The sequence below is a fragment of the Bacillus sp. NTK071 genome (assembly GCF_017303315.1).
In the GTDB taxonomy this organism is placed as follows: domain Bacteria; phylum Bacillota; class Bacilli; order Bacillales; family Guptibacillaceae; genus Guptibacillus.
Window position 1 is genome coordinate 115,344 of the sequence record NZ_JAFKOI010000007.1, and the last position, 56,444, is coordinate 171,787.

Annotated in this window: 65 protein-coding genes and 1 other annotated feature (2 of these 66 cut by a window edge); of the genes, 20 read left to right on the forward strand and 45 right to left on the reverse strand. The window is 39.4% G+C overall.

Going from position 1 to position 56,444, the window contains the following annotated elements; all coding sequences use genetic code 11:
• From JI666_RS12870 to JI666_RS12940, 15 genes are all read right to left on the reverse strand, one after another.
• Positions 1-756 carry the 5' portion of a PP2C family serine/threonine-protein phosphatase gene (locus JI666_RS12870; protein ID WP_206892372.1) on the reverse strand. 39 nt of this gene lie to the left of the window's left edge, so only the first 756 of its 795 coding nucleotides appear in the window; its start codon is at positions 754-756; the stop codon falls past the left edge of the window.
• Positions 753-1,160, reverse strand: a complete 408-nt coding sequence (locus JI666_RS12875; RefSeq protein ID WP_206892373.1) for an NUDIX hydrolase — start codon at positions 1,158-1,160, stop codon at positions 753-755. Before JI666_RS12875 ends, JI666_RS12870 begins: the two co-directional genes overlap by 4 nt.
• A 108-nt stretch (positions 1,161-1,268) precedes the next feature.
• On the reverse strand, positions 1,269-1,454 hold the full coding sequence (locus JI666_RS12880) for a hypothetical protein (protein WP_206892374.1): 186 nt from the start codon (positions 1,452-1,454) through the stop codon (positions 1,269-1,271).
• A gap of 135 nt (positions 1,455-1,589) precedes the next feature.
• A complete protein-coding gene (locus JI666_RS12885) occupies positions 1,590-2,279 on the reverse strand; it encodes a Na-translocating system protein MpsC family protein (RefSeq protein ID WP_206892376.1) in 690 nt (229 codons plus the stop codon).
• 439 nt (positions 2,280-2,718) lie between these two features.
• Positions 2,719-2,916 carry a hypothetical protein gene (locus tag JI666_RS12890; RefSeq protein ID WP_206892378.1) on the reverse strand — a complete coding sequence of 66 codons (198 nt, stop codon included), beginning with the start codon at positions 2,914-2,916 and terminating at the stop codon, positions 2,719-2,721.
• A 99-nt stretch (positions 2,917-3,015) separates the two neighbouring features.
• A complete protein-coding gene (locus tag JI666_RS12895; protein WP_206892380.1) occupies positions 3,016-3,948 on the reverse strand; it encodes an aldo/keto reductase in 933 nt (310 codons plus the stop codon).
• 68 nt (positions 3,949-4,016) lie between these two features.
• Positions 4,017-5,030, reverse strand: coding sequence for a phosphotransferase enzyme family protein (locus JI666_RS12900; RefSeq protein WP_206892381.1), 1,014 nt, complete (start codon positions 5,028-5,030; stop codon positions 4,017-4,019).
• Between the two features lie 103 nt (positions 5,031-5,133).
• Positions 5,134-6,057, reverse strand: a complete 924-nt coding sequence (gene rbsB, locus JI666_RS12905) for a ribose ABC transporter substrate-binding protein RbsB (protein WP_206892382.1) — start codon at positions 6,055-6,057, stop codon at positions 5,134-5,136.
• Positions 6,058-6,067: 10 nt separating this feature from the next.
• Positions 6,068-7,018 carry an ABC transporter permease subunit gene (rbsC, locus tag JI666_RS12910; RefSeq protein ID WP_206892383.1) on the reverse strand — a complete coding sequence of 317 codons (951 nt, stop codon included), beginning with the start codon at positions 7,016-7,018 and terminating at the stop codon, positions 6,068-6,070.
• Positions 7,011-8,501, reverse strand: a complete 1,491-nt coding sequence (locus JI666_RS12915; RefSeq protein WP_206892384.1) for a sugar ABC transporter ATP-binding protein — start codon at positions 8,499-8,501, stop codon at positions 7,011-7,013. The genes rbsC and JI666_RS12915 overlap by 8 nt, the downstream gene beginning before the upstream one ends.
• Positions 8,502-8,515: 14 nt before the next feature.
• Entirely contained in the window at positions 8,516-8,908 is a 393-nt protein-coding gene (gene rbsD, locus JI666_RS12920) for a D-ribose pyranase (protein ID WP_206892386.1), read from the reverse strand.
• On the reverse strand, positions 8,905-9,792 hold the full coding sequence (gene rbsK, locus JI666_RS12925) for a ribokinase (RefSeq protein ID WP_206892387.1): 888 nt from the start codon (positions 9,790-9,792) through the stop codon (positions 8,905-8,907). The genes rbsD and rbsK overlap by 4 nt, the downstream gene beginning before the upstream one ends.
• A gap of 1 nt (position 9,793) precedes the next feature.
• Positions 9,794-10,774 (reverse strand): LacI family DNA-binding transcriptional regulator, encoded by a 981-nt coding sequence (locus JI666_RS12930; RefSeq protein ID WP_206892388.1) that lies wholly within the window; start codon positions 10,772-10,774, stop codon positions 9,794-9,796.
• Positions 10,775-10,846: 72 nt separating this feature from the next.
• On the reverse strand, positions 10,847-11,674 hold the full coding sequence (gene nei / locus JI666_RS12935) for an endonuclease VIII (protein WP_206892389.1): 828 nt from the start codon (positions 11,672-11,674) through the stop codon (positions 10,847-10,849).
• A gap of 111 nt (positions 11,675-11,785) precedes the next feature.
• Positions 11,786-13,258, reverse strand: a complete 1,473-nt coding sequence (locus JI666_RS12940) for a potassium/proton antiporter (protein ID WP_206892390.1) — start codon at positions 13,256-13,258, stop codon at positions 11,786-11,788.
• Between the two features lie 442 nt (positions 13,259-13,700).
• On the opposite strand from JI666_RS12940, the gene JI666_RS12945 reads away from it, so the two are divergent.
• Both JI666_RS12945 and JI666_RS12950 read left to right on the forward strand, forming a co-directional pair.
• Entirely contained in the window at positions 13,701-14,273 is a 573-nt protein-coding gene (locus JI666_RS12945; RefSeq protein WP_206892391.1) for a thioredoxin family protein, read from the forward strand.
• 186 nt (positions 14,274-14,459) lie between these two features.
• Entirely contained in the window at positions 14,460-15,269 is an 810-nt protein-coding gene (locus JI666_RS12950; protein ID WP_206892392.1) for a ZIP family metal transporter, read from the forward strand.
• 336 nt (positions 15,270-15,605) lie between these two features.
• Here the strand turns inward: JI666_RS12950 and JI666_RS12955 are convergent, their stop codons facing one another.
• From JI666_RS12955 to JI666_RS12965, 3 genes are all read right to left on the reverse strand, one after another.
• Positions 15,606-15,968: a hypothetical protein gene (locus JI666_RS12955; protein WP_206892393.1), complete on the reverse strand. Its 363-nt coding sequence runs from the start codon at positions 15,966-15,968 to the stop codon at positions 15,606-15,608.
• Between the two features lie 124 nt (positions 15,969-16,092).
• Positions 16,093-17,673 carry a BCCT family transporter gene (locus JI666_RS12960; protein WP_206892394.1) on the reverse strand — a complete coding sequence of 527 codons (1,581 nt, stop codon included), beginning with the start codon at positions 17,671-17,673 and terminating at the stop codon, positions 16,093-16,095.
• A gap of 235 nt (positions 17,674-17,908) precedes the next feature.
• Positions 17,909-18,145, reverse strand: coding sequence for a hypothetical protein (locus tag JI666_RS12965; RefSeq protein ID WP_206892395.1), 237 nt, complete (start codon positions 18,143-18,145; stop codon positions 17,909-17,911).
• 236 nt (positions 18,146-18,381) lie between these two features.
• Here JI666_RS12965 and JI666_RS12970 point away from each other — a divergent pair, with 236 nt between their 5' ends.
• Complete coding sequence (locus JI666_RS12970) at positions 18,382-19,176, forward strand: transporter substrate-binding domain-containing protein (RefSeq protein WP_206892606.1); 795 nt, start codon at positions 18,382-18,384, stop codon at positions 19,174-19,176.
• Between the two features lie 37 nt (positions 19,177-19,213).
• Here JI666_RS12970 and JI666_RS12975 read toward each other — a convergent pair whose 3' ends face one another.
• The gene (locus tag JI666_RS12975; protein ID WP_206892398.1) at positions 19,214-19,633 is read right to left on the reverse strand and encodes an organic hydroperoxide resistance protein; all 420 of its coding nucleotides are present in this window, start codon (positions 19,631-19,633) and stop codon (positions 19,214-19,216) included.
• 176 nt (positions 19,634-19,809) lie between these two features.
• Between JI666_RS12975 and JI666_RS12980 the strand changes: the two genes are divergently transcribed.
• On the forward strand, positions 19,810-20,337 hold the full coding sequence (locus JI666_RS12980; RefSeq protein WP_206892400.1) for a cysteine hydrolase family protein: 528 nt from the start codon (positions 19,810-19,812) through the stop codon (positions 20,335-20,337).
• 33 nt (positions 20,338-20,370) lie between these two features.
• On the opposite strand, the gene JI666_RS12985 is transcribed toward JI666_RS12980, so the two are convergent.
• A complete protein-coding gene (locus tag JI666_RS12985) occupies positions 20,371-21,054 on the reverse strand; it encodes an HAD family hydrolase (protein WP_206892402.1) in 684 nt (227 codons plus the stop codon).
• Positions 21,055-21,230: 176 nt separating this feature from the next.
• On the opposite strand from JI666_RS12985, the gene JI666_RS12990 reads away from it, so the two are divergent.
• Positions 21,231-22,037, forward strand: coding sequence for a GNAT family N-acetyltransferase (locus JI666_RS12990; protein ID WP_206892403.1), 807 nt, complete (start codon positions 21,231-21,233; stop codon positions 22,035-22,037).
• A gap of 212 nt (positions 22,038-22,249) precedes the next feature.
• Positions 22,250-23,008, forward strand: coding sequence for a FixH family protein (locus tag JI666_RS12995; RefSeq protein ID WP_206892404.1), 759 nt, complete (start codon positions 22,250-22,252; stop codon positions 23,006-23,008).
• Positions 23,009-23,046: 38 nt separating this feature from the next.
• Here JI666_RS12995 and tyrS read toward each other — a convergent pair whose 3' ends face one another.
• From tyrS to JI666_RS13010, 3 genes are all read right to left on the reverse strand, one after another.
• The gene (tyrS, locus tag JI666_RS13000; protein WP_206892405.1) at positions 23,047-24,294 is read right to left on the reverse strand and encodes a tyrosine--tRNA ligase; all 1,248 of its coding nucleotides are present in this window, start codon (positions 24,292-24,294) and stop codon (positions 23,047-23,049) included.
• Positions 24,295-24,357: 63 nt separating this feature from the next.
• Positions 24,358-24,579 (reverse strand) — a binding site (T-box leader).
• Positions 24,580-24,705: 126 nt separating this feature from the next.
• Positions 24,706-25,641: a ferrochelatase gene (gene hemH / locus JI666_RS13005; RefSeq protein WP_206892410.1), complete on the reverse strand. Its 936-nt coding sequence runs from the start codon at positions 25,639-25,641 to the stop codon at positions 24,706-24,708.
• Positions 25,642-26,019: 378 nt separating this feature from the next.
• Positions 26,020-26,370 carry a hypothetical protein gene (locus JI666_RS13010; RefSeq protein ID WP_206892416.1) on the reverse strand — a complete coding sequence of 117 codons (351 nt, stop codon included), beginning with the start codon at positions 26,368-26,370 and terminating at the stop codon, positions 26,020-26,022.
• 190 nt (positions 26,371-26,560) lie between these two features.
• Between JI666_RS13010 and JI666_RS13015 the strand changes: the two genes are divergently transcribed.
• A complete protein-coding gene (locus JI666_RS13015) occupies positions 26,561-26,770 on the forward strand; it encodes a hypothetical protein (RefSeq protein WP_206892418.1) in 210 nt (69 codons plus the stop codon).
• A gap of 44 nt (positions 26,771-26,814) precedes the next feature.
• Here JI666_RS13015 and JI666_RS13020 read toward each other — a convergent pair whose 3' ends face one another.
• A complete protein-coding gene (locus tag JI666_RS13020) occupies positions 26,815-28,005 on the reverse strand; it encodes an MFS transporter (RefSeq protein ID WP_286170803.1) in 1,191 nt (396 codons plus the stop codon).
• Between the two features lie 462 nt (positions 28,006-28,467).
• Between JI666_RS13020 and JI666_RS13025 the strand changes: the two genes are divergently transcribed.
• Genes JI666_RS13025 through JI666_RS13035 form a run of 3 tightly spaced genes read left to right on the forward strand, consistent with a single transcriptional unit; the run spans position 28,468 to position 31,261 of the window.
• A complete protein-coding gene (locus tag JI666_RS13025) occupies positions 28,468-29,616 on the forward strand; it encodes an NAD-dependent epimerase/dehydratase family protein (protein ID WP_206892421.1) in 1,149 nt (382 codons plus the stop codon).
• A gap of 30 nt (positions 29,617-29,646) precedes the next feature.
• A complete protein-coding gene (locus JI666_RS13030; protein WP_206892422.1) occupies positions 29,647-30,789 on the forward strand; it encodes a glycosyltransferase family 4 protein in 1,143 nt (380 codons plus the stop codon).
• A gap of 16 nt (positions 30,790-30,805) precedes the next feature.
• Positions 30,806-31,261 (forward strand): GtrA family protein, encoded by a 456-nt coding sequence (locus JI666_RS13035; protein WP_206892425.1) that lies wholly within the window; start codon positions 30,806-30,808, stop codon positions 31,259-31,261.
• 34 nt (positions 31,262-31,295) lie between these two features.
• On the opposite strand, the gene JI666_RS13040 is transcribed toward JI666_RS13035, so the two are convergent.
• Positions 31,296-32,129: a DUF368 domain-containing protein gene (locus JI666_RS13040; protein WP_206892429.1), complete on the reverse strand. Its 834-nt coding sequence runs from the start codon at positions 32,127-32,129 to the stop codon at positions 31,296-31,298.
• Between the two features lie 60 nt (positions 32,130-32,189).
• Positions 32,190-32,645 carry a GNAT family N-acetyltransferase gene (locus JI666_RS13045; RefSeq protein WP_206892432.1) on the reverse strand — a complete coding sequence of 152 codons (456 nt, stop codon included), beginning with the start codon at positions 32,643-32,645 and terminating at the stop codon, positions 32,190-32,192.
• 160 nt (positions 32,646-32,805) lie between these two features.
• On the opposite strand from JI666_RS13045, the gene JI666_RS13050 reads away from it, so the two are divergent.
• Complete coding sequence (locus JI666_RS13050; RefSeq protein WP_206892434.1) at positions 32,806-33,690, forward strand: DMT family transporter; 885 nt, start codon at positions 32,806-32,808, stop codon at positions 33,688-33,690.
• Positions 33,691-33,946: 256 nt separating this feature from the next.
• Here JI666_RS13050 and JI666_RS13055 read toward each other — a convergent pair whose 3' ends face one another.
• The 3 genes from JI666_RS13055 to JI666_RS13065 all read right to left on the reverse strand — a co-directional run bounded on the left by JI666_RS13055 (position 33,947) and on the right by JI666_RS13065 (position 37,021).
• The gene (locus JI666_RS13055) at positions 33,947-34,333 is read right to left on the reverse strand and encodes a gamma-glutamylcyclotransferase family protein (RefSeq protein ID WP_206892436.1); all 387 of its coding nucleotides are present in this window, start codon (positions 34,331-34,333) and stop codon (positions 33,947-33,949) included.
• Positions 34,334-34,419: 86 nt separating this feature from the next.
• Complete coding sequence (locus JI666_RS13060; protein ID WP_206892613.1) at positions 34,420-36,141, reverse strand: pyruvate oxidase; 1,722 nt, start codon at positions 36,139-36,141, stop codon at positions 34,420-34,422.
• Between the two features lie 112 nt (positions 36,142-36,253).
• A complete protein-coding gene (locus JI666_RS13065) occupies positions 36,254-37,021 on the reverse strand; it encodes an SDR family oxidoreductase (RefSeq protein ID WP_211201503.1) in 768 nt (255 codons plus the stop codon).
• A 145-nt stretch (positions 37,022-37,166) separates the two neighbouring features.
• Between JI666_RS13065 and JI666_RS13070 the strand changes: the two genes are divergently transcribed.
• The 3 genes from JI666_RS13070 to JI666_RS21735 all read left to right on the forward strand — a co-directional run bounded on the left by JI666_RS13070 (position 37,167) and on the right by JI666_RS21735 (position 39,063).
• A complete protein-coding gene (locus tag JI666_RS13070; protein ID WP_206892437.1) occupies positions 37,167-37,544 on the forward strand; it encodes a thiol-disulfide oxidoreductase DCC family protein in 378 nt (125 codons plus the stop codon).
• A gap of 81 nt (positions 37,545-37,625) precedes the next feature.
• Positions 37,626-38,243: an NUDIX hydrolase gene (locus JI666_RS13075; protein ID WP_206892621.1), complete on the forward strand. Its 618-nt coding sequence runs from the start codon at positions 37,626-37,628 to the stop codon at positions 38,241-38,243.
• Between the two features lie 25 nt (positions 38,244-38,268).
• Complete coding sequence (locus tag JI666_RS21735; RefSeq protein WP_286170806.1) at positions 38,269-39,063, forward strand: helix-turn-helix transcriptional regulator; 795 nt, start codon at positions 38,269-38,271, stop codon at positions 39,061-39,063.
• Here JI666_RS21735 and JI666_RS13085 read toward each other — a convergent pair.
• The 4 genes from JI666_RS13085 to JI666_RS13100 all read right to left on the reverse strand — a co-directional run bounded on the left by JI666_RS13085 (position 39,007) and on the right by JI666_RS13100 (position 41,861).
• Positions 39,007-40,236 carry an MFS transporter gene (locus JI666_RS13085; protein WP_349769333.1) on the reverse strand — a complete coding sequence of 410 codons (1,230 nt, stop codon included), beginning with the start codon at positions 40,234-40,236 and terminating at the stop codon, positions 39,007-39,009. The two genes, JI666_RS21735 and JI666_RS13085, sit on opposite strands and share 57 nt — an antisense overlap.
• A gap of 66 nt (positions 40,237-40,302) precedes the next feature.
• Positions 40,303-40,902 carry an SGNH/GDSL hydrolase family protein gene (locus JI666_RS13090; RefSeq protein ID WP_206892438.1) on the reverse strand — a complete coding sequence of 200 codons (600 nt, stop codon included), beginning with the start codon at positions 40,900-40,902 and terminating at the stop codon, positions 40,303-40,305.
• A 1-nt stretch (position 40,903) separates the two neighbouring features.
• On the reverse strand, positions 40,904-41,287 hold the full coding sequence (locus JI666_RS13095; protein WP_206892439.1) for a DUF4937 domain-containing protein: 384 nt from the start codon (positions 41,285-41,287) through the stop codon (positions 40,904-40,906).
• Positions 41,277-41,861 carry a DNA-3-methyladenine glycosylase I gene (locus JI666_RS13100; RefSeq protein ID WP_206892440.1) on the reverse strand — a complete coding sequence of 195 codons (585 nt, stop codon included), beginning with the start codon at positions 41,859-41,861 and terminating at the stop codon, positions 41,277-41,279. The genes JI666_RS13095 and JI666_RS13100 overlap by 11 nt, the downstream gene beginning before the upstream one ends.
• A 107-nt stretch (positions 41,862-41,968) precedes the next feature.
• Here JI666_RS13100 and JI666_RS13105 point away from each other — a divergent pair, with 107 nt between their 5' ends.
• Positions 41,969-42,604: an FMN-dependent NADH-azoreductase gene (locus JI666_RS13105; RefSeq protein ID WP_206892442.1), complete on the forward strand. Its 636-nt coding sequence runs from the start codon at positions 41,969-41,971 to the stop codon at positions 42,602-42,604.
• Between the two features lie 25 nt (positions 42,605-42,629).
• Here the strand turns inward: JI666_RS13105 and JI666_RS13110 are convergent, their stop codons facing one another.
• The 3 genes from JI666_RS13110 to JI666_RS13120 form a co-directional block, all read right to left on the reverse strand.
• Positions 42,630-42,788 (reverse strand): hypothetical protein, encoded by a 159-nt coding sequence (locus tag JI666_RS13110; RefSeq protein ID WP_206892445.1) that lies wholly within the window; start codon positions 42,786-42,788, stop codon positions 42,630-42,632.
• A gap of 57 nt (positions 42,789-42,845) precedes the next feature.
• The gene (locus tag JI666_RS13115) at positions 42,846-43,343 is read right to left on the reverse strand and encodes a GNAT family N-acetyltransferase (protein WP_206892446.1); all 498 of its coding nucleotides are present in this window, start codon (positions 43,341-43,343) and stop codon (positions 42,846-42,848) included.
• 124 nt (positions 43,344-43,467) lie between these two features.
• Complete coding sequence (locus JI666_RS13120) at positions 43,468-44,244, reverse strand: hypothetical protein (RefSeq protein ID WP_206892452.1); 777 nt, start codon at positions 44,242-44,244, stop codon at positions 43,468-43,470.
• Positions 44,245-44,463: 219 nt separating this feature from the next.
• On the opposite strand from JI666_RS13120, the gene uptA reads away from it, so the two are divergent.
• Entirely contained in the window at positions 44,464-45,060 is a 597-nt protein-coding gene (gene uptA, locus JI666_RS13125) for an undecaprenyl phosphate transporter UptA (protein WP_206892455.1), read from the forward strand.
• On the opposite strand, the gene JI666_RS13130 is transcribed toward uptA, so the two are convergent.
• Genes JI666_RS13130 through JI666_RS13140 form a run of 3 tightly spaced genes read right to left on the reverse strand, consistent with a single transcriptional unit; the run spans position 45,057 to position 46,502 of the window.
• On the reverse strand, positions 45,057-45,578 hold the full coding sequence (locus JI666_RS13130) for a GNAT family N-acetyltransferase (protein ID WP_206892457.1): 522 nt from the start codon (positions 45,576-45,578) through the stop codon (positions 45,057-45,059). The two genes, uptA and JI666_RS13130, sit on opposite strands and share 4 nt — an antisense overlap.
• A gap of 15 nt (positions 45,579-45,593) precedes the next feature.
• Positions 45,594-45,971 carry a GNAT family N-acetyltransferase gene (locus tag JI666_RS13135; RefSeq protein ID WP_206892630.1) on the reverse strand — a complete coding sequence of 126 codons (378 nt, stop codon included), beginning with the start codon at positions 45,969-45,971 and terminating at the stop codon, positions 45,594-45,596.
• 42 nt (positions 45,972-46,013) lie between these two features.
• A complete protein-coding gene (locus JI666_RS13140) occupies positions 46,014-46,502 on the reverse strand; it encodes an NUDIX domain-containing protein (RefSeq protein WP_286170807.1) in 489 nt (162 codons plus the stop codon).
• A 233-nt stretch (positions 46,503-46,735) separates the two neighbouring features.
• Here JI666_RS13140 and JI666_RS13145 point away from each other — a divergent pair, with 233 nt between their 5' ends.
• A complete protein-coding gene (locus tag JI666_RS13145) occupies positions 46,736-47,014 on the forward strand; it encodes a hypothetical protein (protein WP_136946399.1) in 279 nt (92 codons plus the stop codon).
• A 47-nt stretch (positions 47,015-47,061) separates the two neighbouring features.
• Here JI666_RS13145 and JI666_RS13150 read toward each other — a convergent pair whose 3' ends face one another.
• The 3 genes from JI666_RS13150 to JI666_RS13160 form a co-directional block, all read right to left on the reverse strand.
• Positions 47,062-48,756, reverse strand: coding sequence for a M3 family oligoendopeptidase (locus tag JI666_RS13150; protein ID WP_206892460.1), 1,695 nt, complete (start codon positions 48,754-48,756; stop codon positions 47,062-47,064).
• A gap of 254 nt (positions 48,757-49,010) precedes the next feature.
• A complete protein-coding gene (locus tag JI666_RS13155; protein WP_206892463.1) occupies positions 49,011-49,217 on the reverse strand; it encodes a DMT family transporter in 207 nt (68 codons plus the stop codon).
• Complete coding sequence (locus JI666_RS13160) at positions 49,201-49,923, reverse strand: MOSC domain-containing protein (RefSeq protein WP_206892466.1); 723 nt, start codon at positions 49,921-49,923, stop codon at positions 49,201-49,203. Before JI666_RS13160 ends, JI666_RS13155 begins: the two co-directional genes overlap by 17 nt.
• Positions 49,924-50,058: 135 nt before the next feature.
• On the opposite strand from JI666_RS13160, the gene JI666_RS13165 reads away from it, so the two are divergent.
• Positions 50,059-50,241 carry a hypothetical protein gene (locus tag JI666_RS13165; protein ID WP_206892468.1) on the forward strand — a complete coding sequence of 61 codons (183 nt, stop codon included), beginning with the start codon at positions 50,059-50,061 and terminating at the stop codon, positions 50,239-50,241.
• On the opposite strand, the gene abc-f is transcribed toward JI666_RS13165, so the two are convergent.
• Complete coding sequence (abc-f, locus tag JI666_RS13170) at positions 50,238-51,914, reverse strand: ribosomal protection-like ABC-F family protein (protein ID WP_206892472.1); 1,677 nt, start codon at positions 51,912-51,914, stop codon at positions 50,238-50,240. The two genes, JI666_RS13165 and abc-f, sit on opposite strands and share 4 nt — an antisense overlap.
• Before the next feature lie 550 nt (positions 51,915-52,464).
• Here abc-f and JI666_RS13175 point away from each other — a divergent pair.
• Positions 52,465-54,213: an N-acetylmuramoyl-L-alanine amidase gene (locus tag JI666_RS13175; protein ID WP_286170814.1), complete on the forward strand. Its 1,749-nt coding sequence runs from the start codon at positions 52,465-52,467 to the stop codon at positions 54,211-54,213.
• A gap of 117 nt (positions 54,214-54,330) precedes the next feature.
• Here the strand turns inward: JI666_RS13175 and JI666_RS13180 are convergent, their stop codons facing one another.
• On the reverse strand, positions 54,331-54,831 hold the full coding sequence (locus tag JI666_RS13180; RefSeq protein WP_206892477.1) for a carboxymuconolactone decarboxylase family protein: 501 nt from the start codon (positions 54,829-54,831) through the stop codon (positions 54,331-54,333).
• 174 nt (positions 54,832-55,005) lie between these two features.
• Between JI666_RS13180 and JI666_RS13185 the strand changes: the two genes are divergently transcribed.
• Entirely contained in the window at positions 55,006-56,106 is a 1,101-nt protein-coding gene (locus JI666_RS13185; protein ID WP_206892492.1) for a GGDEF domain-containing protein, read from the forward strand.
• Positions 56,107-56,132: 26 nt separating this feature from the next.
• Here JI666_RS13185 and coaW read toward each other — a convergent pair whose 3' ends face one another.
• On the reverse strand, positions 56,133-56,444 hold the 3' portion of the coding sequence (gene coaW / locus JI666_RS13190; RefSeq protein WP_206892494.1) for a type II pantothenate kinase. 504 nt of this gene lie beyond the right edge of the window; only the last 312 of its 816 coding nucleotides appear in the window; its start codon lies off the right edge, out of view; it ends in the stop codon at positions 56,133-56,135.

Genomic DNA, 56,444 nt, shown 5'->3' on the forward strand with positions numbered 1-56,444 from the left:
GATTTCCCAAGACAGTATCGTTGTACTGTCTCTAACACCATTCTCTTTGATTTCCCATAACAACTGCCTGACTCCATCACTAACAGAATTCCCCTTCATACGCTTAGCAACTTCAACTGATGAATGAAAATGCGTATTAGGACATTCAATAAGACCATCTGTCGTTAGCAATAGAATCGTCGTACCTTTTCGAAGTTCTTTCGTTCCAGTGCTATAGCAAGGAACAACTGCATCAAACGTGTTCACCTCGCCAATCCACTCATAGAAACTACGATGATTCTGTTTGTATTCACCTAATGCTTCAAGCTCAGAATGAATCAAATAAAGAACACAATCACCTACAGAGAACCACCAAACATATTTCGCTTTGCGTACTACGATTAAACATGCTGTCTCCCCAGTTACTTCTTGACACCTTTGTCTAAAATCTTCATGTTGAAAAATAGATAAAATGGTTTCTTGCAATGCTCTAATCGCATCACCAACCGGTTCTTCAATGATACGTTCAAGAATAAAGCGGTGCTGCTTGAACTCCTTTATGACAAGATCAGCACTCTCTGCTGTTTTGTGAGCGTCAAGCACCATACTAAGTTCCCAATCATAACCTGTCCAAACTAAACAGCCATCTTCATTTTTATCCTGACCACTTGATGAATTTCCACCAAATCTTCCTACCCCAACTCTGCCAACCTGACAATAGTTTAATTCATCAATATATGACCGCTCACTACCAACCCAGCTTATCCCACTATTCATGCTTCCATCTCCGAGCTATCCATTTCAATAAGAAGAGAAGCAATTGAAGTAGGATAAATGTTTACTTGATCTATAGCAGATATTGGAACCCAGACAGCTTGATATGTTCCAGAGGTGCTGCGTGCAAATTCTTCCCCAGCGCCGCTACCAAACTCGCCACATAGCATGTTAGCAGTGAAATAATACTGTTCACCACCATCTACGATTGTTGCAAAGAGAGGACCTACTTGGACAGTTACTCCTAGTTCTTCGAAAGCTTCCCTTGCAGCTGTTTGTTGAAATGTTTCTCCATACTCAACTCCGCCACCAGGCAGAACATAATACGTTTCATTGTTCTTCACTCGTTTAATGAAAGCCACATTTCTATCTTCTATGATAACCACACCTGCTCGAATTCTAGCCACAAATCGGACCCCTTCCTGCACTTTCCTTTCTTAATTTCGCAACCATGTGATAGATATCCTTTATGAATCCTCCAAAACAATCATAATTCCTTCATATAAATCGAACTGTTACTTTATGCTACCTTTGCAATGAATGCATACTTCATAACATTGCTTATCTACTAATTTTTTAAGGTAAAGGTTATCATGCGTGCCTTCCCTTTCATTAATAGGGGTTGTATGAAACTCGCAGTGATCGCCAGCAAATGTTGTGCGATGAATAACGCGTTTTGAATGATCAATTAAATATTTCATGTTCTTCCTCCTTATCGTGTTTTTCTCTCTTTTTAAGCAAGAAGTAAATGGGAATAAAAAAAGCCGAAAAAGACCTCACGTAGGTCTTTTTCGGCTTATAACTGGTTCTATTGCCCAGTGTATTTCCACCTTATATTAATGTGGTTTTATGATAATGGTAATATAGCTTTTATCCAAATTGAAATCCCAATCTACAAAGATATCTTGAACTTTGGTAGATAGAATTGATTCGAAATGGTTATCGTGAAGCAATCCTTTTTCAAGACGTCTTTTCGTTAGTTTAAGCTCTTCTTCAAAGCCACCGCGAATAAGCTCTTTTTCAATTCGGACAAGGATACCGTCACGAAGCACAACGAGGGTTCGTTCATTTAACAAACAAGAATCCACGCTTTCAGGTGCTTTCTCTGCTAGCTTGCTTACCCGAATGATTTCTTCATGTACTCTTTCTTTACCATGGTACTCACTGAGTCCATTCTCTTCTGTAGTTTGTACATTTTTCATGACGCCCAGAATCATACCTGAACGATTTTGTAATGACCAATCATGATAGAACGACTCTATTTCTAGATTTCCCATTACACGAAGTGATGCTTTTATTTCAGGCAACAATCCTTGCATAAGGAGATCTCGGGTCTCTTCTACCCTCATATCTTCTTTTTGATCCACGAGTACCCGCTCCATTGGCGCAAGAAAATCGCGGAAGTATATTGTAATATAAGGCTCCTGAATCGACACGTAAACCGACGAAGGACCTTTTCCAAAATTATCTCGTAGCAGTTTACCAACATAACTCGCAATTTCTGCTTCTGTTGATTTAGGCTCCAATGATGTTCACCCTTTATATTAAGACAGGAACTTTTTGTTCCCCATCCAATAGTTATTATAGTAGTCTTTCCTTATTTTTTAAAGGATAACGCATGAATTTGATATTTCAATTAGATGACAAGAAAGAATTTGCGTTTTTTACAATTTTGTTTATTTCTCACAGCATATAATTGCACAATCTCATGAGTTTGCTCATGATCAACCGTATAAATATTTTCTATACACGTTATGTATGTATCAATAGTTAGTAATATCAAATCCGAGTACTTCTTTAAATTCTCGCACAACGGTTTCATGCGATCTTTCACCGACCTTAATCGGTCCACCAAGTGGTCGATAATAATCGCCCATTCACAATGAATGAGGACCATGGTAAGCTTCCACGAGGATGCTATCTCCTCTTATGAGTAGTCCCAGTGATCTCACCTTTACACTAATCTTACTTCCTCTTTTTCTTCTTCCCTTTTTTAGTTAGAAATAACCATGCAATCCGCTGAATCACCACGATTAATGCCCCAAGTGACATAATCATACCAGGACGTGCTGATCGATCTTCTTCGAAAAGAAAGATTAGAAGAATCGCACTAACGATGATGATTAAGCTTATCGTAAATACCACGTATTTCTTTTTCTTCATTTCGATACCTCCTTCGATCGTAAGAGAAATTAGGTTTTCACGGATAAAACGGATAAATATTAAAAACCAGGGGAGCACTCCCCTGGTTTACTAACCAATTTACCTAAAAATGCTGTCGATGCGTTGGATTTCTTCTCCAGTAAGTCTCACATCAAGCGTTTTTAAGTTATCCACGACTTGCTCCTGACGCTTCGCCCCTGGTATTAGTACATCAATGCTATCTCTCGTTAAATACCATGCAAGGACCACATGCGCAACATCTACGCCTTTTGCATTTGCAATCTGACGAACCTGGTCAACTTTCTTCAAATTCGCTTTAAATGTTTCACCCTGGAATAGAGGATTCTCTGAACGAAAATCATCAAATGTTGTATTCTCATCATACTTACCAGCAAGAAGTCCTGATGCAAGTGGAAAGTAAGGAATGAACGAGATGCCCTGCTCTGCTGTATATGGGAGGAGGTCTTGTTCAGCTTCGCGTTTAAAGAGATTATAATGACTTTGTAGCACATCAACATAACCATCTTGGTTCGCTTCTTTTAACTGATCCAAGTCAAAATTAGACACGCCAATCGATTTGATTTTTCCTTCATCCTTTAGGTCCTTGAGTGCCCCAACTGCTTCTACTTTCGGAGTATCTTCGTCAGGAAAATGAATATAGAATAGATCAATATAATCTGTTTGAAGACGCTGCAAACTGTTCTCAACAGACTGCTTCAGAAATGAAGGAGAATTATTATAAACGACTTTCTCTCCTTTAAATTCGTGTGCTCCTTTCGTTGCTAGCACAATGTCGTCGCGACTTCCTCTTTCCTTAATAACTTGACCAACTAGCTCTTCAGATCGCTCAGGTCCATAAATATAAGCGGTATCGAGTAAATTAATCCCATTATCAAGTGCTGCGCGAACCAAATCTTTCCCTGTCTCTTCATTTAAATTCGGATAGATATTATGTCCACCCACTGCATTCGTTCCAAGACCAATCGGATTAGCTTGCAAACCTGATTTCCCTATTTTCACTTTTCCCAACATGATTCATCCTTTCTCTATTCGAAGCTTCCGAAAGTACATTACCACTTCTACCCAATTGGAAAACATCGTTATGCGTTTTCCAACTTCATCATTACACTGTCGAAAGAAATGTCAGCCATTAGTTCCTTATTTATCAAGCGGTTACGAATACCCTGTAAAGCCTTTTCGTCTTTCTCTTTCATGAATGCCACGTTAAATTTCTTATGGAAAACGGTATATAATTCAAAATCTCTTAACCTTAGAAAAAAGGGTATTGTCCTTAGCCACTCGTTCGAGATCGTCGCCTCTTTTCGATAACCTTTTAAAAATGAATATAGAAAATTTGTGGCAAAAGCAGATCTAACCTGAAGTGATTCATTCCCACACTTACCCCAAACAGCATAATAGACCGGAATTGCCAGATCACTACTATAATAGTGGTAGATACTATCATCAAAATCAAAGAGATGAATTTCTCTACCATCATAAAAAAAGTTACCCTGATGAACGTCAGAGTGAATCAGGCCAAACGTTTTACCCGTTTCATGAAAAGACTTAATTTCTTCAACTAGTCTCTCCCCCGATGTAATGATACTCTCGTCATCACTGCTTGTCAGATAGTGCTCAAACCGTAGTAAATCTCCCTGATCCCATCTACCACGCTTTCCTTTGGCAGGTTGATAGTTCATTGAAATGCTGTGCATCTTACCAACTTCTCTGCCCCATGCTTCGAACAATTCAGGACCAAACGCTAAGTCATCGGTTTTCACTATGTAGCCTGGAGCCTTATCAAAGAGGCATGCATAAAATGAACCCTGTTCTAATGGAATCGTCTCGACCCTTTGTCCGAAACTTGAGCATGAGACATTCACACCCTGCCTGTGCAACTCATTAATCCAGTCCAGTTCAGCCTGAATCTCCTCAATCGAACGATGTGAGCTATGCGTTAGTCGTAGAATCCAAGTTTGATTCCCCTGTTTTACTTCATAAACATAGTTTTCAAAATCACCGAGCTTCTTTTTCTCATCCGCATGGATACCAAACCGTTTAATGACATCTTCAAGAATTGCCTCTGAGAATAAGTTATCAATCCAAGCTTCCATCTCAGCACCATCCTAATTGTTGTATTTAACTAGAAGGTTCGACCTTTCTCATCAATTTCCTTTTAAACGACAAAACGCCCCCGATTGTCGAGGGCGCTATTCGTTATTCTGTTTCTTCCGTCACTAGCTTCAATGGAACAGGAATCGTTTCTTTTACTTCATTTCCTTTTAGAACATCAACACCAGCTTGAACAGCAAGTGATCCAATTTCGTCAGGCTGTTGAGCAACAGTTGCTGAAAGTTTTCCATCATTGATGCTATTGATTGCATCTTCGTTACCGTCAAACCCTACTACGAGGACATCTTTTCCTGAGCTTTGAATGGCTTGTATTGCACCAAGCGCCATCTCGTCATTGTGAGCGAAAACCGCCTCGATATCAGGATTACCCTGAAGTAAGTTCTCCATCGTATTCAGACCTTCTGTCCGATCAAAGTTGGCTGTTTGTTTTGCCACAACATCAAGCTTTTCATCAGCTATATTATGAAACCCTTTCCCACGTTCACGAGTTGCGGAAGCACCTGGTACACCTTCAAGTTCAGCTATCTTTGCACCTTCTCCAAGCTGATCGACAAGATACTTGGCAGCCATTTCTCCACCTTTTTCATTATCAGAGGAAACAAGCGTTGCTACTTCTCCTTTTTCAGCTGAACGGTCTAAAGTTACAACGGGAATACCTAAGCTATTGGCAGATTGAACAGCAGTAGAAATCGCTGCAGAATCAGTCGGGTTAATCAGTAATACATCAACACCCTGCTGAATGAGATCTTCTACGTCGTTAATTTGCTTTGCTGCATCATTTTGTGCATCTACAACAACGACATCCATTCCATTTGCTTTCGCTTCAGCTTCTACTCCATCCTTCATTGATACGAAGAAAGGGTTATTTAATGTAGAAACAGATAAGCCAATTTTAATATCTTCTAGGTCTGTATTTTGACTCGGCTTTGCCCACTCAGGAGGCTGAAGCGAACAAGCCCCTAGCATTAGAAGTGACAAACTGAGCAATAATGGCAATATTTTTTTCATAGTAATCCTCCTAAGCTGCTTTTTTACGATCAATCAGTACGGCAATGATGATAACGACACCTTTAACCACCATCTGGAAGAAAGAAGATACGCCGAGTAAATTAAGACCGTTATTTAATGTACCAATAATGAGTGCACCAATTAACGTACCAATAATTAACCCACGTCCACCTGAAAGACTCGTTCCACCGAGCACAACTGCTGCGATAGCATCAAGCTCATAAGACGTACCGGCTGTTGGCTGTGCTGAGTTTAAGCGTGACGTAAGGATCGCACCTGCGAGCGCTGATAATAACCCTGCTAGTGAATAAATCATTACTTTAATACGCGAGACTTTAATACCTGAAATAAGTGCTGCTTTCTCATTGCCACCGATCGCGTATGTTTTTCTACCGAATGGAGTTTTGTGCAAGATCACCCATAGAACACCAAACGATAAAAGCATTGTAATGGCTGGAACTGGAATCCCTAGGAAATAACCTCGACCGAAAAGCTGGAATGCGTAGCTGTCACCAAGACCCGTGATCGGATTTCCATCAGTGTATACAAGAGTTAGTCCACGAAACATCGTCATTGTAGCGAGAGTTGCAATGAACGGTGCCATTTTCCCTTTTGTAATCAACAATCCGTTAACCATTCCCATTAGCGCACCAAGAAGGGAACCAATTAGTATTGCTAGAATTGGGTCAATACCAGATACCATCATGCCGGCCATTAGCGCGCTGGATAAGGCAAGAATTGATCCAACTGAAAGATCGATCCCCCCAGTTAGAATGACAAACGTCATACCGTATGCAATTAACGCATTAATTGCCACCTGTCTAAGAAGGTTAAGCAAGTTCAATGGTTCTAAGAAACTAGGATTTAAGATAGAAACGGTGATGACGAGAACCATCAATCCTAGAAGTGGTCCAAGCTTTTGCATAACATCACCGATGTGATTCGTTTTCATTTTACTCATCTTCGTGACCTCCTGTTGCCAGTGTCATAATTTTCTCTTGCGTTGCTTCTTCTTTCGATACTTCACCCGTCATTTTGCCTTCACGGAAAACAAGGATACGATCGCTCATTCCAAGAACTTCAGGGAGCTCTGATGACACCATTATGATAGCGACACCGCGATCTGTAAGCTCATTCATTAGCTGATAGATTTCACGTTTTGCACCTACATCAACTCCGCGAGTTGGTTCATCTAGAATCAATACTTTAGGACCAATCCCTATCCATTTCGCAATGACTACCTTTTGCTGGTTTCCTCCTGATAGGTTTTTGGCGCTCGTTCTAGCAGATTCTGTTTTAATTGTCAGTCTCTTAATTAATAATTCTACGAAGTCTTGCTCGCTTTTCTCATTGATTAGTCCTTTAGGAGCAAAACTATATAAGCTCGGTAGTGCAATGTTATCTTTTAAGGAGAAATCTAGTACAAGCCCCTCTTCTTTACGGTCTTCCGTAATGAAACCGAGCCCCAATGACACAGCCTGATGTGGATTCTTAATTGTAACTGGTTTTCCATTAATGTGAATTTCTCCACCGTATTTACCATCAAGTCCAAAAATGGTACGCATGATTTCCGTACGTCCAGCTCCCATTAATCCTGACACACCAACAATTTCTCCTGACCTCACTGAAAAGCTAACATCAGAGAAAGCGCCTTTCCGTGAGAGTCCTTGAACTTCAAGCATTGTGTTACCAGGGTTTGGTGATCGTTTTGGAAAACGGTCTGTTAATTCACGTCCGACCATTTTACGAACGACTTCATCAAAGCTCGTTTCTGGAATTGGTTTTGTATCAACGGTTTTACCATCTCGCATGACGGTAATGCTGTCACAAATTGTGAAAATCTCTTCCATTCTGTGCGAAATATAAACTATTGAAACGCCTTGATCTTTCAGTGATTGAATGACGTTAAAGAGCGTTTGAATTTCTCTCTCAGTTAGCGCTGCAGTTGGCTCATCCATAATAATTACTTTGGCATCTGTCATTAATGCTTTCGCGATTTCAATCATTTGTTGTTGACCAACAGAACATTTCCCTGCTTCTTGCTGTAGAGGAATAGCAATGGCAAGCTTCTTAAATTGCTCATCCGCAACCGCTTTCATTTTTCTCGTATGAAGTAAACCAAAACGTGTAACCGGTTCCTTATTAATAAATAAGTTCTCTAGAACGGTTAAATCTGGCCAGATGTTCAGTTCCTGGTGAATAAATGCCACTCCATTTTCTTCTGCCTGCTTTGGGTTATCAAAAACGATCTCCTTGCCATTAATCATGATTGTTCCGCTGTCTTTTTTGTGTAGACCGGTGAGAATATTCATTAAAGTGGATTTCCCTGCCCCATTCTCACCCATAAGAGCGTGAACCTCTCCATCTTTAATTTCAATGTTAACTCCTTCAAGCACTTTATTACTTCCAAACGCTTTATGAATATCGTGCATGCTGATTTGCATGTCGTTCACCTCTTTTAAAAGATTACACCTGCGTGAAGAATGCAGTTGGCAAATGGGGTCATCTCACCTGTTCGAATGATAACTTTGGCTTCTTTTGTTTGTTCCTTAAATGCTTCATGTGTAAGATAGCTTGTTGGAATGTTACTCAGACAATGCTTAAGTTCCTTATTTACCTCTACATTCGTTTCAACTTCTTCAGCAAGCGTGACTTGTTCAACGACCATTTCATCGAGCAGTTCACTTACCACTTCGATGAAGGATGGCGTGCCGGGTTTTAACGAAAGATCAATTCTTGGTACACCTGTTGGCACTGGAAGTCCGGCATCAGCGATCACAATTTGATCTGTATGACCGAGATCTGCAAGTACTTTTGCTATATGACTATTGAGCATACCTCTTTTTTTCATTCCGAAATCATCCTTTCTACCTCATCACGAGTTGGCATACCACCTTGTGCTCCAAAACCGGTAACAGATAGTGAAGCAGCACGATTTCCAAATGTTATGCTTTCAACAATTCCTTTTCCTTCAGCAATGGCTGTACCAAATGCTGCATTAAATGTGTCTCCAGCTCCTGTTGTATCAACAGCTTCAACTTTAAAAGAAGGAACAAGTACTTCTTTCACACCATCAAAATAACGAACTCCTGCTGCGCCTTCTGTAATCAATACTTTCTCAGGGAATGCCTTTAATGCATCATTGATCGGTTGATTATTAAAAAGAATTGTTGCTTCATTCTCATTTGGTGTAATGTACGTAGCATTCTCAATAACCTTTGTTGAAATTTCGCGAGCTGGGGCAGGATTTAGTAAAAGTGGTACATTTACCTTTTTGCAAAGCTCTGCAACATACTCAACCGTTTCTTCTGGAATTTCCTGTTGAATCATAACAAGCTCACACTCTTTAATTAGCTCTAAAGCTTTATCAATATAAGTGGGTGTTACGTGATCATTTGCTCCTTTGACAACCACAATACTGTTGTCACCTTCTGCTAGAATGATATGAGCGGTACCGGTCTCACCTGTAACCGGTTCCACATAATCGGTATTTACATTATTCTCAGCAAAATTAGCTAGAATTGCTTTCCCATGAGCATCATCACCTACACAACCAATCATATAAACCTCTGCTCCAAGGCGTGCTGCAGCAACGGCTTGATTTGCTCCTTTACCTCCTGGTACGGTTTTAAATGATTCACCAAGTACGGTCTCACCTGCACCAGGACGCTTCTCGGAAGTAACCACAAGATCCATCGATGAACTACCGATGACTGCTACCTTTGCTTTACGCATTTTAATCAACCTTTCTTGTCGTATTTCGTTCAATTAATGAAACAGGGAGTTGAATCGCTTCATCAATTCCTTGTTCCTTTTTAATCATTCGTATTAGAAGCTTCGCGGCTTCTTTACCCATCTCATAAGCAGGTTGTCTAATTGTAGACAACGATGGATAGGATAAGCTACTAAGCGGAATATCATCGAAACCAATAATCTGAAGCTCGTCTGGAATGCTTTTACCGAGTCGAAGGGCTTCATGTAGAATAGCAATGCCAACGATATCATTACTTGCAATAACACCATCCGTTTCCGGATGTTTTGCGAAAAGCTCCTCAGCCCATGTTTTAGCATCTTCAAAGGCATACGAAGTCGTTCCGAGTACTGAGAAGTCAACCGCTGCTTTGCTGAGTTCTGCAAGTGCTCCTTGAAAACGGTCTTGAGCAGGCTGAACATGTGCAGGGCCCTTAATAAGAGTAATTTTCGTTGAGCCTCTGTCAATTAGTGCCTTGGCAGCCATTCGTCCACCTTCCCTTCCGTCTGCAAACACAGAAGGATGGTGCTTGGATGTGCGATCCAAGAAAACCACCGGTAAATCGATATTTTCGTAGTTCTCACGATCCGTATTGTTCGTTGCGGAGATCATACCAACCACGTGATTCTGTACAAATGTTTGAATATAATCAAGCTCTTTGCTAGCTTCCTCATCACTATTACCGAGCAATAATCGGAAACCTGCCTGATTAACTTCATCCTCTACCCCACGTGCAAGCTGAGGGAAGAATGGATTTGTAATATCAGGGAGCAATAAGCCAATCAGTCTGGACTCTCGCTTATAGAGGGAACGAGCTACTTCATTGGGACTGTAATTCAAGCGCTCAATTGTTTCCGTTACGCGTTTTCTCGTTTCAACTCCAACGTACCCGTTATCGTTCAAAACACGTGATACAGTAGCAACTGATACTCCCGCTTCCTTTGCTACCTCTCGTATTGTAGCCATTAGCTTCCCTCCTCCCTTTTGTGTAACCGGTTACATATAAACTACCATACTCTAAAATGCGATTGCAATGTTTTATTTTAATTTAGCCTGACATGTTGGACAATAATAGAGTCTCCTCGACCCTGCTTTAATCTTTTGAATCTCAGTTCCATCAATTCGACAAGGCTGTGCTTCGCGGTTAAAGACCCAATGCCTGTACTCACGGCGTGATTGTCCCTTATCCTTTAATTTCATTGCAAGATCTAAATTATTTGTAATGCCATTATGTTTATAAGATTGCTTCACTAGTGTTATCGTTGCCTCTGCCGCCCTCTCTAGTTGTTCCTCTGAGCAATCAATGGGGCGATAATCTGGATGAATACCAGCTAAAAAAAGAATCTCGCTTCGCAAATAATTGCCAATTCCACCAATGAAAGACTGATCAAGTAAAAGTGAAGTCCATTTCTTCTTAGAGAATGCTTTTGATTGAAATCGTTCCTTCAATTGTTCCTCTGTCACTTCTTCACTTAGTAAATCAGGACCTACCTTAGCTATAAAAGGATGAAGTGGAACTTCTTCATCTCTTAACACTTCAATATCAGAGGCACTATAAAGAAGCGCAGACTTTTTCTCATTATGTAGAGCAAGACGAAGTTGTCGGTTGGTTTTCGGGTAATTATACGCATTTCGAACATACCACTTACCATAAAGCTGATTATGAGAATAGATTGTATATCCATTGTTGAAACGGATTAGCATAGCCTTCCCTTTCGTTTCAACTTTGACCACACTTGCTCCCTCTAGAATAGATTCATACCCTTTCAGCTCTCCAAACGCAAAAAACGCATCCAACACAGTTCCTTTTTTTAACGCCTTCTCTACTTGGTCAGCTGCTCTTCTTATTTCTGGACCTTCTGGCATCGCTAAGACCTTCTTTCCATTTAATTGATAACTTTAAATTCCCTAACGACATACAGGTTAAACGAACGAAGGGGCCCTCTAAAGAGACCCCTTTATTCATTACCTATACTATTAACCACCTATTGTTTTTCGAATCCCTAGCACTTTTTCCAATTCTGATCTCTTCTGGTTTTCCACAAGAATGTAAAGAACATCGTTTACCTTGATTTTCGTATCACCTGAAGGTGCGATCAGTTCATCTTTACGAATAATGGCACTCACAAGAGCTTTGTCAGGAAAAGATATGTCAGATAGTTCTTCTCCAATCAGTTTAGAAGAAGAGGTAATCGTATACGGAATCATCTCTGCATTGACCGTCGTTGACGAAACAAGTTCAAGTGAATGAGATGGAATATGAACATCGGGACCAGTCAGCCCAAGACGTTTTGCTATATAAGGTATGGTAGCGCCCTGAAATAAGGCTGAAGTCATTACAATGAAAAAGATTAAATTAAAGAATAATTGACTATTTTCAAGTCCCTCTAATAATGGAAAAGTAGCAAGTACGATCGGTACGGCTCCCCTTAGTCCAGCCCATGAGAGAAACGCCTTTTCTTTAAGCGTAAATTTAAAAGGAAGACTTGAGAGGAAAACAGCTATTGGACGAGCGACAAATATAAGAATCAGTGATAAAGCCAAACCTTTTAATACAATTCCAGTCGATAACAATTCTGAAGGAAAAACAAGAAGACCGAGCATAATGAACATAAGAATTTGCATCATCCATGCAATTCCATCATGAAAACGGAAAATCGTCTGTCCGTATGGAAGACTCTTCGTATTCCCTAGCACAAGTGCAGCAGCATAAACAGCTAGCAGACCGCTGGCGTTAACAAGATCCGTCATGCTATATGTAAACAATGCAATTGCTATGGAAAATACAGGATATAAGCCGTTTGGACCAAGGTCAATACTCTTCATTGCCCAAGATGCAGCATATCCAAAAAGAACGCCTAAGAGAAGACCCGCACCCATCTGCCAGAAGAAGGATAGAAAAATGGATGCTCCAAAGGTTTCTTCTCCTATGGCGAGTTGAAGGAGAGAAAGGGTTAAAAACATCGCCATAGGATCATTCGAACCTGATTCAGCCTCAAGCGTCGATTGAAGTTTGCGCTTAATATTTTTATCTTTCAAAACAGCAAACACGGCCGCAGCATCAGTTGAACCAACAATAGCTCCAAGAAGGAGCGCTTCATTCCAAGTTACCTCAAGAAGCGATTTAGCTGCTACACCAAATAAACCTGCCGTGATCAGTACCCCTGCTGTTGCTAGCGATAAAGAAATTGGAAGAACGGCTTTTGTTCTGCGCCATTCAGTTTGTAAACCGCCATCGAATAAAATAAGAACAAGTGCTAAAATGCCAAGTGATTGAGTGAGCGAGGCATTATCGAAGTAAATAAACCCAAAACCATCACTACCAAACAACATACCTACGATAATAAAAAGAACAAGTGCAGGAACCCCTAATCGTGACGAGAATTTCGCCATCATCACGCCACCAATTAAAAATAATGCACTAAATAATATGACTGTATTTGTTTCCATTTATCTTGCCCCTTCTATAAATTCACATCAATCTTCAGTTTGGGAATTTCTTGCGATTTTATTCCAATATATTTAAGCGTTTCATTACGAGTAGCATGGCCATAAATTTCCTGTATTAACGATACTATCACCCTTTGTTGAAACGAATGAAAGATCCATTTTTCAATACATCAGCAAAAGTAAGGCGTATTATGGAAGCAAGTCATCATAATTTGACCTATATAATTGCGCTTTTTAAATGTAGAAATGTTGGTCTTACTAAGTAATGACGCGACGTAATTCGCAAGTACACCTCCACTTTATGTGACTAAATTGTATCACAGCAACGAATAGGTAACTAAGAATGTGTACCGATCTTACAAAATGACGCGATTCTAGAAAGGATTTCGCTTCCCTTTCGTAGTATAATAATAAGTAACGAACCAAAATAGGAGGGGTCTTCATGAATCTAGCAGAGTGGTTTGAACAGGGGTTGTCAAAGCAGCAATATATTCATACTATGGATGAGCACCGAGACGATTTATTAACTATCCACAATCACTTTCAACTTGAAAAATCCGATCTTGAATTTCTTCACTCTCTTCAATCAGAACGTATCCGTGCACTAATATTGACTGCTGATTGGTGCGGAGATGCTATGGTGAACCTTCCTATCTTTATGAGACTGGCTGATGAAGCAATAATCGAAAGTAAGTATTTTAACCGTGATGATAACCTTGAGCTAATGGATCATTATCTTACGAACGGTACTTCTAGATCGATTCCAATCATTATACTAATTGATCAAAATGGAACAGAAATTGGAAACTGGGGACCAAGAGCTCCTCAAGTTCAGTCATACGTTGACAAAGCTAAACAGGAATTACCACCTAAAGGTGATCCAGAATTCAAAAAAGCTTTTCTTTCATTTATTAGTGAAACGACGGAACGTTTTACGACAGACATCGGCATGTGGACGCACATTAAAGACGACATGATTACAATGATGAAACAGTCGGTCACAGTAACGAAATAGTCAAACTTGTACAGCTCGGCATTTGCCGGGCTTTTTTTGATGGCCTTTTGTCCGTTTAAACCGAACGTTCCTCTCATTTGACAGTCGAACTTAGTCGATTTACACTTGATTGTATAGATTTTTCCTTAAGGCAAAAAATATGATGATAGGAAATAATAGATTAAAAATGAGAAGGAGAGGTTACCCGTGGGTGATTGGATCGTAGAATTAAGTCCTGTCTGGCAGGCATTTATATTTACACTATTTACATGGGGAGCTACTGCTTTAGGTGCATCATTCGTGTTCTTCACAAGGACAGTCAACCAAAAAGTATTTGATGGGATGCTCGCTTTCGCTGGTGGTGTTATGATTGCAGCAAGCTTCTGGTCCCTCTTGAGCCCAGGTATTGAAATGGCAGAACAACAAGGTGTCCCAGGTTATATACCTGCAGTTGTTGGATTTCTATTAGGAGGATTTTTCCTCTTGTTGGTGGACAAGATACTTCCTCATATTAACGAAGATTTGTACTTTAAAGACATTAAAGATAAAAAAGCAAAGCACCGTACTGCTATGCTTGTATTCTCAATTACGATGCATAATATTCCTGAAGGACTGGCTATTGGTGTTGCCTTCGGTGCAGTTGCTGCAGATTTCTCAACGTCAACTCTAGCAGGCGCTATCGCACTGGCTATTGGTATTGGTATTCAGAATATCCCTGAAGGAACGGCAGTGGCCGTCCCTCTACGAGGAGATGGCATGTCAAAGGGAAAAAGTTTCTTCTATGGACAACTTTCAGGGATCGTCGAACCAATTGCTGCAGTAGTTGGAGCCCTAGCCGTCATCTATATTCAGCCATTGCTTCCATATGCACTAAGCTTTGCAGCAGGTGCTATGATTTTCGTCGTAGCGAAAGAAATTATTCCTGGTTCACAAGAGAAAGGTAACGTGCAGATCGCTTCAATCTCACTAATGATTGGTTTCTCTGTTATGATGGTTCTCGATGTGGCACTTGGATAAAATTAAAAGAGGCTGGGACATAAGTAAATAACCATGAGAAAGACCCGAACAATTCATTTGAATCAGATCGGGTCTTTCGTAATTTACAGATAGGAAACATCCGCTTCGCCAACATACTTCGCTTTCCGCGGGCACGGCCTCAGTCTCCTCAGAAAGCAAAAAACGCTTTCCTGCGGGGTCTTCGGACTCGTGCTGTTCCCGCAGGAGTCTACGTATGTTGGCTACGCTAAGGTCTTACTCTTAACTTTCAAAATTCGCGATTTCCTTCATGTATTTTAGTTTTGTCCCAGCCTCGTTTTGTGTCATAAGCTCACTACTCATACCGGTTTTAAGTCATCACATCATATAAAACGCATAGCGATAAATACCATAATAGAGAGGAATAAGCATAAGGATTGAAAAGACAACCGTCGTTGCTTTAACCGTTGTTTCACTAAGTCCCTCAATCTTTTCGTCGCTATGATCAATGAACATAACAAAAATGAAATCCCACAGAATCCCTACAAAAAAGACAATCTTCCAGACGAGTGCAACACCAATTGGTATGCCAGTTACATATCCAAACAAGCCAGTCCAAGTCATAACAGAAACGACGAAATCAATTTTCATCGCTACTGTTTTGTACTTTCCTTTTAGTAAGAAACCGATAGCTGGCGCACCTAGTAAGCCAAGATACGCAATCCATAAGATATCAGACATTCTCAATCCTCTTTCTTTATTCAGACAAACTTCCGCTAAAAACCATTTATCTAGCTAATAGTTTACATTAAAGTGAATTCACATCGAAACATTATATACTATATTGACCAATATAATCCTTTTATTAAGAGGAATGTTGTTGGTCATGTCTGTTTGATGAATCGTTTAACTTCCTTAATAAGTTTCTTTCCTTTTTCACTTCATATGCCTTCATTTCCTGACGAACAGATTTAAAAAGGTTCAAACACATTACAATTAAGATCACAGTGAAAGGTAAAGCTGCAACGAGCGATGCTGTTTGAAGTCCTTGTAATCCACTACTAATAATAAGAACAGCAGAGATCGCTGCAATAAGAGTCCCCCATACTAGTTTTGAGAAAAGAGTGGGATTTAAATCTCCATCCGACGTCATCATCCCAAGTACAAATGTAGCCGAATCAGCAGATGTCACAAGGAATACGCAAATAAGAAAAATGGATAAGGTGGAAAGGATTCTTGTTAATGGAAAGTGTTCCAGTGTGACGAATAATGCACTTGTGACATCATTATTCACGGCGTCTGCAATCGATGTTCCCTGAAACAAGTCAAGATGGAATGCAGCCCCTCCGAATACCGCAATCCATACCATTGCAATAAAAGGGGGAACAATTAATACACCAAAAATCATTTCCCGAATCGAGCGACCTTTTGATACTCGGGCAACGAAAGCTCCTATAAATGGTGACCATGCAATCACCCACGCCCAATAGAAAACCGTCCACTCTTTAACCCACGTTCCACCCTTATATGGCGTCATATAGAAACTCATTTCAATGAATTTCTGAATATAACCACCAATAGCTAGAGTGAAGCTCTCAAGAATAAATACTGTAGGTCCAAGAAAGAGAACAAACAGCATTAAAAGTAGGGCTAACGCTAAATTCAAATTACTTAAGTATTTAATTCCTTTATTTAACCCAGTCGTTGATGATGACATATAAAGAATAAATAAGATCACCGTAATACCAATTTGAACCCATGCATTCTGTGGTAGTCCATACATGTAATCAAGCCCACCGTTAATTTGAAGAATTCCGAACCCGAGCGATGTAGCAACTCCCATAACAGTTGCAATCACAGCTAGAATATTAATAAATGTTTTCCAAGGAATTCTTTTATTATTATTTGTTTTAGTGGAAATTGTCTCACTAATCAAGCTTCTGCGATCTTTCCGATATTGGAAATAAGCCATCACAAGACCGACAACGGTAAAGACCGACCACTGATGAACTCCCCAGTGGAAAAAGGAATAGCGCATGGCTAGCTTAGCTGCCTGCTCTGTTTCTCCTTTAACTCCAAATCCAGCCGGTGGATTTGCGAAATGTGTCATCGGCTCTGCGACACCCCAGAAGACAAGACCTACCCCAAATCCTGCGCTAAAAAGCATACCAATCCATGTAAAAAATGGATATTCAGGCTTTTCCCCTTCTTTACTAAGACGTATTTTACCGTATTTACTAACCGCAAGATAAAAACAGAAAAGAACAAAAAAGATAACGGCTAATAAATAAAACCATCCAAATGCATTTGTAGTAAATGTGTAAACTGAATTCGCAACAGATGCAAACGATTTTGGAACAACAGCTCCCCAAATCACTAGCAACAAAATGATGATAGCTGAAACCCAGAAAACTGGATTACTACTCTGAATTTTGTTTGCTTTCATAGACTTCTCCTTTCCGATCGTAAAACACATGAATTTCCTATTCCAATCATTTCTTACTAGATTTTATTCGTATATCTAGTACCCTCCTTCTTTCTGAATTAACCAAAATATTCCGTTATATAATTTAACTTTAATAAAAAGGTATGTATCGCTCTATTAACTCAAAAAAAACCGACTACATGAGTCGATTTCAAAAAGCACTTTTTCATTTTAAACCCCGTTATATTCTTTTCAATCATACTTCCAAATGGAGATTTTGTTTTGGAAGAGTGGGACGGGAATTCAATTTCAAAGTTGGGTCTCCAAATTCCATCGATTCAAGAATTTGTTCTTCTGAGAATCCAGTCATTTGTGAAATTTGACGAATATCTACTTTCTTCTTCGAAAGACGCTTAGACGACTGCACCGCCGATTGTGTCTGATAGTGCACCACTGAGTAACGGTGCGCAAAGGATCCTACAGAATGCTTCACAGCTCCATTCCCCTTTCACTATTGGTTAACCTGAACTCGTCCGAATTAACAGGATTACCGTTCCGATTCCCCTTCTTCAATAAACTAAACTGGGTAATCTGTCGGAAGATATAGGATTGAAGCTGTGTGTATTAGTTGCAAACCCTCTCTATTTCTTGCTATCGTAATGTTCGGCGAAAAAGGAGGAATATTCATTGAAAAAATCTCGAATAGGATTGTCACTCATTCTAGTTGTTATGATCGTACTTACAGCATGTACCTCAAACAACTCTCAAGAGAAAACAACAGCTTGGGGAATTATTCAAAAGGAAGGCACAATTGAGGTGGCTACTTCTGGTACACTGTATCCCACTTCATACCATGAACAAGAAACAAATGACCTAACCGGTTTTGATGTGGAAATTGTAAAAGAAGTAGCGAACCGTTTGGATTTAAACGTAGACTTTGTTGAAATGGGTTTCGATGGCATGCTAACAGCTGTGCAAACAGGTAAAGTGGATCTGGCTGCTAACGATATCGGAATCACGGAAGAACGGAAAGAGAAATTTGCACTCTCTACACCTTATAAATTTTCATACGGTACGGCAATTGTTAGAAAAGACGATTTATCAGGAATAGAATCAATTAATGATTTAGAAGGAAAAAAAGCAGCTGGTGCTGCAACAACTAACTTTATGAAACTAGCTAAGAAAAAAGGCGCCGAAGAAGTTATTTATGATAATGCTACAAATGAACAATATCTAAGAGACGTTGAAACTGGTCGCACCGATGTCATATTAAATGATGTTTATCTACAACGCCTAGCCTTAGCTGCATTTCCAGAACTAGACCTAACAATTCATCCAGATATTCAGTACATGCCAAGTGAAGGCGGTCTACTGATGAACAAAGAAAATGAACAATTAATTAAAGAAGTAAACAAAGTGATTAACAATATGCTAGAGGACGGAACAATTAGCGATTTATCAAAAGAATTCTTTAACGGAGCTGATGTAACCGAGCTCCCCGAGAATATTGAATTTCAGAAATAATAAGAAAAACCACACCAGTGAGGTGTGGTTTTCTGCTTTATACAGCTTTTGTATTAATTTCTACGTCTACGTTGCCTCTAGTTGCTTTGGAGTAAGGACAAACTTGGTGAGCTTCTTTCGTAAGCATCTCGGCGTCTTCCTGGCTTACTCCGTTAATTTCAACAGTAAGTGTTACACCAATCTTGAAGCCATTGTCCGACTCATCTTTCAATAAGCTAACATCGGCGGTTGTTTTCGAGTTAATATCTTTTTTCTTCTTACTTGCTACAAGATTTAATGCGCCATCATAACAAGCAGAATAAGCGGCAGCAAATAACTGTTCAGGATTGGAACCAGTTTCATCAGTTTTATCAGTTGGCATGACAAGATTGAAATCAATTAAACCATCTGAAGATTTTACTGTACCTTGACGTCCACCTTCTGCAGTTGCCTGGGAAGTAAATAATACGTTACTCATTGAATACCATCTCCTTCTAATTTGCATACATCTGAATTGTACCCGTTCCTTATCTGTTCTTAAACATCGCAGAGTGCAAATCTATTTTTCATTCTATAAAAAGATTGATTTCCTTAAACTAAGGAAGTATCATAAAGTAAAAGAGAACATTCGTTCTATATTTTAAGGGGGATTTTATGACTAAATCTGCATTGCTTATTATCGATGTTCAGAACGGTATGTTTCGAAGAGGATCATCGGTCTTTAATGATGCCAAACTGCTTTATAACCTTAAAAAGATTACTGCTTCTGCAAAAGCTGAACGTATGCCCATTTTCTATATTCAACATGAAACAATAGGAAAGCAACTCGATCGACATAGCGCTGAGTGGCAGCTCCACCCTTTCTTTAAAGTTGAAAAAGACGATGAGTTAATTTATAAAACAACCCCTGACTCTTTTTATCGAACCGCTCTTGAAGAAAAGCTTCAAGAAAAACAAATACAGCATCTTGTCATCTCAGGAATTCAAACAGAAGTATGTGTAGATACAACGTGCCGAAGTGCCTTCAGTAAAGGGTTTACCACAAGTCTGATTCTGGATGCACATAGTACGTGGAGTACTTCTACGCTTACAGCTAAACAAGTTATCCAACATCATAACCATACCCTACAGTGGTTTACAAACATGCTGTCATCTGATGAATTTGTAGAAAGACCTAGGTAATAAATTCTGACATATGATGTTAGAATCTCGTTTTTACGAATGCATCTTTTTGCATTGAGCTTTCCACTCATCTAGAACTAGAAGAATATCTAGTAAAGAATGAACAGAAGCACTCTCTTCCCCTTCACTAACCTGATCACCTTTTTTCCAGATCGTTTTTAATCCCGCAGACTTTGCGCCAATGATATCATTCTCATGATGATCCCCAACATATACAGCTTCATCTGGTTGAACATTCAGTCGTCCAAGAGCTCGTCGAAAGATCTCAGGATCAGGCTTCTTCACACCTTCTTCCTGTGAAATATGGACTGAATCAAAATGACCTTCAATTCCAAGGGCCTGAAGATTTTTCAACTGAAAATCGGTTCTTCCATTAGAAATAAGTCCCATTAAGTAATTTTGATTTTCTAATGAGAGCAATAGATCCCTCAACCCTTCATAAGGAATACAATGGAATTGGAAAAATTCAAGGTAATCGTCTAGTAATTCATCCGATGTAATGGCTAACTGATATTCTTCCACAAGTTGCTTATATACCTCATCTTTCCATCTATACCCATTGTTATCTAGTTCAATAAAACGAGCGCAATAATCAGATTCATCTACCATTTCTAATTCCTTCGATAGCCTTTTATACTGATCATTTATGAACTTTTCCACAGATGCTATCCTGTTTAGCAGCGTCCCATCCAAATCAAATAGTACGGCTTTTATCATAAACTCCAGTCCTTTCGCCAAACCCTATCCTTTACTTTCCTTGTTCATACAGTGAATTCCTGTTTTCGACTTCTACTTGCCTATCGATCTTAATTAGAATAAATTTTCTAAATCTATTTACTTTTATGATAGCTTCTGTAAAATAGTTTCTTAGAATCATGAAGGGGGAGATCAGGTTGATACGAAGATTGACGGAAGAAGATCATAATGAGTGCCTTTCTTTATTAACACCTTATGCTGCAGAAAATTTATTTATCATAGGTGACATCGAAGCCTTCGGGTATGATCAACCTTTCCAAAAGCTATGGGGTGACTTCACAGAGAATAACGAGCTGCGGGCAGTTCTTCTTAAATACGAAAGAAATTATATTCCATATGCACCTGGTGAATTCGATGCTAAAGGTTTCGCTGAAGTTATTTCACAAGATAGTGAATTCCTCATGATGTCCGGAATTAAACGAGTAACGAGCCAAATTCAACCACACATTTCACATCAACTTCGCTCTAGTAGAGAATTATTTTATGCGAAATGTGACAGCGTTGAAGCTCTCGCACTCGATGACCTACAAAAAGTGCAAACTGCTACCTTAGAAGATCTTGAGAAGATTCATACACTCCATCAGGGAATTGATGAATTTGAAACCGGTGAAACCTTAGAAGAAAAACGACGCAATCAGGAAAAAGGCGTGTCGAGGACTTATTATATTGAACAGGATGGCAAGCCCGTTTCAGCTGCTTCCACCGCCGCAGAAAATTCAGAGTCCGCTATGGTCGTTGGTGTATGCACACTTGTAGACTACAAACGAAAAGGCTTTGCAACACAATGTACCAGCAAGCTCTGTTATGACGTTCTATCTGAAGGGAAAGTCCTATGCCTGTTCTACGATAACCCAGAAGCTGGTACGATCTATAAGCGAATTGGATTTCGTGATATCGAGAAGTGGATGATGGTTTCTTATGAAACACAATCAGTCATAGTTTAACAATGAGGTCCTCTTAAACAGGGGCCTCTTTTGTTTTCCCCCTCATTCTAGTAATCGTTTGTCAACAAGTAGTCACAAGTCAATGAAATTTTCGCTTGAGAAAGGTACTTAACTTTCCTACTATTAAGATGAGAGAATGTTTGCCTGTTACAACAGGTGGCCATACTGAAACTTAGATTAGAAATTGGCTCTGCTAAGGAGAGGAAAGAAGTATGAAGAAAATAGGATCATGGGTATCTATCGTAAGCATTGCATTGGCTCTAGCTGCTTGCGGTCAGGATGAAAACGCAAATGAATCCAATAATACAACGACAGCTGATGAAACTCAGGTTGAAACACTGGATGTCGCACTTGATACACCTGAAAAAGCTGAAGCAGGAGAAACGCTAACTTTTACAGCAACTGTTACTCAAGGCGATGAAAAAGTGGACGATGCAGATGAAGTGATGTTTGAAGTGTGGAAAGAAGGCTCGAAAGATGACAGCGAGATGATTGAGGCTTCTGTTGACGGTAAAGGGGTATACTCCGCCGAAAAAGTGATTGAAAATGAAGGGAAATATTACGTTCAATCTCACGTTACAGCCCGCGATTTACATACTATGCCTAAAAACGAAATAATAATCGGATCCGAAGACAACGCCACATCAGAGAGTGGCCATGAGCATCAGCATGAAAGCGAAGTGTCCATTCACCTTATGAAGCCTGATGAAATAAAGGCTGAAAAAGACGTTGATTTAATGGTTCACCTTCAGAAAAATGAAGAAGCATTAACAGAAGCGAACGTTCGCTTTGAAATCTCAAAAAATGGTAAAAAGAACGCTGAATGGGTTGATGCAGTAGAAATGAAAGATGGTGAATATGAAGGAACCACTTCTTTTAAAGAAGTTGGCGATTATACAGTGACCATACATGTAGAAAACGATGAAGGCCTTCATGAACACACAGAAGAAAATGTAACAGTGACCCAATAAGGAATATCCCCGATCTATTCAGATTGGGGATATTAACGTTAATTAAGTTTTAGCTTCTTAAATTTCCGCTTACCCACTTGAATAACTAGACCGTCTTCTATTTTTATTTCCTTGTGTATATCAGTTACTTTAACTTGATTTAGTTTAATACCACCGTTTTTCATCATACGCCTTACTTCACTTTTAGAAGGCATCATTCCAAGAGATGTCACAAGGTTAGGAACTGTGATGTTCCGTGCTCCATCCCAGTTTACTTCATCGATATCAGTAGGAAGCTTGTTTTGTTGGAACACCTGCTGAAATTGTTCTTCTGCCTGTTGAGCCAACTTTTTTCCGTGAAATATACGTACAATCGTTTTCGCCAACTTCATCTTTACTGTCCTCGGATGAGTCTCTCCTCTTTCTAACTCTTGACGAACAGCCCGCTTTTCATCTAACGATAAGTCAGTTATAAGCTCTGTGTATCTTATGATTAATTTATCCGGAATCGACATGACTTTCCCGTACATCTCTGATGGTTTTTCTGTAATACCGATATAGTTTCCTTTTGATTTAGACATTTTTTCAACGCCGTCTAACCCTTCAAGCAATGGCATCATAATCACCACCTGCTTTTCCTTACCGAACTGCTCCTGAAGGTGTCTACCCATTAGAACATTAAAATATTGATCATTACCTCCAATTTCGATATCACTTTCAAGGTGGATTGAGTCATAGCCTTGCATTAGCGGATAGAAAAATTCGTGAAGAGAGACGGGTTTATTCGCATTCATTCTCTTCTCAAAATCGTCTCGTTCCAATAAACGAGCTACAGTGATTTTTCCTGCTAGATGAATTACATCTTCAAATTTCAACTCAGAAAGCCAATTGCCATTGTAATGCAGCTCGACTTTCGTTTCGTCTAGAACTCTTCCAAACTGTTCAAGGTATGTCTTTGCATTACGCTCAACTTCCTCATCGGTTAATTGCACCCTTGCAGCAGACTTACCTGTTGGGTCTCCAATTTTTCCTGTAAAGTCGCCAATAATGAGCTGAATAATATGACCATTCTCTTGAAACTGGCGTAATTTATTCAAGACAACAGTGTGCCCAATATGAACGTCAGGTGCAGTTGGATCAAGTCCAAGTTTAACTTTCAGTGGTACGTTCGTAAGAAGGGACTTTGCAATTTTATGCTTCAGTTCATCTCCAGGAATGACTTCACTTGTAGCGTGCGTATAAACAGTATACTGCCTTTCCATTTCCTCTTTCTGCTGATCAGATAATTGATCCATAATTGCACTCATTCCTGTCGACCTCCCATTTATTTGTTTTGTTCATGAACGACAAAAAGCCACGTCCCCTTATTTAGTAGGGACGTGGCTTAACACGCGTTACCACCCTGATTGAAGACACTTCCGTCTTCCAGCTCGAATACGTTAACGGTTTTCCCGTTCCTGACTACTTCATCACTTTCGTCAGGAAGGCTCTGAGGGGTAATTCACTGTTAGGCTGTACCAGTTTTCACCTTCCACTGGTTCTCTGACACTACTCACCATAACGCGCTACTGAATCCTCTTCTTTGCCTGTACATTATTTACGTTTCTTGAGTTTCTAATAACTTTAGCTTGTTTATTACTTCATGTCAAACAGTTTTTTGAAAATTTAACTAACCCCAAAAAAAGCAGCAGTCATTGAAGCATGACCGCTGCTCTTTCTTACTGCATATTCAATTCTTTTAGAACAACCGTAGTGATGACATCAATAAATTCATCCTGTGCGTTTGGCATTTCAGGACGATAATAGTTTGCACCGATCTCATCGGTTACTACTTTACACTCGTAATCATTATCGAACAATACTTCAAGATGATCGGCTACGAAACCTACAGGCGCATATACAAAAGAAGTATAACCCTGCTTTTCGTAAAGGTCTCTTGTTAGATCCTGAACATCTGGACCGATCCATGGATCTGGTGTGTTCCCCTCACTTTGCCAACCGATGGCAACATTTTTAACACCAGATTCTTCAACGATAAGATTGGCTGTTTCCTTCAACTGATCTGGGTAAGGGTCACCGTTCGCAATAATTTTCTCAGGTAAGCTATGAGCTGAAACAATTAGAACGGCTTTTTCACGTTCTTGATCAGACATACCTTCGAAAATCGCCTTGATGCGTTTTGACCAGTATGAAATGAATTTCGGCTCATCATACCAGCTTTCAACAGAATGAATCACTGGTCCACCAATCTTCTCGGCTTCTTGCTTTGCACGGCCATTGTACGATTTAATGCTGAACGTAGAGAAATGAGGCGCTAGAACAATACTAACAGCTTCTTCAATGCCATCATTGTGCATTTCTTGAACGGCATCTTCTACGAAAGGCTCAATGTGCTTCAATCCAATATAGAGTTTAAATTCAATTTCATCCTGTACTTCATTAAGATGTGCTTCAAGACCTTTGGCTTGATCTTCTGTTATTTTCGCAAGTGGAGAAATGCCTCCGATTGCTTTGTAACGATCCTTAAGGTCCGTTAATTGTTCTTCAGAGGGCTTACGACCGCGACGGATATGTGTATAATAACGTTCAATGTCCTCTTCTTTGTAAGGCGTTCCATATGCCATCACAAGTAATCCCATAGTTTTCTTAGCCATGAATGTGTTCCCCTCTCATACCAAAATAATTTAAATCGAATATCTTTTTATAATCATTATCATCTAGTTGCCAGTATACCTTTTTTTCTCAAAGGAATCAAAGATAACTGACTGCAAAATCGCAACGTTTTGTGTCATTCCTATTGAACCAAACCTTTATGTATAATGCCACTTCTGATGCGTTTCCTTACTCAGTATAGCGAACTATGTTCGTTCTGTCTTTCCCCCAATGCTAGATCAGTTTCATCCTCCCCTACTACAGGTGCTTTCATACTTTTTTATGGTAGTAAGGTAGTGAAGTGGGGGTCAGGCTCGAGCCTGACCCCCACTTCACTAAAAAAACTACGCAAACACTGTTTGCGTAGTTCTACTTTCTGTTTATTTCTCCATTGCTCCGTTATGCTTCGAGACAACTTCTCGTAGATCAGTATCATCACTTTGATCTGTTTTAAAAGCTAGAAGATAGCGAAATTCTTTATCTGCTCGTTCAGCAGGATCGGCGTTTTCTTCCTGCTTACCTGTTGGCGTTTCATTAGAGAAAAACAGGTCGTTGTTTGCTCCAGCAGGTGTTCCAGGTCCCTGACCAGGATATGGAATATCCAAGTTAAGCTTTTGATCTTCCGGAATATGTTCAACTGACAATTGACTTACAGAGTAAGTCTGTAAATCAGTTTTTGCGCTTTCTGCATCGTTCTCTGTTGTAAAATAAGCTTGCAATGTTTTACTCATCTCAATCCAACTCCTTTTGATGATCTTATAAAGAATGCTTTCCCGATTCCGTCTTACTCTAATCATCCTTAAGAGATTTAGTATTGTGTAGTGATTACCATTAATCATTTCAAGCTTAGAAAATCTTAATTATAAATGATAGCGTTGAGCACATGCTATACACATACCAATACTTCAAGGAGGAGAAAATTTGGACTATAAAAGCAATGAAAGAACCACACAGGCAAACCTTAAAATAAATAATCAATTCTACAAAGGAGATGAACATGAGAATAGTGATGAAAAAGTGAATGATGCCTTCTATTCTAAGCAACAAAAAAACGATTCTGCCCCTACAAGCTATCTAGGAAACAATATGGCAGCAGTTGATGTAACAGGAAATAAAGACAGAGACCGATAAATATACAATTTCAACAGCCCCAGCATAGCCGGGGCTGTTGGACATTAGCATGATAATTGAAAATGATGATAGTGTTTCCACATATATAGAGCTGAACCAAGTAATAGAATCGCTGACACTACAAATACAAACTGAATACTAACAGCTTCTGCAAGGAAACCAAACAATAACGCCCCACATCCGAATGTTATTGCACTCAATGCACTTTGAGCACTAAATACTTCCGGAAGAGAACTCTTTGGACAGGACTTCTGGATAAACGTCACGATTGCAATGGACTTCACTTGCTCCACTATACCTGATACCACAGTTAGCACAACAGCAAGAATGGCTATCTCATTGGACCCGAATAACAACGTTACTGCACCTACAACCAATGAAGCGGTAAGTAGGATTGCCTTCATGTGTTTCTCAAACAATTGGGTATTCCTTGACACAATAAGTCCGCCAGCAATTAATCCAATAAAGAAACTTGCATTTAAATAACCCCACCAAGCTTCTGATTTTTGAAGAACGTCATTCACAAAGATATATAGTATCGCAGCGATCCAGACGACATTTGCGATAGATTCCAGAAAAATCATAACGTGAACCGTTCGTAAAATGGGATGTTTCCAGATTGTTTGCCAACCGCTTGAAATCGGGATTCTAGACTTCTTTTTACGCTGACTCCCCTCATTTTCAATCAGTGCCATGAAGATTGTTGAGATACAATACAGACCAAACGTAAGCCAGATAACCGATGAGCCTGACATGAAAGCAACAATGATACCTCCAACAGCCCAACCTCCAAATTGAATCGTTTGATCAACTACTGCTACAAAGCTATTGGCTTGTGTCAGCTCTGACTCTTGCACAATCATAGGTAGCATGGCATTTCGGGCAGGCGCTGCCCACCCGTCAAGAAAAGCAATAATAAATGCGAGCATAAATATGACTTCTAATCCTGGTTGATAAAGTAAAAAAGAAGCACCAAGGATAACTAAAATGAATGTTTTTAATCCTTGAGACCAGACCAACATTCTTTTTAAGGCGAACTGACTCAACATGACAGGTGCACACATTCCACTGATAAACCGGGCTAAGGTTATCGTGAAAGGCAAAAGTGATAAATAAAGCGCGGATCCTGTTGACTGATAAAGTATAGCAATTAACGCAACAATATAAAGAACGTCCCCTATATTGGCACACGCTTGACCAATCCACAGGAAACGAAACGAACGTAACCTCATCATCACTACCCCTTTTTTATTTATTCATTCGTTTGCAAAAGGGTAGTCGATTTACATATGATTAATCACTCCTATTCCTCCATTTAATGCAACTAACTTTCTTCATCAGTTATTCGTAATCATCACCTTTAATTGGAAGGGAAGTTATGAAGAGTACGTTCCAAAACTATAGAAACTTTCACCAATCGGTATTCTTTTTAGTTCATCAAATACAGTCTAACATATTAAATAGAAAATAATTTTCAATTTTCCAAATTAATAAATTGTTTTTATTGCCTGTTTCAGGCAAACTTAAAAGTGTAGACAAATTCCATTATGGGAATGAAACAGTCATTCACTGATTCATTTAAAGATTTAGTAAATTAAATGTCATAAGTTGAATGAACCCTTGATGAATGCTATCGTAAATACTTGATAATGCAAGCATTCCACATTTAAATCGACCATTTGATGGAGGTAAGATCTATGAAAATTATTGTTGCAGGCGGAGATGGTTTCTGCGGGTGGCCAACCGCACTTTATTTATCAAAACAGGGTCATGACGTAACGATCATTGATAATATGATTCGCCGTAAATGGGATGATGAATTACGCTCCAATTCCTTAACGCCCATTTTGCCCCTCGAAGAACGAGTGAGATTATGGGAAGAGAAAACCGGAAAAAAGATTGCGATCTATGACTGTGATTTGATGCATTACGATTTCTTAAAAGAGATTTTCAAGCAGGTACAGCCTGAGGCATTTGTTCACTTTGCCGAACAACGCTCAGCTCCATATTCCATGATTGACCGTGAACACGCGGTATTCACTCAAACCAACAATGTTGTAGGTAATCTTAATGTTCTATATGCAATCAAAGAAGTGAAACCTGACTGCCATTTGATTAAATTGGGAACAATGGGTGAATATGGTCAGCCTAACATAGATATTGAAGAAGGTTACATAAAAATAGAACATAATGGACGCGAAGATGTCCTTCCTTTCCCTAAACAACCGGGGTCGTTCTATCATTTATCAAAAGTACATGATAGTCATAACATTCAATTCGCTTGTAAAATATGGGGCATTCGTGCAACTGATCTAAATCAGGGAATTGTATATGGACTTCATACTGAAGAAGATGAATATGATGAAGGTCTCATTAATCGTCTCGATTATGACGGTGTTTTTGGGACAGCCCTTAATCGCTTTATTATTCAGGCTGCGATTGGCCACGACATTACAGTCTATGGATCTGGTAAACAAACTCGTGCATTCCTAAACATTAAAGATACCATTCGATGTGTTGAAATTGCAGCTGAAAATCCTGCTGACAAAGGCGAATTTAGAGTGTTTAACCAGTTTACAGAAGAATTCTCCGTGCTTGAACTTGCCCAAAAAGTTCAACGAGTAGCAAAAGCAAAAGGCCTTAACATTGGAATAGATCATATAGAGAACCCACGTATTGAGAAGGAAGAACATTACTACAAAGCGGTTAACACAAGTTTAATCGATCTTGGTCTAGAGCCTTCTCTATTAACAGACGATCATATCTCTAGAACGCTTGATACAGCTTTGAAGTATAAAGACCGTGTTCTTAAAGAAAATGTCCTTCCAAACGTTACCTGGAAATAAATTGACGCTATAACTAACAGAGGTGTTCGTATGAAAATATCCATCGTAACAGAAACATTCCTACCTTCAACTGACGGTGTCGTTACTCGTCTTCGAGCCTCAATCGACTACTTACTTGATCAAGGGCACGAAATTCAGGTAATTGCACCAGATTTAGGAGTGCGCAGCTATCGGAATATTCGGTTTGATGGCGTACAACCTCGTACTTTCTTTTTATATAAACATCGTAAATTTGGGATGCCGACACGCTTAATCAAAACGTACCTTGAAGACTTTGATCCGGATCTTGTTCATGTAGTTAACCCTGCCTTTATGGGGTACTCGGGAATTAAATATGGTAAAAGACTCGGCGTACCATTGGTTGCTTCTTATCACACACACGCGCCAAAATACGCTAACTATTACAACGCTTCTTGGTCAGAGCCTTTACTTTGGTGGCATTTTAGAAGGATGCATAATAAAGCAGATATTAATTTGTGTACATCTCAGGCTATTCTAGAAGAATTGAACGAACACAACTTCTATAACATGCACCTTTGGAAACGAGGAGTTGATACAGAGCGATTTAATCCTGAACTTCACGATGAAGACATGCGACAACGTCTTACGGATGGGAATTCCGATAAAACACTGCTTCTTTTTGTAGGCAGACTCGCATTTGAGAAAGAAATCGATTCACTGATTCCCATGCTTGAGCAAAAGTCAGATACACATCTCGCAATTGTTGGAGATGGTCCTTATCGAGAAGAACTTGAGAAGAATTTTGCCCATCTCAATAATGTGACATTTACTGGTTTTCTCCATGGGGAGGAATTAGCGCGAGCCTATGCGTCTTCTGATGCTTTTATTTTCCCATCAACTACTGAGACATTAGGCCTTGTCATTCTAGAAGCTATGGCCAGCGGACTTCCGGTTATTGCTGCTGAGTCAGGACCAACGAACGAGCAAGTCGATGATGGATCGACAGGACTCCTCTATCGATCTGGTCCTAATGGAAATCTAACTGAGGTGGTTCACAGGTTGGAAGAGAATGGACTGTTAGAGAAAATGTCGAAAGAAGCTTATGTTCATTCAAGGGACTATGGTTGGAGAGGTCCTGCACAGCAGCTTCTAGATTTCTACGAATCAGCCATTGAGCTGAAGCAAAATGAAGAACAGCAGGCGATCCAATAGATAGAAGGTTGAGTATATGAAGCAATGGCAAATTGGTAGGGGATCAAAACAAGTAATGAGTTTCAGCGCTATCGGGGTCATGAATGCACTAGTCGACATCGGAGTACTGAATCTACTCATGCTGTTATTTCCAACAGATGATCGAATCCAGCTTATTGTCTACAATACAATTGCATATACGCTTGCGATTACGAACAGTTACTTTTGGAATGCGAAGTTAACGTTCCCTTCCAAAGCAATCCATGACCGAAAACAGGTTCTATTGTTCCTCGCTCAGGCTATCATCGCACTTGGCATTAGCAACCTTGTTTTCTATGGTGCCCTTCTTATCTTTGAATGGATTACATTCCCTAGGTACATTGAACGTAACATTTCAAAGGGGCTCGCCATGCTAATATCTTCTGCTTCAAGCTTTTTCATGATGAAACACCTGGTCTTTCCACGAACGAAACAGAAACAAAATTCCAATTAAAATAACCCACAGAACATTTCTGTGGGTTTTTCCTTTAATCTGTATTTTCCTGCTTATGCTCGATTTTACCTAGAATAAAGGCTGCTCCGAGTCCTAGAAGTAGCGTTACTACACTTGCTATTCCAAGCATGATATCAGACTTAAAGCCCGGATACAGTACGACAACTGACCCGATGACTAATCCGATCATAACGGAATAGGTAGCAACCGTATACTTTTTCAATAACAGTGAGATCAGCTTACCTGTTAAACTTAGTCCAATAATGATTCCCGCTCCTACTGTGAGGAGAAGAGGAATTTGGAAAGACGAGAGACCATGAATAACAGTTTTGTAAGACCCTAGAAGCAACAGCACAAATGAGCCACTTACCCCCGGCAGAATCATTGCTGTACTTGCAAGCCATCCTGAAAAGAAAAGAACAATATAGTCCGTAAAGCTTAACGATTTCATTACTTCTCCAGAACCATCTCCCTTTAGAAAGAGAGTTGAAGCAATTAGCACCGCTGCTAGAATTAACAATCCATAATGCAAAGGTTCAAACGTCTTTTTGTATTCTACCTTTCTTAGTAAAAAGGGTACTACACCAATAATTAAACCGATAAAGAAAAAGAAGGTTGGCTGCGGATAATGTTGAAGGAGCTTCTCCATTAGCTGACTGACGAGAAGTAAAGCAAGACCTACACCTATTAGAAGTGGTATGAAAAATCCTAATTCTTTCTTCCAATTCTTGCTCATCAATCCATTAATTCCACTTATTAATCTTCTGTAAATTCCGAGGACCATTGCAATCGTTCCTCCGCTTACGCCTGGAATTAAATCGCTAACACCCATTAATAACCCTCTGTATATATTTCGCCACACAAACATGCAAGAACTTCTCCTTTTCCTATGCGTCTAATACATACATTACCCAATTGAAGCAAGTCACTAACCACTCTTCGTTTTTTTCTTCAAGTGTGTAAGAAAAACACCTTCTACTGGTTCAGATCGCTCCACCTCTTCAAATCCGAATGTCTCATAGAATTTCACTGCAGGAACGTTATCAGCACCTGTACTCACTACGAATTCTTTATCACTTGTCACAAGTAAATATTCCATTATCTCTTTTGCAACTCCCATCCGAAAATAATCTGGATGTACTACTAGTCTGCAGATTCTAACGCTATCTTTCGTATGCTTAAAGGAAAGAACTCCCGCTACTTCGCCCTCCCTATAACACCCAATAAATGTTTCTTCACTCATTTGAATTGAATCAACCGTATCGCTCAACTGCGGAATGCCATCAAATTTAATGATCTCTGCTTCTTTACGATAAGCAGGAAGTTGAACATCTAAAATCAATTTAGCTGTATCTGCGTTTTGATGATGTAACATTTGAATCATGCGAGCACCTTCTTTTTTTCATATTTTTTCTACAACGTCATGCTTTTCTTGATTCATCAATGTTGTGACGATTAGGACTTTAAGCGGCGGAGTTGAAATGTATGATAGCTTTACAGTAAAGTGATAGAAGTGATTCGTGACTATTTACAGGAGGAATATGATGAGTGATCGTAATAAAGGAATTATACTTCTGCTAATATCATCCTTCGGCTTTGCGATGATGGCAGCGTTCGTAAAACTTTCGGGTGATGTGCCTACCATTCAAAAAACGATGTTTCGAAATGCCGTATCAGCGATTATTTCGTTCGGTTTTGTTATGTATTACAAAGAACGGCTATTTGGGAAAAAGGAAAATCAAAAGTTCTTACTCCTACGGTCTGCGCTTGGTACGCTAGGAATTATCTTCTATTTCTACGCTATTGACCATCTTGTTCTCTCAGATGCCGATATGCTAAACAAGCTCAGTCCGTTCTTATTGATTATTTTCTCTGCTCTTTTCTTAAAAGAAAAAGCCAAACGCTTCCAAATAATCGCCATCATCATTGCATTTATAGGCACATTATTAATTATTAAACCGCAATTTTCAGTAGAAACGATTCCGTATATTTCAGGACTACTATCCGCTATTTTTGCAGCTGGTGCTTATACAGTTCTAAGAGTACTCGGACAGCGCGAGAAATTCTATACAGTTGTTTTCTATTTCTCTTTCTTCTCAACTGTTGTTCTCTTACCGTTTGTCATAATGTTCTATGAGCCAATGGAAATGAGACAGCTCATTTACTTACTCTTAGCAGGTGTATTCGCAACCCTCGGTCAATTCGGATTGACGATTGCCTATAAATTTGCGCCAGCACGCGAAATCTCAATCTTTTTCTATTCAACCGTTGTGTATTCAGCGTTGATTAGCATCGTCTTATTCGGACAAATACCAGATATTTGGAGCATTCTCGGATATGTGATCATTTTCTCTGCATCATTTTATATGTTTATACGAAATAACCGTGAAGCAAAGATTGAGAAAAGAGAGCTACAACCATCTAATTAAATGATTTGCTGAGTTCTTTAAGGCTGTTTTCGTAGACATTGTTGCTATAAGAGGAGTGGTTGATTTCCGCTCCAATCAACTTTGATGTGTGAATTTCTTTATTCATAATCTCTTTCAAATACAACAATCTTTAATAAAAAGAGCCTTCTCTAAAGACGAGTGTTAAATTCTACCTAAGTTTAGCACTCGTTTTTTTAAAACTATATATCTAAAACTCTAACTCAACTCATAATCAACTTCATTAAATTTCAAATAATTAAGATAATTTGTTTCGATATATGATCCAATCCCCACCCTTAATTTCAATAAAATGGTCTTCAGGCTCTCGCATCACATACGTAATCGCTTCGTAGCTTCCGGTGTTGCTTTCAATCGTTCGTACAATCCGGTCATATAAATTATGATCACGTCCTTCTTGAAATCCTTCGAGGGTATCTATTCGCTCAAGAAGCTGATCGTTTACTTCATATATTTCTCCAAGTACCGTTTCATCACCAGACTCTATTAAGGCTGGATAGCCGTTTCTAGTATCATAGAGCGTTCCTTTAGTCCAACAAGTTCTTTCTCTTAGGATTGCGCCCTTAATTACTGAATGATTAATCTCCCCATATCTTAAAGTACCGTAACAAAATACAAGTCTCACCTTGACGTCTCCACCTCTCAACAGATTACGAAACAGCCAATTTTAACTACAAAAAAGCCCGCTATAAGCGGGCCATCCTTTTCTTATTAGAAAATTCGCTTCAAAGCCTTCTTCAATGGCGGCATGTCGATTTCCTGCTCCTCAAAAGCTTTTTTTAGCATATACTTCGAATAGCTTGCAGCCTGTTCATACGTGATTTTACCAGGAAGTGGCGGCTGTTCTTCAATTACGATATCAACAATCGCAGGCTTTGTAGATTTAGCTGCCCTCTCAAAAGCTGGCAATAGCTCTTCGTATTTCTCAACACGGTAACCTTCACCGCCGGCCGTTTCAGCAAACGCAGCAAAATTAAAGTCTTTTAATTCTGTTTCAAAATCGATATTTCCAATTTCCTGCTGCTCGTATTTAATCATGCCGAGACGCTCATTGTTTAGGATAACAACCATCATTGGAAGCTTATACTTTACTGCTGTTAAGAAATCCTGCATAACCATTGTAAATCCGCCATCTCCACAGATCGCAACAGCCTGTCGATCAGGGTGAGCGATTTTACCAGCGATAGCACCAGGTAGTCCGCAACCCATTGTGGCCATCCATGAGGAGATAATGAATTTCTGATTTGTTACTCGAAAATGCCTTGCTGCCCAAACAGTGACGTTACCAACATCAACTGAAAGCACTGCATTATCGTCCACTACTTTTTGGAGCTGTGGCATAATTTGCTGTGGTTTTATTGGCGTTGACTCCTCTGACTCGATTTTCTCAAGATGAGCCCACCAATTCTTCATATTCTCCTGACACTTTTCAATAAATTCTCGATCTTCTTGATAGCTTGTATGATTAGTTAAATAAGAAAGCGTCCACTTCGCATCTCCAATCAAACCAACTGTTACCGGATAACGCTTTCCAATCTGCGTTGGTTCGATATCAATTTGAATGGCTTTTGCTTTGTCAGGTAAATAATCTCGATAAGGGAACGATGTACCTACCATGATAAGTAAATCGGTTTCTTCCATCGCTTCATAAGCGGGTTTCGTTCCAATCTGTCCAAGCTGTCCCAGGTTATATGGATGCACATCCGGAATAGCACCTTTCCCTGGTAGACTTAAAATAACCGGAGCTCCTGCCTTTTCAGCAAATGTAAGCAGTTCATCCCTAGCATGTTTAGACCCCTTACCTGCAAGAATAACTGGGCGTTTCGCTTCATTTAGAAGAGCTACTGCTTCATTTAAATTGGAGTCATGGGGATGAACGACTGCTTTCGAACGAATGAGTGACGTATTCTGAACCTTTTGTTTCACTTTCTCAGCAGCAAGATCATCTGGAATAGTTAGAATTGCCACACCCTTCTTCTCTACAGCAGTTCGAATCGCTTGATGAGTTAGATCCGGCAAGGAATCCGCCGTTTCAACCCTACGGTTAAATACAGAAACATCGTCGAACATTCGCTCGAGGTTAACCTCCTGGAACTGATCTGTCCCGAGCTGGTCACTAGCAATCTGCCCCGCAATAACGAGAACTGGTACACCATCAGCTTTTGCATCATAAAGACCGTTTAATAAATGAACTGCACCTGGTCCTGCAATTGATAGACACACACCGATTTTGCCAGTTATCTTAGCATACGATGCTGCTGCAAGAGCACCAACTTCCTCATGACGAACCTGAATAAACTTCATACGGTCCTGTGCATTTCGTAAATTCTCGACAAAGTGATTAATTGAATCACCAGGCAAACCATAAATATGGTCTACACCCCAATTAGATAGTGTATCAAGCAATATTTCGCCAGCATTTCTTTCAAACATCATGACTCCTCCTTCGCGTCCTTTTCCATAAAGAAAAAGTACCCTAAGAAAAGTACAACGAAACGTGTATGCCAAAATAAACAAGCAGCCAAATGGCTGCTTGAATTGCTTATTATGTTCTTGGACCGCCTGCTACGTATAGTACTTGTCCGCTCACAAAAGATGACTGCTCATCTGCAAAAAAGAGCGCAGCGTTTGCAATGTCTTCAGGCTTTCCAGTTCTACCAACCGGAATCTGTTTTTTATTGTAATCAATAAATTGGTCGAATTCGACGCCTAGTCGATCTGCTGTTGCTTTCGTCATATCCGACTCAATAAATCCTGGTGCAATAGCATTGGCGGTAATTCCGTATTTACCTAGCTCGAGAGATAGCGTTTTGGTTAAACCTTGAATACCTGCCTTTGCCGCTGCATAATTCGTTTGGCCACGATTACCGAGTGCTGACGTCGAGGAAAGACTAATAATTCTTCCGTATCCTTGCTCTACCATGTAGCTCTGTGCTGCTCTTGAAGCATAGAAACTGCCAGTTAGGTGGACTTGCATAACCGTCATCCAATCCTCATCTGTCATCTTAAACAGTAGATTATCACGAATGACACCTGCATTATTAATGAGAATATCGATTGAACCAAAAGCATTCGCAGCTTCTTTCATACTAACCTCAACCTGTGCTCGGTTCGTAACATCGACAACACCCGTCATAACAGAATAACCTTTTTCTTCGAATTGTTTCTTAGTATTTTCAAGTGCTTCTTCATTCACATCAGCTAAATAAACGCTTGCCCCTTCACTAGCAAATCGCTCTGCAATACTTGCACCAATTCCCCTACTACCACCCGTTATGTATGCGGTTCTACCATCCAGCCTTTTCATCACCATCACTCCTGTAATCGTTTTCTTTTATGGTATAACTTGACTATAATAATATTGAAATTTTCTGTCAACTATTACCACCTAGTTTAATAACAAGGTAAAAAGTGAAATAGAGTAAAAAGATGATAATTAGGAATTGGAGGCTAACACTATGAAACACCTTGTATTCTATGACGCTGAGTGCCCTTTTTGTTTTCACGTAAAAAAATCGTTACGGAAACTAGACTGGTTCAATAAAATTGATTGGATTTCCGTTCAAGAAGTTGAGAAGAATCCGGACAATTATCCTTACATGCAATTCCGACATAAACGGATGTACGATGAGATTCATATGCTTACCGAATCAGGAAATCTTCACGCTGGTTTTTATTCTGTAAGAAGACTTCTAATGGCTCTTCCACTCACTATTCCGCTATCCTTACTGCTCTATTTACCTTTTATCGATAAGCTTGGATCACCATTCTACATTTGGTTTTCCAAAAATCGTTACGACTGGTTTGGACGATATCCAGAACCTAGATTTGAATAGAAGCAAAAGCAGGTTTTCTCATCCTTTTCTAGAATAATAAATAATAGTTGATAGATAACGAACTGGAAAGGATGCTTCATGATGGAAGAAAAGTGGCTTGCCTGGGCAAAGCAAATCCAATCGATCGCCCAGGCAGGATTAACCTATACACGTGATGATTACGATTATGAACGATACATAGAACTTAGACAGCTCAGTGCAGAAATACTAGAAACTTATACTGAATATGACATGAAAACAATCCAAGAACTCTTTACGAATGAAACAGGGTATCAAACACCTAAAGTGGATATTCGCGCTGCTGTAATTAAGGATGGAAAAATCCTCCTCGTTAAAGAAAAAGCTGATGGAAAATGGTCGATTCCAGGAGGATGGGGGGATGTTGGCTTCTCACCTGCAGAAGTCGCTGTTAAAGAAGTAGAGGAGGAATCGGGTTATCTTGTAGAAGCAAAGCGTTTACTGGCTGTTCTAGATCATAAACACCATCCTCATCCACCATCCCCTTATCATATTTATAAAATGATCATCGGTTGTGAACTAGTAGGTGGGAACGCGACAGATAGTATCGAAACTAGTGATTGTGACTTCTTCTCTTTAGACAATCTTCCACCATTATCTGATGGACGAATAACCGAATCACAAATCACCATGCTTTTCAGGCTCCATGATAATCCATCAATGCCAACCGTATTTGATTAAGCTCTTAAGATAAGGAGTTACACCTATGATTACACCATACAAACACGGACTATTACTCATGCGAAATGATAGACTACATGAACGAAGCTGGCGAAGCGACCAATGTTATAAATTTATTTTTTCTCATACAGGAAAAGGTCTTTATGAGACAGCTCGAGGTGATATTTTAATTGAACAAGACAAGTTTCTTATGATGAATCCAGGTGATCCTCATCGTCAGCTTCATGTGACAGATGAGAAATTCCTAATAGAATTGAATGAAACACTCGTGAAGAATGTTTGTGTAGATCTTGGAATCTCAAACACGCTTCCTGATTTCGCATCAATCAGTTTCCGTCATCCGCAACTCATCCGATGGGCATCTTTCGTAAGAGAATTTATTGTACATACCGATGCAAATGAGCGCTCATTTTTTCTTGAGCATAGCATGACTCAACTCGTCTTACTGCTGATGAAACACGCTCCTGGCTCACACCAATGTGAGCTGTCCATTGCTTCTACATCAGCACCTTTAAGCTTCGCTGTTAATGCCATAAAGGAAAGCTTTCAAGAGGATTGGACCCTTGATGAACTCGCCGCTCTCACTGGACTATCAAAATATCAGTTTGCTCATGCATTTAAAGAATCTTTCGGAGTATCACCATACTCCTTTCTTCAATTGTACCGGATGATCAAAAGTCAGGAGAAACTTGTTCACACCAATGATTCAATTCTCTCAATTGCTCTTTCATCTGGATTTAAAAACCTTTCTTCATATAACCACTTATTTAAAAAACTGTACGGTAAGACGCCTTCGCAAGTTCGTATTCGTCATCACTAAGTAACCTGCACTCACCGTAGACATACTAATCCCGCTCACAATCATGAGCGTTTGAATGGTAATAAACGACGAGAGAAAGCCAAAGAGTGCAAGTGAAAGGGTGTTTGCTAGATAAAGTAGAACCGCATTCGTGCTAAACCCTCTCCCAAGCTGATCACTCGGAACAAGCGTCTGCAAGAGATAAACTCTTGCTAGTCCAGCTATAGGAATGCCAATGCCGATAAATACAGCGCCTATGAAAAAGTGTTCCAGTTCGTACCACAATCCATAATACAAAACTCCTGCTCCCCAAATGAACGACCCAATCATATAAATAACCAGGCTCATTCTTTTCATAACGAGAGGAATGACTAGGTTTGTTCCAATAACAACTGCACCAAAAACCCCTTGAATGAGACTATACATTTCTTCACTTTTTGTCGTCATCTCAGATAAAGCAAGTAACAATCCCACTTCCCACACCCATGTATTGAGGAAAACGATAAAGAATGTAAAGAGGAAGAGATTTCGTATCGTTACGTTTTGATTCGCCCACCTACTAAACGATACGATTGAAAGTCCAGCTTCTTTAATAGACCGTTTTCCAGTATATATGCTGTCTGTCACATCTACTTTCAAGAAACATAAAGTACTAATCATGTAAGTTAAAGCATCTACAGTAAAAAAATGAATGGCTCCATATGTTGTTAATAGCCAAACTGAAATGAGCGGACTAACGACCGTCACGCCTCTCTGAAACGTATCATTCAAACTATTGACTACCGTCCGGTTTTCTTCATCTGTTATTAGTGGTAACACCGCTCGATGGGTAGGATTAAAAAAGCACCCAATTGTTTGAATGAGGAAACTAACAATCAACAAGTGCACATACCCCAACTGGTTCGCATAATAGACAATAACAATTGAAAAGACAAGTGGTACTCTAATCAAATCAAGTAGAATAAGAAGTCTTTTTTTCTGAACCCAATCAGCAACAACGCCACCTAATAAACCAAACAGGAGGTATGGAACCGTCTGCGCTATCGCCATCCCCGTTGTTACAATTTTCGAGTCTGTTAGCTCATATGCTAGAAACAGAAATGCCATTCCCGATAGAACATCCCCAAGTTTAGAAATGCCACCACCGAGTAAATAATAGCGAACAGTTGAATTAGTATAAAATATTCGGTACACAAAAATCACCTCTATCTTTATTGTAAAAAGATAAAGGTGATTGATCTTCTAACATCTTGTTGAATGTTAGCGCAATAAATGAGGAGTGCACGCTTTTAACCAGATACTTGCCATTAACCGGTTACCTGCTTCTGTCATATGTACGCCATCTGTTGTAAGGTTTACCTCGCTTTGTTTTACCTGTTTAAGAAAGGCAGTATGTGTAGGAACAAGTACGGCATCATAGTTCGATGCTAGACGACGAACAACCTCAACATATGGAACAAGCATCTGATTTCCCTTTGAGTGTATATCTTCATTTATAATTGTAGGCTCCATTAAAACTAGCTTTGTATTGATATTTCTAGCCTTATTAAGCAGTCGCTCATATATTTCTTTGAAATCCTCTGGATACACCTGCTTCATTTCAGGGTGGTCAAGCTGACGCCAAACATCATTTATTCCGATTGAAATAGACAGTACTTCAGGATTGGCTGCGATAACATCTTTCTGCCACCGCTTCTCTAGATCCGTTATACGATTACCACTCACGCCTTTATTTACAACTTGAACTTCATTCTCTACCTCATCCTTAATCATCCGTACATACCCAGAACCGATTCCTTCAGGATCCTGTTTTCTGCCTGAGTCTGTTATACTATCGCCAATGAATAACCATTTACTCATGCTATTGAACTCTCCCCTCGGTTTGATCAGCTGTTAACGTCCACTCTTCACATATCGTAATAGCTTGGGTATGAAGCCACTCTTTTGTAAACTCATTGATGTTCTCTACTTCTTTTTCTTCTACCATAACATCAATTGATTTGATAGTACCTCTTTGTCCTGTTTTTTTATAAATTAGATCGTGGCCCTTCTTCATAAACTCGTTATAAGATGAACGATTTCTCCAGAACCCAATAATGATTGCCTTACGCTGGCTTTGTGACCAACCACCATACTGTGCAACAAATCCATCAAAGTTCTTTATTTCTTCCCATCGCTCTTGACCTAACGTAAAAGCTAAAGTTTGATCTTCATTAACCTCACAAATCATTTTCTTAATCAGCATAACTAATTGATTCCCCTTGAAATTTAGGATGTCGAAAGCAATCGGTTGTATGATCATTTACCATACCAACAGCTTGCATAAAGCTATAGATAATAATCGGTCCTACGAATGTGAAATTTCTTTTCTTCATATCTTTGCTGATTTTCTGGCTGAGTTCCGTTTCGGCTGGAACTTCGTCAATCGAATTCCAATTATTTACAATAGTTCCACCTTCCGTAAATGACCATATGTAAGACGAAAAACTACCAAACTCCTTCTGAATAGCAAGAAACGCTTTTGCATTTCTAACTGTTCCACGCACTTTAAGTTTGTTTCGAATAATACCTTCATTACTTAACAACTGCTGAATTTTATCTTCATCATAAGATGCGACTTGCTCAACGTTAAATTCATCAAAGGCTTCACGGTAGTTCTCTCTTCTCTTTAGAATCGTGATCCAACTCAGACCTGCCTGTGCCCCTTCTAGAATTAACATTTCAAAGAGTTTTTGATCATCATAAACGGGAATTCCCCATTCATTATCATGATAATTTTTATAAATCTCTTCATCGTTTACCCATGCACATCGCTTCACATTATTCCTCCTAGCCTTTTCTTTTATTGTATCGCGGCTTTTCTCTATTGGAATAGTTTTATCTCCTCAAGCCATACTAAGTGGCGACATAGAAGGAGATGAATAAGTTGACAAAAGTATTATATATCACGGTAAACCCTAAACCGGTGCAAGAATCTTTTAGCCTAACGATAGGTGAAGCTTTTCTGAAAGCGTATCAGGAAGAACATCCTGAAGATAGTATACTTAAGCTAGATCTTTATAAAATTGATCTCCCTTATATTGATACAGATGTTTTCAACGGATGGGGCAAACTGCAAAACGGCAATGAATTTCAACATTTATCAGCAGATGAACAAATGAAAGTTAGTCGAATAAATGATCTGACGGATCAATTCATTAACGCAGATAAATATGTCTTTGTCACACCTTTCTGGAATTTCAGCTTTCCTCCTAAGCTTAAAGCGTATATCGATACGATTGCTATTGCAGGCAAAACATTCAAGTATACAGAGGATGGCCCAGTTGGCTTGTTAACAGATAAAAAAGCTCTTCATATCCAGGCAAGAGGTGGCGTTTATTCTGAAGGGCCTGCTAAAGAAATGGAGTTCGGTGATCGATACCTGCATGCTGTTCTCGGTTTTCTAGGCATTCCTTCTGTAGAATCCGTAATCGCAGAGGGAATGGCTCAAATGCCAGATAAAGCAGAAGAAATTAAGAACAAGGCAATCGACAAAGCACATAAAGTAGCGTTAAATTTCTAACAAAAAAAGCGCATATGCGCTTTTTTTACTCTTCTCTTATAACGTTATCAAGAGGAATCATCATGCTGTAGTCGAACGGAAAACTCATTTCAGCTCTGTCATCAGAATCTGGTAAATCGCTGTTCACTTTATATTCTCCAGGAATGCCTTCAAGCGGAATGTGTTTCGTATAATCGAACATCATTATCGCCTCCTTCTATCGATAGTATGGTTGAAGGAAGTAGCAAATATGATTATCGATTTAATAAAGCTTCGACATATAATATTCATCCACAAATTCATTATCAATTAGAAGGGAATGCCTTTTTACTCCTTCTACTTCGAATCCAGCCTTTTTATATAAAGCTAGTCCAGCTTCATTTCGCGTTACAACAGTTAATTCTAAACGATGTTTCCCGTTCTTTAGTGCCCATTCTTCAAGGGTTTGAAATAATTTTGTACCTACTCCCTTACCACGCTGATCCTTTTTTATTCCTACAATTAAATAAGCAGAGTGACTGTTCCGCTTAGCTTGACCACCATACGCAATTAAGTAGCCAATTAGCTCCCCTGATTCCTCCGCTACAATTATTGTGGATTGCTGATCCTGCTGCATTTTATTTATTCGCTCACGCTGTTCTTCTACTGACAAATTTCGTTCTTCTTGTTCAAATAGCATATATTGTGCATCATTTTCAACGTCTTTTATCAGCTGTACAAATGCTTCAGCATCCTCAAGTTTTATGTGTCTCAGTTCCACCTGTTCGCCACCATTTCTAATCAAAGTATCTTTTAGTTAGTTTATCACAAATTGAATGCCTCAAATACGAAGCTATTTGGCATAGAAAAAACGTGTATGAGTTTCATACACGCTTATGGGTCTACTATTGTTCTACAACTTGCTTCGTTCTCTTCTCGAGCTTTCTTACCTCTTTCATAAGCTCTTTATAGCCAAGTCGAGTTAATTCAAAATCTTCATTAACCATTTGGTATTCGAGAAGCGTATCTCGCTTTGCTTCAGGAATATCATCATAAATCATTCGAAGCTCTTCGTTTAATTGGATCAGTGAACTTGATTCAACAGACTCAATCCCAATTAATTCAGCTACAAGCTTCATATCAGGAGTCTCTTTAATGAATAAGCTCTTCTTATCACTAACAGCTTTTTGAATTCTATCTTTAAATTGCAGAATATCCTGCTTAATGCGATTACTTTCCGTTTCCTTTTGTTGCATTCGGTTTCGGTATGTTTCTTTCTCTAATTCATCAAGATCCGCTTTAGAAAGGAGTTCTTCAAAGAGGAGCGTTTTATCGCTATTGATTCGCTCAAGTTCTCGTTCCTTCTCAGCTTCTTCAGATGATTCTACTTCTTCAATCGGCTTTGCGAGGGAGATCAACACCTGATCATTAACAGCTTTTGAAGTGCTAGCCGTCTTGATCTTCTCACCCTTTAGTAATATATCAAAATCCTGGATTTTTTTAATCACATAAAGCGAAACACTTACACCAAGGCACGTCATAAATAACCTGAACATAAATGGCGAAAAAGCTACAAGATATAATAATAGAATGAATCCAATGACAGATAGAACCGTTAATGCTTTTTCTTTCCCCGATTTTGCTTGAAGGGGTTGATCCAGTGTCGCTAGAAATTTCTTCATGGATGTTAACATCCTTACCTTTCACCTCTCTAATCTAATGTCATTCTCAAGTGAGAACGAACAGTACCCGGATTACTTACATTCCGGGTGCTATATTTTTCGATTACAAGCGTTACTTTATGAGTATACCACTCATTCTTTTTTTCAGGTCTAACGAAACTCATTTTGTAATAGACATGAGAACACGTAAATGTTTGTCCTTGAGAGGAGTCGTTACATATGGAACAATTTATTATGCAGTGCCTGAACTGGCTTCTAAGTCTAGGGTACCCTGGTATTTCTCTTGCTCTAATGATTGAAATCATCCCAAGTGAGCTTGTTCTCGCTTATGGTGGCTATATGGTTTCAACAGGAACGATTCATTTTGCTGGAGCTGTCGTAGCAGGTACAATCGGCGGGACCATTGCACAGCTTTTTTTATATTGGCTTGGCCGATATGGCGGAAGATCATTCTTGGAGCGATATGGAAAATACCTCCTTATATCACAAAAATCCCTTATTCTTGCTGAAGAATGGTTCGAGCGAAACGGTGTAAGTATCATTTTTACAGCCAGGTTCATTCCCGTCGTTCGCCATGCTATATCGATCCCTGCAGGAATTGCCAAAATGTCACTCGTGCGATTTACCCTCTATACTACACTCGCGATGATTCCCTGGTCGATCCTTTTTCTCTCTATCGGTTTTAAGCTCGGTCGTAACTGGGAGCATATTCATTCAGTAGCAAGAATGTATACACTACCATTAGGCATTGGTGCTGGTTTTTTTATTATTTGCTATTGCCTGCTACTCTTTATGAAGAAGCGAAAATCTCGTTAATGTTTAGTCCATTCCGTTTCTAATATGCTGAACAGTAGCGAGTCCCTCCATCCATCTCTCATCTTTAAATCGTCGCGTAATACGCCTTCTTTTTTCATTCCTAGTTTTGCAAGTACCCTTTTCGATGCATTATTTTCTGGGTTACACGTTGCACTTACCTTGTGTAAACCAAGCTCTTCGAATGAGAAGTTCAGAAGTGTTCTCGCTGCCTCTGAAGCAAAACCGTACCCCCAGCGGTCAGGATGAAGAATGTACGCAATCTCACCACGTTCATTCGTTCGGTCTCGAATATTCAATTCGCACACTCCAATAACCGAACCTTCTTCAACAATAGCATATGCATAGCGAGTACGTGGCTTTACGAGAGCATCTTCGATAATGTCGTTTACATACGCTTTCGACTCCTCCTCTGTGTTAGGACCCCATGGCTGATACTTGCAAACTTCCTCAATGGAAGCATAAGAATGAATAGATCGCCAGTCTTCTTCTTTTACTTCTCTCAGTTGTATCTTCTCCATCACTTATACACTCCTTTAAGTTAACCTCTTTTGGAAGAAATACTGGGTATGCCCCTCTGGATGGTTATCAACCTTGCCACATATTTCATACCCCTGACGTAAGTAGAAGCCTGGCGCCTGGAAACTAAATGAATCAAGAAGAATAAGTCTGCAAGCTTTCTCTTCTGCAAGATTTTCGATCCGCTTAAGAAGTTTCATGCCATATTGGTTGCCTCTTTTACCTTCAGCTACCCAGAGAAAATCAAGATGAAGATGTTGCCAGAACATAGTGCAAGACACACCTCCAACCATCTCCCCATCTTCTTCAATGACAAATGCAACTGTTTCAAGTGGTGTTTTGACCTGATCTGAAAGCTGCTGTACGTTGTAGTCTACAACCTTCTTTCTAATCATATCTCGCGCTTCATCCTGTCTCTGAATCACAAGTATTCCTCCTCATCCTAGTTTCCTCATCGTTTCTTTCAATGGAGTCGTGTTTCCTCTCTCATATTCAACAGATACTTCAAACGTCCCCTTTTCAAAGAACTTCGGAAGTCTTCGCTTAAACCACTCTTGCATAGGAAGTTCATGTACAGACTGACGCTTCACCCACGATAATTCTCCTTCTGGCGGATTTAAAAGTAGCTCTCCGGAAAAAGAAGTGGCAACGTAATTGAACACAATATAGCGGTACATTTCATCACGAATGATAAATTCATCCACCCCTTTAAACGTAAGATCAGATGGATTTACCGTTAACCCAGTTTCTTCACGTAGCTCCCTTGCCGCTCCTTCTGCAAAACTTTCAGATAGCTCAATTTTCCCACCAGGACCAATGTATCCTGGAAACCCTGCTTCAGGTGGCCGATTCAATAAGAGAATTTCATCAGCTTCTTCATTATGTAGAATAACCATAGATAGTAGTGTCGCACTAATCGCCTTCATTTTCCCCTCCTGTTAGATTAATAGAGTTGTATGCTGTCAGTATATACTATTACTTCTAGTGAACCCATAGAGTTAAAAGGATTTTTTTTGTTTAAAAACGGGTAACATCGTTAGAGAAGGAAACAGAGATTAAACAGATGTGAGATGTGGGCACGAATGAATGGATGTAATGAAACAAGGTAAAGGATGTCGTCCTTTCCTAGTAATACCCACTAACAAAGGAGTGATATAGTATGCTTAATCCTTCTCAATACAAAGAACGTAAACCAATGGATCAGCGTTTAGTTAGCTGGTCTGTCGATCGAACGAAGGAAAGTGATTATAACGAAACGAAGCTCGCTATTGTGGAATGCACGTGCACCAACAGCGATGGAGATGAGCTCAAAACTGTCAAAACGCTCGAGGTGACGCCTGATCATAATTCATGGGAAGATTGGATGGATGAATTAAAGAAGGATCGATTTGAAATTATCCAGTGTCCGAGCTGTAAGATATGGACAATCGATGAGTAGCATAAAGAAAGCCCCTCTTATAATTCTAAGAGGGGCTTTCTTTCTTATTACTCAGGTAAAGCATCTAGTTCTAGTGAGATGAAATCCATTAAACCTTTAATCATTGTCTCAGAGAAGTCAAAATGAATACCTGCTGCTTCATACACTTCAGCTAGCGATACAGAACTTCCCATTGAAAGAGCCCGGTTATAGTTTTGTAGCGTTTGCTCTGGATTTTCTCTGTACTGGCGATACATTTGAATTGCTCCAAGCTGTGCAATAACATATTCAATGTAATAGAACGGCACTTCGAAAATATGGAGAATGAGTTGCCAGTTATTTTGAATCCACTCTTCCTGTCCGTTCCAATCCACAAAAGATGAGTCATATGTGCGAGAAAGCTCCATATATTTCTGGCTTCGCTCTTCACTTGTGTGATTTGGGTTTTCATACATCCAGTGCTGGAATTGATCAACAACAATGCCATTTGGAAGAAAGAGAATTAATCCTTCAAGCTGATCTTTCTTAGCCCGTAACAATTCCTTTTCATCACTGTACATCAGGTTCCAGTAATCCATCGTAAGAAGTTCCATTGTCATACTCGCAAGCTCAGCAGATTCCATTGGGGTTTCTTGATACGCAGACAATTGTTGATTTCGCTTGAAATCGTTATGGATGCAATGACCCATTTCATGAAGAAGAGTAATAAAATCATCTTGTGACTTCGTGCTATTCATGAAAATAAAAGATAGCTCTGAAATAGGTAGGTATTCACAAAACCCTCCCTGCGCTTTGCCTTTGCGGCTTTCAAGATCAAGTGCGCCTTTCTCATTCATATCATTAAGAAGATAGGAGAAACGAGGAGAAAGCTGATCGAAAATATCAGACGTTCCTTGGATCAGTTCTTCTATACGATTGAAAGGTCGAAGCGGCAACTTATCTTTAGGCACTGCTCGCGTGTCCCATGGCTTATAATCTGAAAGACCAAGCTCTTGCTGATGTTTCTTCTGCAATTTTTCCTTGAGAGGAACAACATGCTTTCTGACTGCCTCCGCAAGCGCCTTACAATCCTCCGGCGTGTAATCAAACCGCTCATATTTCTTAAACATATAATCTCTATAGTTATCGAGATTAACATTCTCGGCCTTCTGCTGCCGAAGCTGTATTAGCTGATCCATGATTGTTTGTAAATCTTCTTTCTTTGTTAAAAGGGTGGTGAAGATTTCTTCCATGGCACTTTTGCGGATCTCACGGTTACCATCCTGCATCAATAGAAACATCTCACTGAGCGTCTTTTCTTCTCCCTGCCACTTAAACGAAAGTGAACCCGTATGTTCGAAGTAGCTGTTTACAATCCGATCTTCTTCTACTTCTAATTCAATATTTTTCTCATTGAAAAGCTCAATCGCATTTTCTTTTCTAAGTAGAAATTGCTTATAGTACTCCTGGTCAAGGCGTAGTCGATAGGGTGACTCTTGAAATTTCTTATCAAAAAGTCCTTCATATCGTTTAACCATAGGTTCAATATGTTCCTGATCGTGCTCAATCATTTTCTTCGCTTGTTCACTACTGCTATGACATTGAAAGTCAATATAGTGGCCGTTCAGTCCTTCAGCTACACCATCCATTAGATCAGAAAGATTCATTATCCATTTTTCAAGTTCATCAGTAGATTCGATCGACTGATGTAAGAGCGATTTAAACTCTTCTTCTAATTTGCCTGGATTTTTAAAATCAAACTTTTCCACATAAAATGTACTCATCAGCTTCCCCCTTATCATCCTTATGATGCGTTATGTACTATACATTAGTTTACCACAATTGCTCTTTTAGCATATGCTTGTTCAAATAAGGGCTTATTCACTTTTGCAGCATAAAAAATGGGACCCCACCCCGTGGATGGGACCCCTCCTGTGTGGAAACGAAGCATCCCATCCAAAGACGGGGCTTCATTCATGCTCGTACCCGAAAAATGGGAAGCGATAAACGTTTATTTCTAACAATCGATTTAGAAATATTATCCCTTCATGCGAGAATAGCTTTGAAGACTAGCATATCGCCTTTCTCTACGCTTCATTAAATAGTCAACTGTTCCAGTCCCAAGCATCACACCAGCTACAAAAAGGACAAAACCTATTACCTGCTTCAATCCTACTGGCTCACCTAGAAACATAGCAGCACCTAGAAGAGCAAAGAACGGCGTAAGCTTATTGGTCAACCACAATTACACGATCACCAGTAGCAATTTCCCCAGTTTGTTTAACTCTTGCATATATACCAAATAAATTATTCTGTTCCTTTACAAGCTTTTTCAATAAACCTGGTTGTTTTGTTCCATCCTCTGGATCGACTGTAATAATCATACATCGCTCACATGGCTTAACAACTTCTAGGATCACTTCCTCTCCAATACGGAGGAACTTCCCTACCCACTCTTTTTCTACGAAAGGTGTTTTCTCGAACAAATTAATTTCAAGATTCGGACGGAAACGGCGATCATCTACTTCCTTTCCCCATGAACGAGATAGTGACTGAAGAGAAGCATCTGTCACAACCAAGAGGTGTTCTTCTTCAATCGGACCAATTGGCACATGTTCTGGATGATATGATTTTCTAGATAGCTGCCTTAAGGACTTTCGTTCAATTTCGTTAAGCCATTCTACATCATGCCACATATACGACCGTCCATTCGGTGCCACGATTTCTGGTTCTGGATAAGCGTCTAGTGATTCTGGACCGCTAAAAGAAGCTTGATATTGAACAAGCTCTGCACACTGAGTAATTGTTAAGAATGATTGCTTCTCATCTAGAAGGGCATGACTTCGATCACCGTACAAACCATAAGGCATAACCTTTGTGTGCTGTACTCTCTCCCCAGTCATCGACTTTACGGGATGACGTGTGATTTCTTTAATCTTTCCAACCTCCACAAACATCTGCCTCCTTCTTTTCACTGCTTCTAGTATAACCCAATCGTAAAAATCTACTTTTATCTATTTAACTAGTATAAACAATGAGAGATTTGCATAAAACTAGTAAAAACAAATGAAAAGGGGAGAAGTAGAATGGAAATTAAAGAGTACTATTCCATTACACTCTATAATGAGAAGCGTAGAGCTATTTTTCATTCTGAAGATGAATATGATAATTTCGAAGAAGCACAGCGTGAAGGATTTGTCCTTCTCCGAAATCATCCGAAAGCAGATTTGTATTCCATTGAGCGTTTTTTTGCAGTGGAAGACGTTTAAAGTGCGTTCTTCTCTTTAAACAACACATTCAGCCGTTTATCTAGTTCAGCCATTCTAGGATCACCCGCCATCAACAAGCTAATCTCACTAATTAAAGCGGAAATTTCGTTATCAAGTAGCATCTTCTTTTCTTCTATCATTTTGGTAGAACTAGAAGGGCTTTTTTCTTTTTCACGAAACTCTGATAACCCTATTTCTATTCTTTTAACACTCTCATTTTTGAATACTAGTAGACGATCACACACCTTATCCATGAAGTAGTAATCGTGCGAAACAACAAGAAGCGTTCCTGTGAATTGTTGCAAGGTATCTTCAAGTTGCTCACGTGAAGGCAAATCAAGATGATTGGTTGGCTCATCCAGAATGAGAACATCATATTTATTCATGAGAATCCGTGTCATTTTCACCTTTGTTCTCTCACCAAGACTAAGCCCTTGAATAGGTACATGTATACGGCTTCGCTCCATTCCCATTGAAGCAAGAATCGTCTTCGCTCTGAAATCCTCATTCCTCGTTTCGACTTCAAGTGACTGAAGAGCAGTTTGATTTGAAGGGAGGTCATGGACATCCTGAGATAAATAGCCAATCCTAAGCATTGGACTCTTCCAAATCTCTCCTTCGCTAACTTCTTCCTCACCAAGTATCATGCGTAGAAACGTTGTTTTCCCACATCCATTTTCACCAACCATGCCAATGCGTTCGCCATGCTTAATATAGAAAGAGCTTCCTTTAAACAACGTTCGTTCACCATACCGTTTACTTACATTGATCGCTTCAAAGACTCTCTTGCCATGTGTATTATCTGATTCAAACTGAAAGCGAACTCCTGTCTCTTTATGAGGTTCATTTACCCCATTTTTATTTAGTTCTTTTTCAAGACGCTTCCGTTTGGACTTAACTTGAGCATCCATCTTTTTCGCTTTCATTCTGTAGTGCTCTTTATATCCCTCTTGCGATGTCGACTGCCTGTGTGCCTTATCCGACCAGTTCGTTAACCCAGCAAGCTGCTCCTCAATTCGCTTCTTTTCTTTTTCTTGAATTTGAAAACGATGGAGCTGTTCTTCGTACCTTCGCTTCTTTTCATGCCGATAAGCTGTATAGTTGCCACTATAGTCATTTAGTGCCCCATTCTCGATTTCAAGAATTCGCTCAACGGTTTGGTCAAGAAAATACCGGTCATGCGAGATAACCAGAACGGCTCCTTTAAAGTTTTGAAGCTCACGAATTAGCCACTGCACCCCTGTTAAGTCGAGGTGATTCGTCGGTTCATCAAGAATGAGAATATCAGGATTCGATGCCCAGATTTGAGCGAGTGCTTTTTTTAACCTTTCCCCACCACTTAACTGTTTCAAGTGAGTCCCATCTAAATCGCTTGATAAACCGAGTTCCTTTTCCCTTTTTTGAAGTAAAGAATGATGAACGATTATGCCTTCATTCATGTCCTCTTCGTGATCGGTAGACTGTCGTAAATACCCAATTGAACCTTCCACTACATAGCTTCCTTTATCAGGCTTACTATCTCCAACTAAGATTTTAGCGATAGTTGTTTTGCCAGCTCCATTAGGACCAACAATTCCTACTCGATCCCCTCGATGAATATCTATGTTCACTTGGTCCAATAAAACCCTCTCATCATATTTTTTCTGTAATCCTTTTATCGATAGTACGTTCATACATGTCCCCCATTTCTTGAATCGTTCATTTCACAGGGAGCATAAAAAACCTCCCCATTTTACCTGGAGAGGCATGTCATTCCGATTTCCATAGAGCTATAGCTTTAAAGAAAGCATGCAAAAGAAGCATGCTCCAGCTAATGCAAATGGTAAAAAACGGCAGACTAATCCTATTCTCCAGTAAATCAATTTCGCTATTCGAAAGTTGACTTAGAAAAATAAGATTAGTATTTCATCGCTTCTTAACCATTCCTTTCCCTTTCAATTGTCATTAATTGTATAGAAAAATGGTAACGCTGTCAATAAACATTTATTCCAATTTACAATATTGTACTGGTTACAATTTACAACTTTTTTCATCTTTTTAGTACAAAAGAACCCTATAATATCTAAATTTCGATACCGATATAAGGAATAGTTAAGTAAATCTTTCCAAGGTTACTAAATTTAGAAAGGAGTCAAGCTCATACTTCTAAAGAAAAACTAGTAAAGTCACTACGTACATAGGACAGAGAAAAAAAGCATATCGGGGGAAATTATCGTGCGGAGAATGTTTACTACTTTTATTATTGCAGTGCTATTATTTACAGGAATGGCTTTTCCTGGTGAATCATCTGCAAAAAACGGAATGGAACGTATAAGCGGTGACGATCGAATTGCAACTGCTTTAGAAATTTCAAAGAAGGTATCACCTGGTAAATTAGCCAATTCAGAAAAGGCTGTAATACTAACGCGTGCTGACATGCCATTTGATGCACTCGCAAGTTCTGGCCTTGTCGGAGTTAAAGATGCACCTGTGCTACTTACCAAACCTTCTACCCTTGATTCAAGGGTATTAAACGAATTAAACCGTCTTGATGCTAAAAAAGTTTACATTCTAGGCGGGACAACTGCTATTAGTCAAGGCGTTGAGAATGAACTTAGAAAGAGCTTTACTGTTAAAAGACTTGAAGGTTCAAATCGCTATTCAACTGCCGAAGCGATTAACACAGAGGCAGGACTAGATCATTCTTCAACAGCTATCGTTGTAAATGGAAACAAAGTGGCAGATTCACTATCAGCTTCAAGTGTCTCATCAATTAAACATTATCCTATTTACTTAACTTCCAACAAGAAGGCTCCTACACTACCTTCTACGATTAAAACCGTTTACTTAATTGGTGGAGAAAGTGTCCTCTCAGAGGATCTAATGAAACAATTAGAACGACAAGGTAAGAAAGTCGTTCGCCTTGCAGGTCAAGATCGTTTTGCAACAAATATTGCGGTAAATGAAGCCTTCTTTCCTTCAAGTGATTCCTTCATTGTAGCGAGAGGAACTTCTACACAACCTGATCGAGAGGATTATCCTGACGCAGTTGCTGCTTCTTCCATATCCAAAGTTAACAATGCGCCAGTCGTTTTATCCCACCATTCTACTGTGATTCCAGAAATTGAGTCCTACCTTTCTACTCATGCTTCTAACTTAATGGTATTAGGGGGAGAAGCTGCATTACCTGCAACTATTGTTGATTCCTATACAGTTAAGCAGCCAGTAGAAGAAGTAGAAGAAGTTGTCCTAGAAACAGCTATTGTAACAGCTTCAAGCTTAAACGTTCGCACTGCACCAGCAGTTTCAGGCACAAAAATTGGAGCACTATTGCGCAATACTGAGGTATCTATCTACGGATACGTTGGAGATTGGGCAAAAATAAAGTACAAGGGTCAAACTGCATATGTACACGGTGCGTACTTAATCAAGAAAAATAACAACCTATTAAATGGTATTAAAATTGTTGTAGATGCTGGACACGGTGACCATGATCCTGGTGCAAGCAGAAGTAAGCTTCTAGAAAAAGATATTAACCTTGATGTATCTCTCTATCTTGAGGAGAAGCTAAAATCGGCAGGTGCTACAGTGGTTATGACACGTAGAGATGATTCTTTCCTCGAATTAACAGAGCGTTCTAACATTGCGAATAACATTAGTGCTGATGCATTCGTGAGCGTCCATACGAATGCTGGACCAGAAGCTGCTCATGGTATTGAAACATACTGGTATGACAGATACAGTTCAGCAGAAAGTAAAGCACTTGCTGAAAGCATTCAAAAGCGATTAATTGAAGTAACAGAAGCCAGAGACCGTGGCGCGAAGAACCAGAGCTTTTCTGTTATTCGCGAGTCCAGAATGGCTAGTGTTCTTGTTGAGGTTGGATTCTTAACAAATGACGAAGAATATCAACTTTTATTAACACAGTCTTATCGTGAAGAACTGGCAGAAGGAATCTACCAGGGTGTTCTTGATTATTATAATAAGAAGTAAGTGGTTATGTTACAAGACAAAAGGAGTTCCTGAAATTCAGGAACTCCTTTTTCTAATTCGATTTGTTCTATTGTAAGTAGCTTCAGTATACAAGCTTACATTTAGAGTCTTTTCACTCTATAATCCAAGACCTATCGACGTCTGATTCGTATAAGAAGTATAGGAAATCAATTGATTAATTTCAACAACCTGTTTTTCAGAGTAACCATCTTCCATTAACTTTTGAACATGTTCTTTTTCTAAGTCTTGTGAACTGGTCACCAATTTCTCAGCATAAGTCAAAATGTGCTTTAAATGGTCTGGAAATGAATGTGAGGTTTCATATTCATTGAGATCTTCTAAAATACCTTCATTTCCGCTGATCTCTTTCAGTAAAGAGCCGTGACCGGTATAACAGAACTTGCATCCGTTTAGTTTAGAAACAAATACGACTACAGTCTCGGTTTCGAACTCATTAAGCGCACCAGCTTTAACGGCTGATGCTAGTGGCATAAATGCCGAGAAAATTTCAGGGCTCCTTGCGATAAGACGATTAAATACAGGAACAGGCTGTTCAAGTTCACTGTAGATCGGCATTTCCTTTATATCTGATTGTTTAGCTGGTTTAATCCATGGCATATTCTCTCATCCTTTCCTTGTCTCCTCTCTATCATAGCAAACCTCCCCCTTAGTTATCAGGATTCTCTCAGATGATAGACATCATGAACAGCAATCAAAAAAAATGAGATCATTTTTGCTGAAAATGGTAAAATTAAGTCGAAAGATATTTAGATTAATAAGAGGTGTACCCGTTTGCAATTGCTACAGGATTTTTTCATTAATATGATGATTGTACTAGCTCTAGTATTTATTTATTACCAAATCTTTCGTGATGAAGATCTGAACGATTCTTCCTCTATCAAAAGGAAAATTATAAGCGGACTATATGCAGGTATGATTGGCATCTTCCTTATGATTTTTAGCATTAAAGTTAACGATGCGACAATAGTTGACCTAAGGCATATTCCATTACTAATTGTGACGCTTTATGGAGGCGCTGTTCCCGGTTTAGTAGCTTTAGCAGTCATACAAACCACTCGATTTATAATTGGAGTGAGTGTTTCATCAATATTCTCGCTAGGTCTATTACTTTCACTTTATATAGGATATATGGTATTACGACACTTAAATGCCAAAATATTAACTAAAGCATTCTGGATGCTCATCTACTCAAATATTATTTTTAGCGTTGTCATTGTTTATTTTCTATTAAAGCTCTCAGGAATTTCTAATCAAATTAATTTTCTATTCTGGGTAACGTCTATGATAACAGGCTTAATGGCGATCTATACGACAGAACACTTACGCAAAATGAATCACTTGTTTATGCAATATAAACGTAGTGCAACGATTGATCCATTAACTGGCCTGAATAACGTAAGGAGCTTTGATGAGGCTCTTAACAATGCAATCCATGAATCTAAATCTAATGAAAAACCACTTTCTCTTCTTGTTATTGACATCGATTTCTTCAAAAACGTAAACGATACATATGGCCATTCAGCAGGTGACGCTGTTCTTCAGCAATTTGGAGTTGTTCTAAGAGGAGGAGCTCGACAAGAAGACATTGTATCAAGGAATGGCGGAGAAGAATTCACGCTAATACTTACCGACTGCTCACATAATAAGGCACTAGAAATAGGTGAAAAGCTCCGTTCGATCATCGAAACACATTCTTTCCATGTAAACCCTGAAGAAAATATTCATATCACAGCTTCAATTGGTGTAGCTACATATCCTGAAACTATTCTATTGTCTGACAAGTTCTACAGTAAAGCAGATCAAGCACTCTATACAGCAAAACGCAGGGGACGAAATCAAGTTTGTTCTAACAACGTCTTACAAGTACACTAGTATCAAAATTGAGGGGAGTTCTCCCCTCATATAGTAAACAACAGTGCCCCAAGAGCACCACTATATTGCCCATTAACTGGAAATTGAGCCTTTATTCCAAATAAAGCTTCAAAACGTTGAATCTGCTCTTTAAACAAAGCATTATTTTGAAAGGTAGAGCCTATGAACACAATTGTCGATGTTTCTACCGTTTTTGCAAAGGGAATCGCGATCATCAAGAGCGCCTCTGAAATCATACCAATTAAACACGCAAGAATATCTTCCGCTCTTAATTCCTCATCTATCATCCGTTCGAGAAATCCAAAGTTACTTGCTGTCAAATCTCCCCCTATCGGTGA

What these genes read in the sequence shown, in the direction of transcription:
- JI666_RS12880 (WP_206892374.1), bottom strand. Translation starts at nt 1,454, where the DNA reads ATGAAATATTTAATTGATCATTCAAAACGCGTTATTCATCGCACAACA.
- JI666_RS12890 (WP_206892378.1), bottom strand. Translation starts at nt 2,916, where the DNA reads ATGAAGAAAAAGAAATACGTGGTATTTACGATAAGCTTAATCATCATC.
- JI666_RS12895 (WP_206892380.1), bottom strand. Translation starts at nt 3,948, where the DNA reads ATGTTGGGAAAAGTGAAAATAGGGAAATCAGGTTTGCAAGCTAATCCG.
- JI666_RS12900 (WP_206892381.1), bottom strand. Translation starts at nt 5,030, where the DNA reads ATGGAAGCTTGGATTGATAACTTATTCTCAGAGGCAATTCTTGAAGAT.
- rbsB (WP_206892382.1), bottom strand. Translation starts at nt 6,057, where the DNA reads ATGAAAAAAATATTGCCATTATTGCTCAGTTTGTCACTTCTAATGCTA.
- rbsC (WP_206892383.1), bottom strand. Translation starts at nt 7,018, where the DNA reads ATGAGTAAAATGAAAACGAATCACATCGGTGATGTTATGCAAAAGCTT.
- JI666_RS12915 (WP_206892384.1), bottom strand. Translation starts at nt 8,501, where the DNA reads ATGCAAATCAGCATGCACGATATTCATAAAGCGTTTGGAAGTAATAAA.
- rbsD (WP_206892386.1), bottom strand. Translation starts at nt 8,908, where the DNA reads ATGAAAAAAAGAGGTATGCTCAATAGTCATATAGCAAAAGTACTTGCA.
- rbsK (WP_206892387.1), bottom strand. Translation starts at nt 9,792, where the DNA reads ATGCGTAAAGCAAAGGTAGCAGTCATCGGTAGTTCATCGATGGATCTT.
- JI666_RS12930 (WP_206892388.1), bottom strand. Translation starts at nt 10,774, where the DNA reads ATGGCTACAATACGAGAGGTAGCAAAGGAAGCGGGAGTATCAGTTGCT.
- nei (WP_206892389.1), bottom strand. Translation starts at nt 11,674, where the DNA reads ATGCCAGAAGGTCCAGAAATAAGAAGAGCAGCTGACCAAGTAGAGAAG.
- JI666_RS12940 (WP_206892390.1), bottom strand. Translation starts at nt 13,258, where the DNA reads ATGGAAACAAATACAGTCATATTATTTAGTGCATTATTTTTAATTGGT.
- JI666_RS12945 (WP_206892391.1), top strand. Translation starts at nt 13,701, where the DNA reads ATGAATCTAGCAGAGTGGTTTGAACAGGGGTTGTCAAAGCAGCAATAT.
- JI666_RS12955 (WP_206892393.1), bottom strand. Translation starts at nt 15,968, where the DNA reads ATGTCTGATATCTTATGGATTGCGTATCTTGGCTTACTAGGTGCGCCA.
- JI666_RS12960 (WP_206892394.1), bottom strand. Translation starts at nt 17,673, where the DNA reads ATGAAAGCAAACAAAATTCAGAGTAGTAATCCAGTTTTCTGGGTTTCA.
- JI666_RS12970 (WP_206892606.1), top strand. Translation starts at nt 18,382, where the DNA reads ATGATCGTACTTACAGCATGTACCTCAAACAACTCTCAAGAGAAAACA.
- JI666_RS12975 (WP_206892398.1), bottom strand. Translation starts at nt 19,633, where the DNA reads ATGAGTAACGTATTATTTACTTCCCAGGCAACTGCAGAAGGTGGACGT.
- JI666_RS12980 (WP_206892400.1), top strand. Translation starts at nt 19,810, where the DNA reads ATGACTAAATCTGCATTGCTTATTATCGATGTTCAGAACGGTATGTTT.
- JI666_RS12985 (WP_206892402.1), bottom strand. Translation starts at nt 21,054, where the DNA reads ATGATAAAAGCCGTACTATTTGATTTGGATGGGACGCTGCTAAACAGG.
- JI666_RS12995 (WP_206892404.1), top strand. Translation starts at nt 22,250, where the DNA reads ATGAAGAAAATAGGATCATGGGTATCTATCGTAAGCATTGCATTGGCT.
- tyrS (WP_206892405.1), bottom strand. Translation starts at nt 24,294, where the DNA reads ATGAGTGCAATTATGGATCAATTATCTGATCAGCAGAAAGAGGAAATG.
- hemH (WP_206892410.1), bottom strand. Translation starts at nt 25,641, where the DNA reads ATGGCTAAGAAAACTATGGGATTACTTGTGATGGCATATGGAACGCCT.
- JI666_RS13010 (WP_206892416.1), bottom strand. Translation starts at nt 26,370, where the DNA reads ATGAGTAAAACATTGCAAGCTTATTTTACAACAGAGAACGATGCAGAA.
- JI666_RS13020 (WP_286170803.1), bottom strand. Translation starts at nt 28,005, where the DNA reads ATGATGAGGTTACGTTCGTTTCGTTTCCTGTGGATTGGTCAAGCGTGT.
- JI666_RS13025 (WP_206892421.1), top strand. Translation starts at nt 28,468, where the DNA reads ATGAAAATTATTGTTGCAGGCGGAGATGGTTTCTGCGGGTGGCCAACC.
- JI666_RS13030 (WP_206892422.1), top strand. Translation starts at nt 29,647, where the DNA reads ATGAAAATATCCATCGTAACAGAAACATTCCTACCTTCAACTGACGGT.
- JI666_RS13035 (WP_206892425.1), top strand. Translation starts at nt 30,806, where the DNA reads ATGAAGCAATGGCAAATTGGTAGGGGATCAAAACAAGTAATGAGTTTC.
- JI666_RS13040 (WP_206892429.1), bottom strand. Translation starts at nt 32,129, where the DNA reads ATGTTTGTGTGGCGAAATATATACAGAGGGTTATTAATGGGTGTTAGC.
- JI666_RS13045 (WP_206892432.1), bottom strand. Translation starts at nt 32,645, where the DNA reads ATGATTCAAATGTTACATCATCAAAACGCAGATACAGCTAAATTGATT.
- JI666_RS13050 (WP_206892434.1), top strand. Translation starts at nt 32,806, where the DNA reads ATGAGTGATCGTAATAAAGGAATTATACTTCTGCTAATATCATCCTTC.
- JI666_RS13060 (WP_206892613.1), bottom strand. Translation starts at nt 36,141, where the DNA reads ATGTTTGAAAGAAATGCTGGCGAAATATTGCTTGATACACTATCTAAT.
- JI666_RS13065 (WP_211201503.1), bottom strand. Translation starts at nt 37,021, where the DNA reads ATGGTGATGAAAAGGCTGGATGGTAGAACCGCATACATAACGGGTGGT.
- JI666_RS13070 (WP_206892437.1), top strand. Translation starts at nt 37,167, where the DNA reads ATGAAACACCTTGTATTCTATGACGCTGAGTGCCCTTTTTGTTTTCAC.
- JI666_RS13075 (WP_206892621.1), top strand. Translation starts at nt 37,626, where the DNA reads ATGGAAGAAAAGTGGCTTGCCTGGGCAAAGCAAATCCAATCGATCGCC.
- JI666_RS21735 (WP_286170806.1), top strand. Translation starts at nt 38,269, where the DNA reads ATGATTACACCATACAAACACGGACTATTACTCATGCGAAATGATAGA.
- JI666_RS13090 (WP_206892438.1), bottom strand. Translation starts at nt 40,902, where the DNA reads ATGAGTAAATGGTTATTCATTGGCGATAGTATAACAGACTCAGGCAGA.
- JI666_RS13095 (WP_206892439.1), bottom strand. Translation starts at nt 41,287, where the DNA reads ATGCTGATTAAGAAAATGATTTGTGAGGTTAATGAAGATCAAACTTTA.
- JI666_RS13110 (WP_206892445.1), bottom strand. Translation starts at nt 42,788, where the DNA reads ATGATGTTCGATTATACGAAACACATTCCGCTTGAAGGCATTCCTGGA.
- JI666_RS13120 (WP_206892452.1), bottom strand. Translation starts at nt 44,244, where the DNA reads ATGAAGAAATTTCTAGCGACACTGGATCAACCCCTTCAAGCAAAATCG.
- uptA (WP_206892455.1), top strand. Translation starts at nt 44,464, where the DNA reads ATGGAACAATTTATTATGCAGTGCCTGAACTGGCTTCTAAGTCTAGGG.
- JI666_RS13130 (WP_206892457.1), bottom strand. Translation starts at nt 45,578, where the DNA reads ATGGAGAAGATACAACTGAGAGAAGTAAAAGAAGAAGACTGGCGATCT.
- JI666_RS13135 (WP_206892630.1), bottom strand. Translation starts at nt 45,971, where the DNA reads ATGATTAGAAAGAAGGTTGTAGACTACAACGTACAGCAGCTTTCAGAT.
- JI666_RS13140 (WP_286170807.1), bottom strand. Translation starts at nt 46,502, where the DNA reads ATGAAGGCGATTAGTGCGACACTACTATCTATGGTTATTCTACATAAT.
- JI666_RS13145 (WP_136946399.1), top strand. Translation starts at nt 46,736, where the DNA reads ATGCTTAATCCTTCTCAATACAAAGAACGTAAACCAATGGATCAGCGT.
- JI666_RS13150 (WP_206892460.1), bottom strand. Translation starts at nt 48,756, where the DNA reads ATGAGTACATTTTATGTGGAAAAGTTTGATTTTAAAAATCCAGGCAAA.
- JI666_RS13165 (WP_206892468.1), top strand. Translation starts at nt 50,059, where the DNA reads ATGGAAATTAAAGAGTACTATTCCATTACACTCTATAATGAGAAGCGT.
- abc-f (WP_206892472.1), bottom strand. Translation starts at nt 51,914, where the DNA reads ATGAACGTACTATCGATAAAAGGATTACAGAAAAAATATGATGAGAGG.
- JI666_RS13175 (WP_286170814.1), top strand. Translation starts at nt 52,465, where the DNA reads ATGTTTACTACTTTTATTATTGCAGTGCTATTATTTACAGGAATGGCT.
- JI666_RS13180 (WP_206892477.1), bottom strand. Translation starts at nt 54,831, where the DNA reads ATGCCATGGATTAAACCAGCTAAACAATCAGATATAAAGGAAATGCCG.